Source organism: Streptomyces sp. CBMA29 (genome assembly GCF_014596445.1).
Classification (GTDB): Bacteria; Actinomycetota; Actinomycetes; order Streptomycetales; family Streptomycetaceae; genus Actinacidiphila.
In genome coordinates, this window is the sequence record NZ_MECL01000224.1 from 57672 (window position 1) to 112928 (window position 55257).

The 55257-nt window shown below is 71.2% G+C and carries 51 protein-coding genes, 1 other RNA gene and 2 pseudogenes (1 of these 54 cut by a window edge); 24 read left to right on the forward strand and 30 right to left on the reverse strand.

Going from position 1 to position 55257, the window contains the following annotated elements:
• Positions 1 to 196 precede the first annotated feature (196 nt).
• An RNA gene (rnpB, locus tag BGM09_RS30935) (RNase P RNA component class A) lies at positions 197 to 602 on the reverse strand.
• 187 nt (positions 603 to 789) lie between these two features.
• Between rnpB and yaaA the strand changes: the two genes are divergently transcribed.
• A complete protein-coding gene (gene yaaA, locus BGM09_RS30940; protein ID WP_188285030.1) occupies positions 790 to 1575 on the forward strand; it encodes a peroxide stress protein YaaA in 786 nt (261 codons plus the stop codon).
• Positions 1576 to 1669: 94 nt separating this feature from the next.
• Entirely contained in the window at positions 1670 to 2287 is a 618-nt protein-coding gene (eda, locus tag BGM09_RS30945; RefSeq protein ID WP_188285031.1) for a bifunctional 4-hydroxy-2-oxoglutarate aldolase/2-dehydro-3-deoxy-phosphogluconate aldolase, read from the forward strand.
• A 46-nt stretch (positions 2288 to 2333) separates the two neighbouring features.
• On the opposite strand, the pseudogene BGM09_RS30950 reads toward eda, so the two are convergent.
• The 3 genes and pseudogenes from BGM09_RS30950 to BGM09_RS30960 form a co-directional block, all read right to left on the reverse strand.
• Positions 2334 to 3017 (reverse strand): annotated as a pseudogene (locus BGM09_RS30950) (histidine phosphatase family protein); the annotation flags it as partial.
• A gap of 14 nt (positions 3018 to 3031) precedes the next feature.
• Positions 3032 to 3775: a zinc ribbon domain-containing protein gene (locus BGM09_RS30955; RefSeq protein WP_188285144.1), complete on the reverse strand. Its 744-nt coding sequence runs from the start codon at positions 3773 to 3775 to the stop codon at positions 3032 to 3034.
• Positions 3772 to 4695 (reverse strand): Nif3-like dinuclear metal center hexameric protein, encoded by a 924-nt coding sequence (locus BGM09_RS30960; protein WP_188285033.1) that lies wholly within the window; start codon positions 4693 to 4695, stop codon positions 3772 to 3774. Before BGM09_RS30960 ends, BGM09_RS30955 begins: the two co-directional genes overlap by 4 nt.
• Positions 4696 to 5022: 327 nt before the next feature.
• On the opposite strand from BGM09_RS30960, the gene BGM09_RS30965 reads away from it, so the two are divergent.
• Complete coding sequence (locus tag BGM09_RS30965) at positions 5023 to 6321, forward strand: hypothetical protein (protein WP_188285034.1); 1299 nt, start codon at positions 5023 to 5025, stop codon at positions 6319 to 6321.
• An 897-nt stretch (positions 6322 to 7218) separates the two neighbouring features.
• On the opposite strand, the gene BGM09_RS30970 is transcribed toward BGM09_RS30965, so the two are convergent.
• Entirely contained in the window at positions 7219 to 7884 is a 666-nt protein-coding gene (locus tag BGM09_RS30970) for a TetR/AcrR family transcriptional regulator (RefSeq protein ID WP_188285145.1), read from the reverse strand.
• 157 nt (positions 7885 to 8041) lie between these two features.
• On the opposite strand from BGM09_RS30970, the gene BGM09_RS30975 reads away from it, so the two are divergent.
• Positions 8042 to 9511 carry an MFS transporter gene (locus BGM09_RS30975; RefSeq protein WP_188285035.1) on the forward strand — a complete coding sequence of 490 codons (1470 nt, stop codon included), beginning with the start codon at positions 8042 to 8044 and terminating at the stop codon, positions 9509 to 9511.
• 170 nt (positions 9512 to 9681) lie between these two features.
• Here BGM09_RS30975 and BGM09_RS30980 read toward each other — a convergent pair whose 3' ends face one another.
• Positions 9682 to 9846, reverse strand: a complete 165-nt coding sequence (locus BGM09_RS30980) for a hypothetical protein (protein WP_188285036.1) — start codon at positions 9844 to 9846, stop codon at positions 9682 to 9684.
• A 484-nt stretch (positions 9847 to 10330) separates the two neighbouring features.
• On the reverse strand, positions 10331 to 12487 hold the full coding sequence (locus tag BGM09_RS30985; protein WP_188285037.1) for an RHS repeat protein: 2157 nt from the start codon (positions 12485 to 12487) through the stop codon (positions 10331 to 10333).
• On the opposite strand from BGM09_RS30985, the gene BGM09_RS30990 reads away from it, so the two are divergent.
• Positions 12474 to 12611 carry a hypothetical protein gene (locus tag BGM09_RS30990; RefSeq protein WP_188285038.1) on the forward strand — a complete coding sequence of 46 codons (138 nt, stop codon included), beginning with the start codon at positions 12474 to 12476 and terminating at the stop codon, positions 12609 to 12611. The two genes, BGM09_RS30985 and BGM09_RS30990, sit on opposite strands and share 14 nt — an antisense overlap.
• Positions 12612 to 13334: 723 nt before the next feature.
• Here BGM09_RS30990 and BGM09_RS31000 read toward each other — a convergent pair.
• The 3 genes from BGM09_RS31000 to BGM09_RS31010 form a co-directional block, all read right to left on the reverse strand.
• Positions 13335 to 14273: a 3-oxoacyl-ACP reductase gene (locus BGM09_RS31000; RefSeq protein ID WP_188285040.1), complete on the reverse strand. Its 939-nt coding sequence runs from the start codon at positions 14271 to 14273 to the stop codon at positions 13335 to 13337.
• 14 nt (positions 14274 to 14287) lie between these two features.
• Entirely contained in the window at positions 14288 to 15373 is a 1086-nt protein-coding gene (locus BGM09_RS31005) for a Zn-dependent alcohol dehydrogenase (protein WP_188285041.1), read from the reverse strand.
• 135 nt (positions 15374 to 15508) lie between these two features.
• Positions 15509 to 16381, reverse strand: coding sequence for a MaoC/PaaZ C-terminal domain-containing protein (locus BGM09_RS31010; RefSeq protein ID WP_188285042.1), 873 nt, complete (start codon positions 16379 to 16381; stop codon positions 15509 to 15511).
• A gap of 239 nt (positions 16382 to 16620) precedes the next feature.
• On the opposite strand from BGM09_RS31010, the gene BGM09_RS31015 reads away from it, so the two are divergent.
• The 3 genes from BGM09_RS31015 to BGM09_RS31025 all read left to right on the forward strand — a co-directional run bounded on the left by BGM09_RS31015 (position 16621) and on the right by BGM09_RS31025 (position 19714).
• The gene (locus tag BGM09_RS31015; RefSeq protein ID WP_188285043.1) at positions 16621 to 17622 is read left to right on the forward strand and encodes an ABC transporter ATP-binding protein; all 1002 of its coding nucleotides are present in this window, start codon (positions 16621 to 16623) and stop codon (positions 17620 to 17622) included.
• The gene (locus BGM09_RS31020; protein WP_188285044.1) at positions 17619 to 18350 is read left to right on the forward strand and encodes an ABC transporter permease; all 732 of its coding nucleotides are present in this window, start codon (positions 17619 to 17621) and stop codon (positions 18348 to 18350) included. The genes BGM09_RS31015 and BGM09_RS31020 overlap by 4 nt, the downstream gene beginning before the upstream one ends.
• Positions 18351 to 18418: 68 nt before the next feature.
• Positions 18419 to 19714 carry a sensor histidine kinase gene (locus BGM09_RS31025; protein ID WP_223187844.1) on the forward strand — a complete coding sequence of 432 codons (1296 nt, stop codon included), beginning with the start codon at positions 18419 to 18421 and terminating at the stop codon, positions 19712 to 19714.
• A 27-nt stretch (positions 19715 to 19741) separates the two neighbouring features.
• Here BGM09_RS31025 and BGM09_RS31030 read toward each other — a convergent pair whose 3' ends face one another.
• The 5 genes from BGM09_RS31030 to BGM09_RS31050 all read right to left on the reverse strand — a co-directional run bounded on the left by BGM09_RS31030 (position 19742) and on the right by BGM09_RS31050 (position 27282).
• Positions 19742 to 23377 (reverse strand): LamG domain-containing protein, encoded by a 3636-nt coding sequence (locus tag BGM09_RS31030; protein ID WP_188285045.1) that lies wholly within the window; start codon positions 23375 to 23377, stop codon positions 19742 to 19744.
• Positions 23378 to 23645: 268 nt separating this feature from the next.
• On the reverse strand, positions 23646 to 25247 hold the full coding sequence (locus tag BGM09_RS31035; RefSeq protein WP_188285046.1) for an FG-GAP repeat domain-containing protein: 1602 nt from the start codon (positions 25245 to 25247) through the stop codon (positions 23646 to 23648).
• A gap of 140 nt (positions 25248 to 25387) precedes the next feature.
• Complete coding sequence (locus BGM09_RS31040; RefSeq protein ID WP_188285047.1) at positions 25388 to 25975, reverse strand: PRC-barrel domain-containing protein; 588 nt, start codon at positions 25973 to 25975, stop codon at positions 25388 to 25390.
• A 196-nt stretch (positions 25976 to 26171) separates the two neighbouring features.
• Positions 26172 to 26390 (reverse strand): DUF397 domain-containing protein, encoded by a 219-nt coding sequence (locus BGM09_RS31045; protein ID WP_188285048.1) that lies wholly within the window; start codon positions 26388 to 26390, stop codon positions 26172 to 26174.
• Between the two features lie 4 nt (positions 26391 to 26394).
• Entirely contained in the window at positions 26395 to 27282 is an 888-nt protein-coding gene (locus BGM09_RS31050) for a helix-turn-helix domain-containing protein (RefSeq protein ID WP_188285049.1), read from the reverse strand.
• A 243-nt stretch (positions 27283 to 27525) separates the two neighbouring features.
• Between BGM09_RS31050 and BGM09_RS31055 the strand changes: the two genes are divergently transcribed.
• Complete coding sequence (locus tag BGM09_RS31055; protein WP_188285050.1) at positions 27526 to 27972, forward strand: ATP-binding protein; 447 nt, start codon at positions 27526 to 27528, stop codon at positions 27970 to 27972.
• Here the strand turns inward: BGM09_RS31055 and BGM09_RS31060 are convergent.
• Positions 27935 to 28330, reverse strand: coding sequence for a nuclear transport factor 2 family protein (locus tag BGM09_RS31060; protein ID WP_188285051.1), 396 nt, complete (start codon positions 28328 to 28330; stop codon positions 27935 to 27937). The two genes, BGM09_RS31055 and BGM09_RS31060, sit on opposite strands and share 38 nt — an antisense overlap.
• A 159-nt stretch (positions 28331 to 28489) precedes the next feature.
• Here BGM09_RS31060 and BGM09_RS31065 point away from each other — a divergent pair, with 159 nt between their 5' ends.
• Positions 28490 to 29095 carry a response regulator transcription factor gene (locus BGM09_RS31065; RefSeq protein WP_188285147.1) on the forward strand — a complete coding sequence of 202 codons (606 nt, stop codon included), beginning with the start codon at positions 28490 to 28492 and terminating at the stop codon, positions 29093 to 29095.
• Between the two features lie 4 nt (positions 29096 to 29099).
• Here BGM09_RS31065 and BGM09_RS31070 read toward each other — a convergent pair whose 3' ends face one another.
• Positions 29100 to 29660 carry a TetR/AcrR family transcriptional regulator gene (locus BGM09_RS31070; protein WP_188285052.1) on the reverse strand — a complete coding sequence of 187 codons (561 nt, stop codon included), beginning with the start codon at positions 29658 to 29660 and terminating at the stop codon, positions 29100 to 29102.
• Positions 29661 to 29884: 224 nt separating this feature from the next.
• On the opposite strand from BGM09_RS31070, the gene BGM09_RS31075 reads away from it, so the two are divergent.
• From BGM09_RS31075 to BGM09_RS31085, 3 genes are all read left to right on the forward strand, one after another.
• Positions 29885 to 30856: an SDR family oxidoreductase gene (locus tag BGM09_RS31075; protein WP_188285053.1), complete on the forward strand. Its 972-nt coding sequence runs from the start codon at positions 29885 to 29887 to the stop codon at positions 30854 to 30856.
• A gap of 77 nt (positions 30857 to 30933) precedes the next feature.
• The gene (locus tag BGM09_RS31080; RefSeq protein WP_223187845.1) at positions 30934 to 31389 is read left to right on the forward strand and encodes an SRPBCC family protein; all 456 of its coding nucleotides are present in this window, start codon (positions 30934 to 30936) and stop codon (positions 31387 to 31389) included.
• A 97-nt stretch (positions 31390 to 31486) separates the two neighbouring features.
• On the forward strand, positions 31487 to 32092 hold the full coding sequence (locus BGM09_RS31085; RefSeq protein WP_188285054.1) for a hypothetical protein: 606 nt from the start codon (positions 31487 to 31489) through the stop codon (positions 32090 to 32092).
• Positions 32093 to 32254: 162 nt separating this feature from the next.
• On the opposite strand, the gene BGM09_RS31090 is transcribed toward BGM09_RS31085, so the two are convergent.
• The 3 genes from BGM09_RS31090 to BGM09_RS31100 all read right to left on the reverse strand — a co-directional run bounded on the left by BGM09_RS31090 (position 32255) and on the right by BGM09_RS31100 (position 35198).
• Entirely contained in the window at positions 32255 to 32671 is a 417-nt protein-coding gene (locus BGM09_RS31090; RefSeq protein WP_188285055.1) for a VOC family protein, read from the reverse strand.
• Positions 32672 to 32833: 162 nt separating this feature from the next.
• Positions 32834 to 33574: a dienelactone hydrolase family protein gene (locus BGM09_RS31095; RefSeq protein ID WP_411158384.1), complete on the reverse strand. Its 741-nt coding sequence runs from the start codon at positions 33572 to 33574 to the stop codon at positions 32834 to 32836.
• Positions 33575 to 33734: 160 nt separating this feature from the next.
• Positions 33735 to 35198, reverse strand: coding sequence for an MFS transporter (locus BGM09_RS31100; RefSeq protein WP_411158385.1), 1464 nt, complete (start codon positions 35196 to 35198; stop codon positions 33735 to 33737).
• Between the two features lie 125 nt (positions 35199 to 35323).
• On the opposite strand from BGM09_RS31100, the gene BGM09_RS31105 reads away from it, so the two are divergent.
• The 4 genes from BGM09_RS31105 (at position 35324) to BGM09_RS31120 (ending at position 39362) form a co-directional block, all read left to right on the forward strand.
• The gene (locus BGM09_RS31105; protein ID WP_188285057.1) at positions 35324 to 35974 is read left to right on the forward strand and encodes a class I SAM-dependent methyltransferase; all 651 of its coding nucleotides are present in this window, start codon (positions 35324 to 35326) and stop codon (positions 35972 to 35974) included.
• Positions 35975 to 36145: 171 nt separating this feature from the next.
• On the forward strand, positions 36146 to 37129 hold the full coding sequence (locus tag BGM09_RS31110) for an N-acetylmuramoyl-L-alanine amidase (RefSeq protein WP_188285058.1): 984 nt from the start codon (positions 36146 to 36148) through the stop codon (positions 37127 to 37129).
• Positions 37130 to 37313: 184 nt separating this feature from the next.
• Positions 37314 to 38153: a hypothetical protein gene (locus BGM09_RS31115; protein WP_188285059.1), complete on the forward strand. Its 840-nt coding sequence runs from the start codon at positions 37314 to 37316 to the stop codon at positions 38151 to 38153.
• 198 nt (positions 38154 to 38351) lie between these two features.
• Positions 38352 to 39362: an LLM class F420-dependent oxidoreductase gene (locus BGM09_RS31120; RefSeq protein ID WP_188285060.1), complete on the forward strand. Its 1011-nt coding sequence runs from the start codon at positions 38352 to 38354 to the stop codon at positions 39360 to 39362.
• Between the two features lie 23 nt (positions 39363 to 39385).
• Here the strand turns inward: BGM09_RS31120 and BGM09_RS31125 are convergent, their stop codons facing one another.
• Complete coding sequence (locus BGM09_RS31125) at positions 39386 to 39940, reverse strand: hypothetical protein (protein WP_188285061.1); 555 nt, start codon at positions 39938 to 39940, stop codon at positions 39386 to 39388.
• 185 nt (positions 39941 to 40125) lie between these two features.
• Between BGM09_RS31125 and BGM09_RS31130 the strand changes: the two genes are divergently transcribed.
• Complete coding sequence (locus BGM09_RS31130) at positions 40126 to 40413, forward strand: hypothetical protein (RefSeq protein WP_188285062.1); 288 nt, start codon at positions 40126 to 40128, stop codon at positions 40411 to 40413.
• A gap of 15 nt (positions 40414 to 40428) precedes the next feature.
• On the opposite strand, the gene BGM09_RS31135 is transcribed toward BGM09_RS31130, so the two are convergent.
• The 3 genes and pseudogenes from BGM09_RS31135 to BGM09_RS31145 all read right to left on the reverse strand — a co-directional run.
• Positions 40429 to 41535 carry a prenyltransferase/squalene oxidase repeat-containing protein gene (locus BGM09_RS31135; protein WP_188285063.1) on the reverse strand — a complete coding sequence of 369 codons (1107 nt, stop codon included), beginning with the start codon at positions 41533 to 41535 and terminating at the stop codon, positions 40429 to 40431.
• Entirely contained in the window at positions 41532 to 42317 is a 786-nt protein-coding gene (locus BGM09_RS31140) for a class I SAM-dependent methyltransferase (protein ID WP_188285064.1), read from the reverse strand. Before BGM09_RS31140 ends, BGM09_RS31135 begins: the two co-directional genes overlap by 4 nt.
• Before the next feature lie 536 nt (positions 42318 to 42853).
• Positions 42854 to 44178, reverse strand: a pseudogene (locus BGM09_RS31145) (glycosyltransferase family 4 protein); the annotation flags it as partial.
• 217 nt (positions 44179 to 44395) lie between these two features.
• Between BGM09_RS31145 and BGM09_RS31150 the strand changes: the two are divergent.
• The 3 genes from BGM09_RS31150 to BGM09_RS31160 all read left to right on the forward strand — a co-directional run bounded on the left by BGM09_RS31150 (position 44396) and on the right by BGM09_RS31160 (position 46502).
• Positions 44396 to 45046, forward strand: a complete 651-nt coding sequence (locus BGM09_RS31150; RefSeq protein ID WP_188285065.1) for a TetR family transcriptional regulator — start codon at positions 44396 to 44398, stop codon at positions 45044 to 45046.
• A gap of 404 nt (positions 45047 to 45450) precedes the next feature.
• Complete coding sequence (locus BGM09_RS31155; protein WP_188285066.1) at positions 45451 to 46305, forward strand: helix-turn-helix domain-containing protein; 855 nt, start codon at positions 45451 to 45453, stop codon at positions 46303 to 46305.
• An 11-nt stretch (positions 46306 to 46316) separates the two neighbouring features.
• Complete coding sequence (locus tag BGM09_RS31160; protein WP_188285067.1) at positions 46317 to 46502, forward strand: DUF397 domain-containing protein; 186 nt, start codon at positions 46317 to 46319, stop codon at positions 46500 to 46502.
• A gap of 159 nt (positions 46503 to 46661) precedes the next feature.
• On the opposite strand, the gene BGM09_RS31165 is transcribed toward BGM09_RS31160, so the two are convergent.
• Together BGM09_RS31165 and BGM09_RS31170 are read right to left on the reverse strand one after the other, a co-directional pair.
• Positions 46662 to 46898: a ferredoxin gene (locus BGM09_RS31165; protein ID WP_188285068.1), complete on the reverse strand. Its 237-nt coding sequence runs from the start codon at positions 46896 to 46898 to the stop codon at positions 46662 to 46664.
• Positions 46898 to 48451, reverse strand: a complete 1554-nt coding sequence (locus BGM09_RS31170) for an aldehyde dehydrogenase (RefSeq protein ID WP_188285069.1) — start codon at positions 48449 to 48451, stop codon at positions 46898 to 46900. The genes BGM09_RS31165 and BGM09_RS31170 overlap by 1 nt, the downstream gene beginning before the upstream one ends.
• A gap of 132 nt (positions 48452 to 48583) precedes the next feature.
• Here BGM09_RS31170 and BGM09_RS31175 point away from each other — a divergent pair, with 132 nt between their 5' ends.
• Positions 48584 to 49624, forward strand: coding sequence for an MBL fold metallo-hydrolase (locus BGM09_RS31175; RefSeq protein WP_188285070.1), 1041 nt, complete (start codon positions 48584 to 48586; stop codon positions 49622 to 49624).
• A gap of 29 nt (positions 49625 to 49653) precedes the next feature.
• A complete protein-coding gene (locus BGM09_RS31180) occupies positions 49654 to 49929 on the forward strand; it encodes a hypothetical protein (RefSeq protein WP_188285071.1) in 276 nt (91 codons plus the stop codon).
• A 30-nt stretch (positions 49930 to 49959) separates the two neighbouring features.
• On the opposite strand, the gene BGM09_RS31185 is transcribed toward BGM09_RS31180, so the two are convergent.
• Complete coding sequence (locus BGM09_RS31185) at positions 49960 to 51129, reverse strand: steroid 3-ketoacyl-CoA thiolase (protein WP_188285072.1); 1170 nt, start codon at positions 51127 to 51129, stop codon at positions 49960 to 49962.
• Between the two features lie 222 nt (positions 51130 to 51351).
• Here BGM09_RS31185 and BGM09_RS31190 point away from each other — a divergent pair, with 222 nt between their 5' ends.
• Positions 51352 to 52599, forward strand: coding sequence for a cytochrome P450 (locus tag BGM09_RS31190; protein ID WP_188285073.1), 1248 nt, complete (start codon positions 51352 to 51354; stop codon positions 52597 to 52599).
• A gap of 78 nt (positions 52600 to 52677) precedes the next feature.
• Here BGM09_RS31190 and BGM09_RS31195 read toward each other — a convergent pair whose 3' ends face one another.
• From BGM09_RS31195 to BGM09_RS31205, 3 genes are all read right to left on the reverse strand, one after another.
• Positions 52678 to 53700: a hypothetical protein gene (locus BGM09_RS31195; protein WP_188285074.1), complete on the reverse strand. Its 1023-nt coding sequence runs from the start codon at positions 53698 to 53700 to the stop codon at positions 52678 to 52680.
• Between the two features lie 99 nt (positions 53701 to 53799).
• Positions 53800 to 54570 carry a hypothetical protein gene (locus BGM09_RS31200; RefSeq protein ID WP_188285075.1) on the reverse strand — a complete coding sequence of 257 codons (771 nt, stop codon included), beginning with the start codon at positions 54568 to 54570 and terminating at the stop codon, positions 53800 to 53802.
• 110 nt (positions 54571 to 54680) lie between these two features.
• On the reverse strand, positions 54681 to 55257 hold the 3' end of the coding sequence (locus BGM09_RS31205) for an MDR family MFS transporter (RefSeq protein ID WP_188285076.1). 1490 nt of this gene lie beyond the right edge of the window; only the last 577 of its 2067 coding nucleotides appear in the window; the start codon falls outside the window, past its right edge — the gene reads right to left on this strand; it ends in the stop codon at positions 54681 to 54683.

Here is a 55257-nt window from a genome sequence, read left to right on the forward strand (position 1 = left end):
TCCGCTTCCAACGTTCCCCCTTGACCACCGGAACCCACCGCGACATATCGCTCCGCCCACCGTAGAGAGCCGAGTCGCGCTTGGGTAGTCAGCCTCGCCGGTACGGCCGGGAGATGTGCGGGGCGTCAGGGCGCTGCCGCGAAGGCGGGAAGATGCCCCGACCGGCACCGAAAGGCCAGGTCAGCGGCTGGTGCGGCAGACGAGTCGAGCTGTACGCCGGGTTCTGTCGCCGGACGGCCTCGCGGCCGGCCGGGAGACGGCCATCCATCTAGGGCCGGCGTTGCCACCGGCCTCGTGCGGTCTACCCGCGGACTCGGGCGGGCAGCCCTCGAACGTCCGCGCGGGTGCCGTATCGCTACGACGCCCTCTTGACCTTGCTCCGGGTGGGGTTTACCTAGCCGTCCAGGTCACCCTGGACGCTGGTGGTCTCTTACACCACCGTTTCACCCTTACCGGGGACCGAGATCCCCGGCGGTCTGTTTTCTGTGGCACTGTCCCGCGGGTCACCCCGGGTGGCCGTTAGCCACCACCCTGCCCTGTGGAGCCCGGACGTTCCTCGGGAAGCCCCCGAAAGGGCTTCACGCGGCCGTCCGCTCGGCTCGTCTGCCGTGTGGACCATGGTAGTGGCTACGCGGGAGCGAAAAGCACCGCGGGGTCGGCGGCAGACGTCGAGCGCACGATCGCAGGTCCTACTCTGGTGCGGGCACGTGAGCCGTACGGCCGCGCGCACCGTACGACTGCACGACCGCGCGCACCGTACGACCGCACGAACCGTATGAAGGAGATGCCGTGCTCGTCCTGTTGCCGCCGTCCGAGGGGAAGGCCACCGGAGGGACGGGGGCCGCGGTCGCGCTGGACTCGCTGTCGCTGCCGGGGCTGAACGAGGCGCGGGCGACGGTCCTCGACGAACTGGTGGAGCTGTGCTCGGGCGACGAGGAGAAGGCGGCGGAGGTACTGGGGCTCAGCCCGGGACTGCGCGGCGAGGTCGCCAAGGACGCGGCGCTGCGGACGGCGCCCGCGATGCCCGCCGCGGAGCTGTACACCGGAGTGCTGTACGACGCGCTGGGCCTGGCGACGCTCGGGCGGGCCGCGCGGCGCCGCGCCGAGGAGTCGCTGCTGGTGTTCTCCGGGCTGTGGGGCGCGGTACGGCTCGGCGACCGCATCCCCTCCTACCGCTGCTCGATGGGCGTGAAGCTGCCGGGCGTCGGCGGCCTGGCGGCGTACTGGCGGCGGCACATGGCCGATGTCCTGCCGGCCGAGGCGGGCGACGGCCTGGTGCTCGACCTGCGCTCGTCGTCGTACGCGGGCGCCTGGAAACCGGCCGGGGAGGTCGCCAGGCGTACGGCGACGGTCCGCGTGCTCCAGGTGACGGTGGTCGGCGGGGTCGAGAAGCGGACGGTCGTCAGCCACTTCAACAAGGCCACCAAGGGCCGTCTGGTCCGCGCCCTGCTGGAGTCCGGCGCCCGGCCGAAGGACCCCAAGGGCCTCGCGCGAACGCTGCGGAAGCTGGGTTTCACGGTGGAGGAGCGGCCGGGTACGGGACAGCTCGACGTACTGGTGCGCGAGATCCACTGAGGCACGCGGCGTAGCACCGCCCAGAAGCAAGATCCGTTGCACCCTGCGCAACGGCCGTTGCGCGCAATGCCGCCCGCCGGGCAGGATGACGGGCATGACTTCCGTGCTCGACCTCGCCCCCGTCATCCCCGTGGTCGTCCTGGAGGACGCGGCGGACGCCGTACCGCTGGCGCGGGCGCTGGTCGCGGGCGGGCTGCCCGCGATCGAGATCACGCTGCGGACGCCCGCCGCGCTGGACGCGATCCGGGCGGTCGCGGACGGCGTCCCCGGCGCGGTGGTCGGCGCGGGCACGGTGCTGACTCCTGAGCTGACGGACGCGGCCGTGGGCGCGGGGGCCCGTTTCCTGGTCAGCCCCGGCTGGACTGACCGCCTCCTCGACGCGATGCGCGGCGCGGGCGTGCCGTTCCTGCCGGGCGTCTCGACCGCCTCGGAAGCCCTCGGGCTGCTGGAGCGCGGTGTCACCGACATGAAGTTCTTCCCGGCCGGGGCGGCGGGCGGCGCCGCGTACCTCCGCTCCCTCGCCTCACCGCTCCCCCGGGCCCGCTTCTGTCCGACGGGCGGCATCGACGCGGCCCGCGCACCCGAGTACCTGGCGCTCCCGAACGTGGGGTGTGTCGGCGGTACGTGGATGGTTCCGGGCGACGCGGTCCGGGCCCGGCGGTGGGATCTCGTGGAGAGCCTGGCCCGCGAGGCGGCGGCGCTACGGGGCTGACGCCCTCACCAGCCGTACGGACAAGGCCCGTACGGATAGGGCCCGGTCACCGCAGGTGGGCCGTCTCGTTCAGCGACCGCAGCGACGCGTTGCCGTCCGCGTAGTACGCCACCTCCGAGAGCGACGCCGGGGCGAGGTACATCCGGAAGAGCGCTTCGGGCGGCGCGCCCAGGGCGAGGCGCGCGAGCGTCTTGATCGGGGTGACGTGACTGACGAGCAGTACGGTACGGCCGCGGTGGGCGGTCAGCAGCGCGTCGCGGGCCACGGCGACGCGGGCGGCGACGTCGGTGAAGCTCTCGCCGCCGGGCGGCGGGACGTCGGGTGAGCCGAGCCAGGCCGTGAGTTCGGCGGGCTGCCGGTCCCGTACCTCCGCGAAGGTGAGGCCGTCCCAGGCCCCGAAGTCCGTTTCGCGCAGGCCCTCTTCGAGATGGACGTCCAGGCCGAGGCGGTCGGCGGCGATCCGGGCGGTCTCGCGGCAGCGGGTCAGCGGCGAACTGACGACGGCCTCGATGTCGTGGCCTTCGCCCAGTGGCCGCTCTGTGCGCACCGGCCCTTCGGCGCGTACGCTCAGCGCCGCCGCGGCCTGTTCGGCCTGGCGCCGCCCGGCGGCCGACAGCGACGGATCGCTTCCGCCGCTCCCGGAGAACCGCTTCTCCCCCGTCAGCGCGGTCTCGCCGTGCCGCAGCAGGACGAAGGTGGTGGGCGCCGCCATGTCGGGCGCCGCACCCCCGTGGACCACCGCCACTACAGGCCGGACTCGGCCGTACGCACCAGGATTCGGCGGCAGTTCTCGCACCGCACGACGGTGTTGGCGGGCGCGGCCCTGACCTCGTTCAGCTCGGTGATGTTGAGTTCGAGGCGGCAGCCCTCGCAGCGCTTCTGGTAGAGCCGCGCCGCGCCGACGCCGCCCTGCTGCCCGCGGAGCTTGTCGTACAGCTTGGTCAGGTCGTCGGGCACGGTCCCCGCGATGACCTCGCGCTCCTTGGCCGCCGTGAAGCCCTCCGCGTCGATGCCCTCGATGGCGGCGGACTTCCGTGCCTCGGCCTCGGCGACCTTGGCCTGGACGGACTCGACGCGCGCGGCCAGTTCGGTGGCGCGCTCCTGGGCGCCCTCGCGGCGCTCCATAACGTCGAGCACGACGTCCTCCAGGTCGCCCTGCCGCTTGGCGAGCGAGGTGATCTCGCGCTGGAGGTTCTCCAGGTCCTTCGGCGAGGTGACCGCGCCGGAGTCCAGCCGCTGCTGGTCACGGGCGGAGCGCTGGCGTACCTGGTCGACGTCCTGCTCGGCCTTGGTCTGCTCGCGCGCGGTGTCACTCTCCTCGGTCTGCGCGGCGACCAGCAGGTCACGGAGCTGCGCGAGGTCGGCGCCGAGCCGCTCCAGCTCGGCGTGCTCGGGCAGGGTCCTGCGCTTGTGGTCGAGTTGCGCGATACGCGAATCGAGGGCCTGGACTTCGAGAAGTCGGATCTGGTCGGCGGGCTCGGCGTTCAGCGGGGGGCTCCTGTGCGGCTGGAAGGGCGGGAAGTGGATTGCGGGAGCTCCTGGCCGCCCCGGAATTCCGGGGTGTCCGAGCGCTCCGGGGCGACAGCGTGCACTGTCCACGGGTCGGTGACCGCGTACGAGACATGGGTGCGCAGCGCCCAGCCGTGCCGGTCGGAGATCTCGTCGAGCTGCGCGGCGGCCTGCTCGCACCACGGCCACTCGGTGGCCCAGTGCGCGGCGTCGACCAGCGCGGGCGCGCCGGACTCGCGCGCCTCGGAGACCGGGTGGTGCCGCAGGTCGGCGGTGACGTACGCGTCGACGCCCGCCGCGCGGACCTCGGCGAAGAGGCTGTCGCCCGAGCCGCCGCAGACCGCGACCGTACGGACCGTGGCCCGCGGGTCGCCCGCGATCCGCAGGCCGGTGGCGGTACGCGGCAGCCCTCGCGCCGCCCGCTCGGCGAATTCGGCCAGGGTCAGCGGTGCGGCGGTCTCGCCGATCCGGCCGAGGCCGCGGCGGCCCGCGGGGTCGGTGGGGTCGGGTACGAGCGGGCCGGTGATCCGCAAGCCCAGCGCGGCGGCCAGGGCGTCCGATACGCCGGGGTCAGCGCGGTCGGCGTTGGTGTGCGCGACGTGCAGCGCGACCCCGTTCCTGATCAGGTCGTGCACGGCGCGGCCCTTGAAACCGGCCGGGCCGGTCGGCGCCACCGTCGTCGTACCGCGCAGATAGAGCGGGTGGTGCGTGACCAGCAGGTCCGCGCCGATCCGTACCGCCTCGTCGACGACTTCCCGCACCGGGTCGACGGCGAACAGCACGCGCCCGACCTCGGCCTCGGGCTCGCCGCAGACCAGGCCGACGGCGTCCCACGCCTCGGCCAGCTCCGGGGGCCAGAGGGCGTCGAGCGCGGCGATGACGTCGGACAGTGTGGGCACGGTAGGAAGGTTACCTGGCCGCCCGTGTCCGCCGGATGCCGTACGCCGTGACCGCGGGCGCCGGGGGGTGCCACGACGGGTGCGCGGGCCCGTTCGTCAAGGGCGCGCGGGGCGCATCCGATGTTCACGGGGAGCGCGACCGCTCGCCGGGCGGAGCACATCTGCCCCTTCGCACGGAGCAGAACGGGAGAACCCGCACTCTTACGTGTGAACCGCACCGAGTCGCGTTGATCGTCCGGAAAAATGAAAACTACGGTCCTGTGCCGGAGGTGGATGAGTCATATGAGCGCCAGTACACATGCGAGTACACATGCCAGTGCCAGTGCCATGGAGATCCCCCCGGCCGTCCGCGTACTGCGCCGGTCGGGCTTCACGATCGCCGCGGACGGGTCGTACGCGGCCTGCCTCGCCGAGGCTCGCGTACCCGCGCCGGAGGGGGACGGGTACGCGGACGCGGGTGAAGACGGGAACGGCGGGGGCGGCGTCAGCGGCTGGTTCCCCGAGCGGTGGACGCTCGGGCCCGAGCCGTACGCGGTGCCGCTGCCCGGCGCCCAGCCGGAGGAGGCCGGGACGCAGGTCGTACCGCTGCCCGACGGGCGCGTCCTGATCCGGCGGCGGGTCGCCGACCGCCACGATCTGGCGCTGCTGTACCCGGCGGGGGCCGGTACCGGGGAGGTGCCGATCGGGTCGCTCGGCGGGGATGCAGTAACGCTTCTTCCCCCGTGTCCCTTGGGTGGGGCGGCTTTCGCGCTCGTCTACGAGGGGGGCTCCGGCGAAGGGGGTTCCGTCAAGGGGGACGGGGTCACGACCGTCTGGCAGGTGTACGGCGCCGGGAAGGACGGACCTGTCGCCGTCATGCGCGTGCCCGGCCGCTGCACCGGCGGCGTCTGGCTCGACCGTACGGGGCGACTGCTCGCCGTCGACCGTACGCTCGCCGGCCGCACGAAGGCCGTCGCCGTCGACCTGCGACTCGGCGAGGCCAGCCCGCTCCTCCAGATCACCGAGGACAGCGACGACCGGCTCGTCCTCGCGGAACCCGACAGCGGCCTGCTGCTCCTGCGCAGCGACGCCACCGGGGAGGCGCGGCTCGGCTGGGGCGTCCTCGGCAGCCGGCGGCCGGTGCGTTTCCCCGACGCGCTCCAGGTGCCGGGCATCCTGCTCACGCCGGTCGCCGCGCAGCCGGGGCAGATCCTGATGCCCGAGGCGGCGGTGGTCGCGCTCCGCGCGGAGGCGCCGGGCGGGGCGGAGTCGCTGGCGCTGTGGCGACCGGGTGAGCGGCGGCCGCACTGGCGGGCGTCCCCTCCGGGGTGGCTGGGGGCGACGGGGTACTGGGGGGCCGACGATTTGCTGCGGCTGCCGTGTTCGGTGCCGGAGTGGCCTTGTGGGGTGGCGCCGTACGAGGCACCACGGGTGCGGCCTGCCGCCGGGGCTTCAGGGGGGCGGCGGCGGCCGGCGGCGCTGCCCGCGGCTCTGCCTGGGCCCGGTTCTTCCGCTGACCTCGGCTCCGGTTCTTCCGCTGACCTCAGCTCCGGCCCTTCCGCTACGGCTCTGGCCGCGCCGACGCGGTTGCCCTGGCGGGTGCTGCCGCTTCAGCAGGCGCCGCTGGCCGCCGCCAAGGCGGGGTGACCCCCATGACCGGGACGTCGACCCCGCCAGTAGACTCACCCGAAGCCGCGCATCCGGGCACTCCGCGTGACCACCGCGGGGCGGCTTCGCCGCAGTCCGGGTCGAGTTTGTTCGCGCGCTTTCGGCGTAAGCCGGTTCGTTGTTCCACGGGGATTTCGGGGAGATTCAGGAAGATGTCGTCCGACGCGCGTTCCTCTCACGACCACGGGGGGTCCGGGGATACCTCGGGGCGCCACCGGGGGCCTGCTTCTTCCTCTGAGGAGGGTGAGGCTCAGCCTCAGGGGAAGCATCGTCGTCCTTCGGACGATTAGCGGGTTTTTCTTTTTTTCCCGCCCGCCCACCCGTGCGGGTGCTTTCTCCGTCTGCGGGTGCCGCTTGTGCCTGGTCGGTCCCGGTCCGGGGTACCTCCTCGAAATCCGTAACACCTGGCCATTCCGAATCCGGTGACGTTCCTGTCAACGTATTTCTGCGGGGGCACCCCGGCCCGTCCCCTTCCGGTACGTCGGCGTCCGACGGTCCGTGGGGGCTGGGAGGGCCGGGGGTGGGTGGGGCTCAGGTACGTCGGCGGTCGCCAGTCGGTGCGGGTGGGCGGGCGGGGGTGGGGCTCGGGTACGTCAGCGGTCGCCAGTCCGCTGTGGCTGAGGGGGGCGTCAGAGACCGCAATCGCACCCCGCGGTTCCTCCGGCCAAGGCCCGCAGGTCACCTCAGCCGTCCACGGACAGGCAGTCGTAGTCGTACCGGAGGGGACGGGGCGGGGTGCCCCCGCAGAAATACGTTGACGGCCGGGTACCGGATTCGGAAAGGCCAGGTGATACGGATTTCGAGGAGGTACCCCGGACCGGGACCGACACCACCGACACCACGGCCACCACGGAAAGGACGTCGGCGGGGGCGGTTTTAGGGGGTCCGCCCCGGTGGGGTGCCGGCTTGGAGGCGGAGGCCGGTCAGGGTGAGGTCGAGGGCGGCGCGGAATTGGTCGATGTCGTCGTGGCCGTCGAACTCGTCGACGATTTCGTGGACGAAGGGAAAGTCGGCGGGGTCGAGTTCGCGCCAGGTCTTGGCGAAGCGGCCGAGGAATTCGTCGCGGGTGACGGCGCCGTTGAGGACTTCCGGCGGGGGCTCCTGGCCGAGGTCGACGGCGGAGCCGACGACGACGCCGACGATCGCGGAGACGGCGTGGAAGCGCTGCTGGGCGGTGAGGTCGAGGCGGAGGGTCTGTTCGCCGAGCCTCTCGTAGACGAGCAGGGCGTTGGCCTGCACGTCGGTGTTGCGCATGAAGTAGGCGCCGAGCCAGGGCCGGCGCACGATCGCGTCGAAGAGGCTCAGGGCCATCGCGCGAAGGTCGTCGATCGGGTCGTCGCTGCGCGGCAGTGCCTCGACGCGGGCGAGGATCGCGCCCATCACGTGGTCGGTGGCGCGGTCGAACAGTTCGTCCTTGCTCTCGACGTACCAGTAGATGCTGGCGACGCCGCCGCCGAGGCGCTGCGCGAGGGCGCGGAAGGTCAATCCGGGCGCACCGGCCTCGTCCAGGAGGGCCACGGCCTCGGTGAGGACGGACTCCATCGAGTGCGAGGCCCGTCGGCGTCCCTGGGCCGAACGGTTTTGCAGGCGTGCCATGGCTCACATCCCCATCGCGATCTTGCATCGTATCGAACGTTGTTCTATCGTAGCGGATCGTACGTTGTTCGATAACCGAATGACGTTCGATTGGAGGACTGCCATGACTACTCCCACGCTTCAGAAAACGTCACACACCTACCCGTCCCTGAGCGCGGCGTGGATTCCGCTGGCCGCTCTCTGCCTGGCCTTCTTCGTCGAGATGGTCGACAACACGCTGCTGTCGATCGCGCTGCCGACGATCGGCCGTGACCTCGGCAGCGGGACGACCGCGCTTCAGTGGGTCACCGGGGCGTACTCCTTGACCTTCGGCGGCCTGTTGCTCACGGCGGGGTCGATGGCCGACCGGCTCGGGCGCCGCCGGGTGCTGCTGGTCGGACTCGCCGTGTTCGGCTCGCTGAGCCTGTGCGTCGTCCTCGTCACCACGGCGGGCGAACTCATCGCCCTGCGGGCCGCGCTCGGCGTCGCCGCCGCGGCGATGGCGCCGATCACGAACTCACTGGTCTTCCGCCTGTTCGACGACAAGGCCCTGCGCATGCGCGCGATGACGGTGATGATCGTCGTCGGCATGTCCGGCTTCGTCCTCGGACCGCTGCTCGGTGGCACCGCGCTGGCCCATGTGCGCTGGGAATGGCTGCTCGTCGTCAACGCCCCCATCGCCGTCATCGCGTGCGTCGGCGTCCGGCTCGGCGTCCCGGCCGACCGGCCGGAGGACCTGACCAAGGACAAGCTCGACCTGCCGGGCGCCGTCCTGAGCGTCGCCGCCATCGGACTCGCCTGCTACTCCCTGACCAGCGGCGTCGAGCACGGCTGGCTCTCCGCGATCACCCTCGCCTCGATCGTGGGCGCCGTCGTGGCCGCGATCGCCTTCGTCCGCCACGAGCGCAGCACCCCGGCGCCCATGCTGGACCTCAGCCTCTTCTCCAACGGCACCGTTCGCGGCGCCGCCATCGCCCAGATCGGCACGTCCATCGCGATGGCCAGCGTGATGTTCGGGCTGATCCTCCACTTCCAGTACGCCTACGGCTGGAGCCCGGTACGCGCCGGCCTCGCCAACCTGCCGATCATCGTGACCATGCTCGCCGCGACCCCCTTGTCCGAATGGCTCGCCCGCCGGTTCGGCCACCGCGTCGCCTGCCTCGTCGGCGCCGCCTGCCTGGCCGGCGCCCTCGCCGGCCTCTCCTGGGGCGTCGACCACGGCTACGCCGCCATCGCCGTCTGCATGGTGATCATGACCGTCGGACTGCGCACCGTCATGACGATCTGCGCCGTCGCCCTCGTCGACGCCATGCCGAGCAACCGCACCTCCATCGGCGCCGCCCTCAACGACACCGCCCAAGAAGTCGGCTCCAGCGTCGGCACCGCCATGGTCGGCACCCTCATCGCCGCCCTCGTCACCACCCAACTCCCGCCCGGCACCTGGAGCAGCGCCCTCGTCGCCTCCTTCTTCCACGGCGAACGCATCACCTACGCCCTCCTCGCCCTCCTCGTCGGCCTCATCGCCGCCGGCGGCGCCCTCAGCCTCACCAACTCCCACACCCTCGAAGACCCCGCCACCGAAGCCCCCGCCTGACCACGCACAAGAGCAAACCCCGCCCACCCACTCCCTGGGCTCCGGGGAGAATCCCGTCACTCCCGGTTTGACCGGTTGATCATCGATGCCTGGACATGAGACGAGCACGGCTCTTGTGGATCATGGAGTTCTCTACGCTCCCAGATCAGCAAGGCTGCCGTGCTCGTCGCTCAATCTTCCCTCATGTCCGTGTCCCTGAGCGCCTCGCCCTGCTCGTCCTGTACGCCCAGGTCAGGAAGCTGCCCTGGCGGGACATCCCACTCGGGCACCGCACTCGCGACCACGCCGACCACCTCGACGAGGTCCGCCGGCTCAAAGTCGCCGCTTTCAGCCACCTCGACTACCCCGGCGCCCGCCAGACGATCCAAGTCGTACGGTGGCGACGCGACTTGAGGACCGGGAAGCTGACCATCGAGCGCGTCTACTTAATCGCCACTCCGCACGGTCCGCCACGCAGCCGACCCGCCCTACTCGAACCACCCATAAGGGCGCGAAATCTATGCCCAATGACCACTGGAAGTGATTTGATTGAGAAATCCCCAGCGGCTCACCTTTCCCATCTCCCGCCACGTTAGGCTTCATAAGCCAAGGCCGAATGTTGAAATCAGTCCGAGTTGTTGCGGTACGGTCCAACCACCATGGCCGCCAGGAAGGGCGTAGCCGTCATAATCGGAAGCGAGGTGGAGAAATTCCCCGTGATCAACCTGTGGGCCACCACCGTAATAATATAAACAGCCGCAAATACTGCCCCCTTGATCAACCTGGATAGACCAAGATAGCGATTCAACCATCTTGCACACCGGTCAAGAAACAGCATCGTCACTTACCGAACCTCTCCAACATCATGGTCACTTCGTATTCCATCTGCGTTACCTGTATTTGCAGTTGAAGGTACCGCCCCTCCAGATTGGCCCCTACGGCCGGGCCGGCCGCTCTCGTCGTCGCCTTCAACGTCGAGTAACGCGCCGACCCCAGGCGAAGAACCCCGATCGTAAGGAAGCCGAGAGCACCTCCTGTCACAGTATCCTTGATGAAAACCGGGTCATTCCACGGTGTGTGCCCGCCGCTTATTACCTCGTCACTCGCTGCCGCCGCGCTAGCCCCTACGGCAACGGCACACGCAATACCCGTTTCAGGACAAAGAAATCCCGATACGCCGATCGAGAGGTAGGTCAGACCGGATGCGATCGTAAGCGTTGTTGGATCCGGGGCTGGTACCACGTCGTACGGCAGTACAGGAGAACCGGACTTCACGTGGCCTACTCGCCGAGTTCCATACTGGCACGTTTGGTAAGCAGAGCCCTGAGAGAGCATGCAGGCCGCCATGTACCGCTCCATGGCCTGATCGGCGTCCCCAGAATCGATCCACTGCGCCACGGAAGCTACTGTCACTGCTTTCGAGCCTTTATAGCCCAGTTTTTTGAGTTTTTCGTACTCGTCGCTGGTTGCTGGATAGCCGAGGAACAAAATGGTGGCCGTGGTGGGTTGCTTGGGCTTGGCTGTGCCCCCTGTTGACAGCTGACCGTAGTTGGGGTCGTGCGGCTGGCCGTCCAGTGTGCACATTGGTGGGCAATCACTGTCTGGAGTGGTGCTCGTACTTGCCGGCCGAGTAGAGGGTTGCGGGCACGCCTCTTCGAAATTGCCGCCGCAAGCAAGGCGTGTGCCTGTGGGGTCGCTGTTGGTAACAGGGGTGTTGTCGGCGTAGTCGTAGCCGCTGAGGGACTGGGGGTCATTGGGGTCAAGGAGGGGGTCGACGCTGATGAAACGGCCGGTGGTGGGGTCGTAGTCGCGGGCGCCGATGTGTGTGTAGCCGGTGGTGGTGTCGATGTCGCCGTTGACGAAGCCTTTCTGGCCGGGCCAGAAGCTAGGGGCGGTGCCGCGGGGGGCGCCGTAGGGCATGGTCTTGCGGCGGTTGAAAGCGAGCGTGGTGGCGCTCACAGAGAGGGTGTTGGTGCCGTGCGGATCCGCTACCAGGAGGCGGACGCGGGCGTCGCTGCTGGTGCGGATGGCTGAGCCGCCGGGGATTGTGTAGTAGCGAGTTCCGGCCACGGTGTTGATGGACTTAGTGAGGGCGAGTTCTTGTCCGCCAGGCAGGTAGAGGGTGGTGACAGTGGGTTCGCGCTTGAGGATGCGGGTGCCATCAGCGTCGTAGAGGAACGCGGTGGTGGCACCGGAGACCGCAGAAGTGGCCAGCCGTCCCTGTTGGTTCCAAGTGAGGCCCTGCGCGGCTCTGGTGGCGGGGGTCTTCGTGGTGAGGTTACCGGCTTCGTCGTACTGGTAGGTATCTGTCCCTGTGGCTCCGCCTGTGGCGGTGACGTTGAGCACCGCGTGGGGCCGTGCGGCACCGGTGGTGGTGGGGTAGGTGTAGTTGCGGGTCGTGTTGGCCGTGATGGGGCCGGCTTTGTGCTGAGTCTCCGTGGCCCGGTCGGCACTGTTGGTGAAGGTCCAACTGGTCCAGTACGGGTCCACGCTGCCGAGCGCCGGGGTACCGGTGCCGTTGACTGGTCGGGTCGTGCAGGCGTCGGCGGTGGTCCATGCTTCCGACAGACGCCGGGCCCAGTCGTAGGCGAAGCACTGGTCGTCGGCGATGGTGCCGTCGTTCTGATCGTCCCGGACCCGCGTGACGTTCCCTGCCGTGTCGTAGGTGTACTTGATGTTCGACAGGGTCTGCGGTCCGGATGCCTGGCGGTCGACGAGCGTTGAGGCCAGGCGGTGAGTGATGGCGTCGTACCCGAGAGTCTGGACGACCATGGCTCCGGTATTGCCGAGCTGAGCCTGGGCGAGTTCCCCGAAGAGGGTATAGCTGGCGCCACGCAGGTAGACCTGCGACAGCGTGCCGTCGACGATACCGAGTTGGTCCTGGTCACCATAGTGGTTGGTGACGGTCTCGGTGGGCAGGGCCGTCGTGGCGTTGGCATTGCCGGTGCTGTAGGCAGTGGTGGCGGGCAGGCGGGCGTTCGCCGTGCTGGACACCATCGACGACGCGGACCTGCACGAGGTCGTGATCACGGTGGACGCGATGCACGCGCAGAAAGATCACGCCCGCTACATCGTCGAGGACCGCCACGCCCACAACCTGCTATCGGTGAAGAACAACTAGCTTACGCTCGCGGGTCAGTTGAGAAAGTTGCCCTGGGCCAAGGGCATCTGTCCTTGACCGTTCATGCGAGCGGGGACACGGCCGCAAGGAGATACGGGAGGTAAAAGTCGTCTCCGTGGACGGCCTGCTCTTCCCGCACGCCCGCCAGGTCGTTCGCATCCACCGCAAACGCCGGCCCCTCGGTGCGAAGAAATGGCAGACCGAGACGGTCTACACAGTCACGGACCTGCCCGCCCACCAGGCATCCCCCGCCGAGATCGCCTCCTGGGCCCGCGACCACTGGATCATCGAGGACACCGTCCACTGGATCAAGGACGTCACTTTCCCCGAGGACGGCAGCCAAATCCGAAGCCGCCACAGCCCGGCCGTCATGAGCCCCTTACGCGACCTGACCCGGCTGGACCAACATCGCCAGCGGCAGACGCGCTCACACCCGCCTCGACACAGCCCTCAACCTGCACGGCATCCCATGATCAAAACGGACGAACGGGATTCTCCCCGGGGCCCTGCACCCACCCCCACCGGACAGGCGGACGCCGACGTACCGGGAGGGGACGGGGCGGGGTGCCCCCGCAGAAATACGTTGACAAGAAGGTCACCGGATACGAGGGGCCAGGTGTTACGGATTTCGAGGAGGTACCCCGGGCCGGGACCGACCCAGGCACAAGCGGCACCCGCAGACGGAGAAAGCACCCGCACGGGTGGGCGGGCGGGAAAAGACAACTAGGAGCGGCGCAGCCGCAACACCTCAACGGCAGAAAAAGAGCCCCGCTCCCCCCCTTCGAAATACGGCGTCAAAACCCCGTCAAGCTCCCCATACGAAAAAACCGACTTCTCCGTGTCGAACTGCGCCGCCACCACCGGCCGTTGCAGAACGGCCACCATCCCCCCGTGCACAACGAAAACCTGCCCGGACACCCCCGCGGCAGCGGGCCCGGCAAGGTACCCGACAAGCGGAGCAACATGCTCGGGAGCCAGCGGATCGAGCCCCCCGGCCTCGGCAGAGCCGAACACGTCAAGCGTCATCCTCGTCCGCGCCCGCGGACAAATGGCGTTGGCGGTGACCCCGTACCGCCGAAGCGCCTCCGCCGTGGACGTCGTGAGCCCGACAATGCCCCCCTTCGCGGCGGCATAGTTCGGCTGTCCGGCCGACCCGGCGAGAAACGCCTCGGACGCGGTGTTGACGATGCGCCCGAAGACCGGAGCCCCGGAGGACTTGGCGCGCGAGCGCCAATGCGCGGCGGCGAACCGGATGGTGTTGAAGTGGCCTTTGAGGTGCACCCGGATGACGGAGTCCCACTCGTCCTCGGTCATGGAGAAGACCATGCGGTCGCGGAGAATCCCGGCGTTGTTGACGAGGATGTCGAGCTGCCCGGAGCGCTCGACGGCCAACTGAACGAGTTCCGAAGCCTGTTCGTGGTCGGCGACATCGCCGTGGTGGGCGACGGCGCTGCCGCCCGCGGCGGCGATCTCGGCGACGACCTCCTGCGCGGGGGTGGCGGAGGAGGCGCCGGAGCCGTCGCGGCCGGGCTGCCCGAAGTCGTTGACGACGACGTGCGCCCCGAGCCGGGCGAGTTCGAGCGCTTCGGCGCGCCCGAGTCCGCGCCCGGCCCCGGTGACGACGGCGGTCCGCCCGGCGAGCGGGAGTTCACCGTTCGGCATTGGCTGATCCCCCATCAGATCGTGATGCTCGTACGCAGCGCGACACCCGTCCGCATCTGGTCGATCGCCTCGTTGATGTCCTCCAGGCGCACGCGGTGCGTGATCAGCCCTTCGAGGTCGATGCGCCCGGCGCGCCAGAGCCGGATGACGCGGTCGTAGGAGCGCAGGACGTCGCCGCCGCCGTAGAGGGACGGCAGGATGCGCTTCTCGTCGAAGAACAGCTCGAACATGTTGATCTGGAGGTTGTCGTCCATGGCGCCCGCGCCGACGATGCACAGGGTGCCGCCGCGTCGGGTGGCGTCGTACGCGGCGCGCGCGGTCGCGGACTTGCCGACCACTTCGAAGACGTAGTCGAAGCCCTCGCCCGCGGTGAGCCGGTTCTTGGCGTCGGCGAGGCCGTCGGGGTCCACGGACTCGGTGGCGCCGAAGCGGCCGGCGGCCTCCCGGCGGGACTCGACCGGGTCGACGGCGACGATCTCGGCTGCGCCCGAGGCCCGCGCGCCCTGGATGACGCTGATCCCGACGCCGCCGCAGCCGATCACGGCGACCGACGAACCCGCTTCCACCCGGGCGGTGTTGAGGGCGGCGCCGATGCCGGTGGTGACCCCGCAGCCGATCAGCGCGGCGATCTCGTACGGCACGTCGTCGGGGATCGGCACCGCGCACCTGGCGTCGACCACGACCTCCTCGGCGAAGGTGCCGGTCCCGGCGAAACCGAAGACGTCGGGTGAAGCGGCTCTGGGGCGGCGGTAGTTGGCGGTGCCCGCGTTGAGGAATCCGGCGATGCACAGCTCGGTCTGGCCGCGCTTGCAGGACGCGCACTCGCCGCACGCGGGCAGCCAGCAGACCAGGACGCGGTCACCGGCCTTGACGGACGTGACGCCCTCGCCGACCTCGGCGACCTCGCCCGCGCCCTCGTGGCCCGGCACGAAGGGGGCGGGCTGCGGCAGGACGCCGTTCATCGCGGACAGGTCGGAGTGGCACAGTCCGGTCGCCTTGACGCGGATACGTACCTTGCCGGGCCCGAAGCCCGCGGCCTCGATGTCGTCGACGACTTCGAGCTTGTCCTGGCCGGTCTCCTGCTGGATGGCTGCGCGCACGGTACGGCTCCCCTCGGATGGTGCGAAGACGTTGGTCGCTACGGAGGCCCGGCAGAAGACCGGGCCGAAAGCTGCTGAGCCGAAAGCCGCTGAGCCGGAAGCCGCCGGGCGCGAGGCCCGGTGTGCCCCACGGGCTCAGGTGTGCTCGATGACGGTGTCCGCCAGGACCGGCGCCTCGTCCCGCTCCACGGCCGCCACCGCGGCCACGATCCGGCCGGGACCCGCGCCGCCGTCCCCGTCCGCCCACATCCGCACCCGCAGCGTCTCGCCGGGGTAGACGACACCCGCGAAGCGCGTCGCGTACGACCGGATACGGGCGACGTCGCCGCCGAGCAGCGTGTCGGTGACGGCCTTGAGCGTGGCGCCGTACGAGCACAGTCCGTGCAGGATCGGGCGGTCGAATCCGGCGGTGGCGGCGAACTCGGGATCGGCGTGCAGCGGGTTCCAGTCGCCCGACAGCCGGTAGAGCAGCGCCTGGTCCTCGCGGACGGGTACGTCAACGGTCTTGTCGGGGGCGCGGGTTGGTGGTTCCGGACGGCGGGAGGGACCGCGTTCGCCGCCGAAGCCGCCTTCGCCGCGGACGAAGATCTCGTTGTCGGAGGACCACAACGGCCCGTCGTCGTCCGCCACTTCGGAGCGCAGCACGATGACGGCGGCCTTCCCCTTGTCGTAGACGGCGGCGACCGATCCGGTCCTTACGGCACGGCCGCTCACCGGCAACGGCCGGTGGAGTACGAGGCGTTGGCCCCCGTGCAGGACGGCGGCGAGGTCCACGTCGATGCCGGGGCCGATCGAGCCGTCCACCGAACCGGGCCCGCCGCCCGCGACGGTCGCGAAGCTCGGCAGTACGTGCAGCCGGCTCTCCAGCGTGTAGCGCAGTTCGTCCGCGCCGGTGGCCGGGCGCCCGGCGCCGATCCCCAGGTGGTAGAGGAGAACGTCCTTGTGGTTCCAGGCGATTTCGGTGCGGCGCGGCTCGGCCGCGAGGGCCTTGGCGACGTCGATGGGCATGGTCCCTCCGAGGCACTTCCGGTGACGGGTACTTCCGGTGCGCTGGCTAGAACATGTTCTAGAGGTGGTTTCTGTATAACGCAAAGCCCAGGAAGTGAGAAGAGCTGACACATCGTCAGGTGAGACGATTCCCGTCCGCCCCGCCCGCCGGAGCCCCCCGCACCCGTGACATTTGTACTGCCCCGCTCCGGACATTCACCTCTGCCCGCCCCGCCTCTCCCCTCCCTACGCTCCTGGCCATGGAGAAAACCTCACCCGCCGTACGCTTCACCGCCATCCACAAGAGCTTCGGGCCGGTCAGGGCCGTGGCCGGGATCGACCTGGAGATCGCGCGCGGCGGCACGATGGCGCTGCTCGGCCGTAACGGAGCCGGGAAGTCGACCGCCATCAGCCTGCTGCTCGGCCTGGACCGGCCCGACGCCGGCGAGGTGCGGCTGTTCGGCGGCACGCCGCAGGAGGCGGTCAGGGCCGGGCGGGTCGGCGCGATGCTCCAGGACGGGCGGCCGATCCCGCGCGCCACCGTCAAGGAGTTGGTGACGTTCGTGGCGACCACGTATCCGCGCCCGATGCCTGTCGCGGAGGCGCTGTCGCTGGCCGGGATCACGGAGTTGGCGGGCCGCCGCGTGGACAAGCTGTCCGGCGGCCAGACGCAACGGCTCCGCTTCGCGCTGGCCGTCGCGGGCAACCCGGAACTGATCGTGCTGGACGAGCCGACGGCCGCCCTCGACGTGGAGGCGCGGCGGGTGTTCTGGCGGTCGATGCGCGGTTACGCGGCCCGCGGCAACACCGTGCTGTTCTCCACGCACTACCTGGAGGAGGCGGACGAGCACGCCGACCGCATCCTGGTGATCGACCGGGGCCGTACCGTCGCCGACGGCACCGGCGAGCAGATCAAGCAGGCCGTCGGCGGCACGCTCGTCTCGTTCGACCTCGCCGGGTCCGGCTCCGCGGGCCTGCGCGCGCTGCCCGGTGTGACCGGCGTCGAGATCCGCGGCGACCGGGCCCTGCTGCGTACCTCCGACTCCGACGCCACCGTCGTCGCCCTCGCGGCGAGCGACCGTGTCCGCCGGTTGGAGGTCGTCCCGGCCAGCCTGGAGGACGCCTTCCTCACCCTGACCGCACCCCACCCGGCCACCGAACTCCCGGCCGCCCAGCCCCCGGCCGCCGAACTCCCGGCTACCGACCCCCCGACCCCGCACTCCACGCCCGCCCGCCCCCTCAAGAAGGAAGCCGTCCGATGACCGAGTACGTGAAGCTCGAAGTCCGGCGCGCCCTGCGCGACCCCGGCTTCATCGTCATGGGCTTCGCCATGCCCGTGCTGATGTACCTGCTCTTCACCAACCTCGGGGTCGGCGGCGACGGCCAGGACAGGATCGACTACGCGCGGTACTACATGGTCGGCATGGCGGCGTACGGCGCGCTCGGCGCGTCGATGGGAATCGGGACCGGCGTCGCCGAGGACAAGGGTCTGGGCTGGCTGCGGCAGCTCCGCGTCACCCCGCTCAGCCCGTTCCGGGTCGTGGTCGGCCGGGCGCTGACCGCCGGGGTGACGGTACTGCCCGCGATCTGCGCCGTCCTGCTGGCCGGGGCGCTGGTGAACGGCGTGCGCCTGGCCGTGTGGCAGTGGGTCGCCACCGCCCTGCTGCTGTGGGTCGGCACGATCCCCTTCACCCTGCTCGGCCTCGGCAACGGCTACGGTCTGACCGCGCAGACCACCGGCGTCACGAGCATGGCCTGCATGATGGGCCTGTCGATCGTCGGCGGCCTGTGGATTCCGGTCGACGCCTTCCCGCACTGGCTCGCCCAGGTCTCCCAGTGGACGCCCGCCCAGCGCTTCGGCCAGCTCGGCTGGAGCGTGCTTGACCGGCACGCGCCCGGCGCGGGTACGGTGGCCGTGCTCGGCGGATGGCTGGTCGTCTTCGCCGGTTACGCCGTCCTCTCCTACCGGCGGGGCGCGCGGACCGCATGACGACGACGCACCAGGCGACCCCCCGCCGGGACACGTACAGCGCGTACCGAACGGGGACGGTGACCGCCATGACGGCGAACAACGGCATGGCCGACGGCGTGACCGACCGCCCGCCCGGCGCGGCCGGCCACCCGGCCGAGGCCACGGACAAGCCGTGCGGCAGGGCCTTTTGGCGGCGCGGCACACCGCACGACTTCGCCCGCGAGATCGAGCACATCAAGTCCCCCGACGGCAAGGCGTTCTACCCCTGGCTGCTGATGGTCATCGGCCCCGGCAACGACATCGCCCAGAGCCGGGTCCCCGCCCCCTGGCTCGCGGGCTGCGGCCTCGCGCTGTTCTGCCTCTTGTACGTGTTCACGGTCCGTTCGGCTTTCCACGAGCGGTGGCGCAGGGGGCCGGTCCCGTACCGTCTGCTGGGTGCGCTGGCCGTCTGTACGGCCACGCTGGCCATCGCCTACGGCGGGAATTTCCTGCTGCTGTACACGCTGGTCTCGCTGAGCGTCGGCGCCGTGGCCTCCACCCGTCGCGGCCTCGGCCTGATGCTGACGCCGCTGAGCGCGACCGCCGGAGTCACCGCGAGCACCCACGGCCAGGGCTTCTGGGGCACGGCGGGCCTGGCGTACGGCACCTTCCTGTCCGGCCTGGTCGTCTCGGTGATCATCACGCTCTCCTACGCCGTCGCCCAGCTCAGGGAGACCCGGCAGGAGCTGGCGCGCGGCGCGGTCGCCCAGGAGCGGATGCGGTTCTCACGCGACCTGCACGACCTGCTCGGGCACACCCTGTCGGTGGTCGTGGTGAAGTCCGAGGCCGCGCGCCGGATCGCGCCGCGCGACATCGACGCGGCGCTCGCCCAGGTCGCCGACATCGAGGCGGTCGGCCGCCAGGCGCTCACCGAGATCCGCGAGGCCGTCACCGGTTACCGCGAGGGCAGCCTGTCGACCGAACTCGACCGGGCCCGTTCCCTCCTGACCGCCTCCGACATCGAGGTCGTGGTCCAGGAGTCGGGCCCGCCCCTGCCCCCGCAGACCGAGGCGCTGCTCGGCTGGGTGGTCCGCGAGGGCGTCACCAACGTCGTCCGGCACAGCGGCGCGACGCAGACCCGTATCGAACTCGCCACCGGGCGCGGCCGGGCCCATCTGACCATCAGCGACAACGGCCGCGGGTCCTGTCCGCCGCCGTCCGGTCAGGACGGCGACGCCAGGACCCGCACCGGTACCGGCCTGCGCGGCCTGACCGAACGCCTCGCCGCCGCCGGCGGCTCCCTCACCTCGGGCCCGGCCGCCGACGGCGGCTTCCGTCTGACGGCCGCCCTCCCGGTGGAGGAGGACGCGGCCCCGGCCGCTCGCACCGTGCCGGCGCGCTGACCGGCCGGGGCCGCCGTCCGCCCGGGGTCAGCCGTCGATGACCGACGTGATCTGGTCGGAGTCGGTCATCGCGCCCGACCAGACGCGGATGTCCTCGATCTGGCCCGCCAGGTAGTGCCCCCAGGTCGCGCCGACGTAGGCGCGGCCACCGGTGAAGTCGCCCGCTCCCTGGACCGGGGTGTAGGGCTGGGTGTCCTGGAGGTTGTCGCCGAGGTAGAGGCTGACCGTGCCGGACTGGGCGTCCAGGACGCCGGTGACCTGGACGGCGCCGTCCGCACTGCCGCCGCCGGGGTCGTCGTTGGGCGAGACGGCGCCGGTGAAGGTGCCGTCGGCGGCGACCCGGCCGAAGAGCCACTGGCCCTGCGGGACGGTGATGACGTTGCCGTCGTCGTCCAGTGTGGTGGTGGTGCCGGTGTACTTGAACCACACGCCCCACGAGGAGCCGTCGGCCGAGCGCTGCCCGGCGATCTGTTCGGTGTAGCCGACGGGGTGGGTGACCAGGGCAGCCGCGTCGAGCTGGGTGCGGGTGGTGACCGTGAAGGAGCCGGTGTCGTCCACGACGGAGCCGGGGGTGGAGACCGAACCGGTGGTGCCGTCGAGAGCGACGGTGTCGCCGTCGAGGGTGGCGCCGCCCGAGGTGGTCAGGGTGCGGCCGTAACCGGAGGCGGTGTCGGCGAGGGTGGTGCCGGAGGCGCCCGACGGGTCCCAGGCCGCGGTGAGTTCGACCTGGGCCTTGCCGTCGGCGCCGAGCAGCCGCGCCTCGTCGGAGGCTTCCCGCGAGGTCAGCGTCCGCTGCCAGACCTTCACCTCATCGATGCTGCCCGAGAAGTTGTACTGGTACGTCCCCCACTTGTAGCGCCCGATCTGGAAAGCGCCGGTCGCCGACCACGAGCCGGTGGTGGTCGCGGTGCCCTGGAGCACGCCGTTCACGTACAGCGCGCTCTGCGAGGTCGCCGGGTCGTAGCTGCCCAGCAGGTGGGTCCACACCCCGGTCCTGGGCGGGGACTTGGCCGCCACTCCGTAGTACGCGGTGCCGGTGTTGGCGTCCTGCTGCTTCACCCCGAAGAACCAGGTGCCCAGGCCGTGGTCGTAGGCCAGGATGAACGGGCTGTACGTCGTCCCGTCCTGGGAGAGCACGATGCCGTTGGGCGTGGTGGTGTCCAGCTTCACCCACGCCGAGACGGTGTACGCCGAGCGGGTCTCCAGCACGGGCCCCGCCGTCGAGGCGTACCCCGACGTCCCGTCCAGGTGCAGGCCCTTGTCCGGGGTGCTGCCGCCGTTGCCGTCCGGCAGGTCGCCGCGACGGCCGTTGGCGTCGCGGACCGCGCCGGTGCCGGACAGCGTCGCGTTGTGCTGCTGCGCCGGCACCGTGGTCGAGGTGTCGACGGCCTGGCCGCCGCTCTCGTCGAAACTCCACTGCCCGACCGGGCCCGCACCGGCCGCGACCAGGAAGTCCTTGACCGTCTCCGCGCCCCAGCGGCCGACGACGTCCTTGGCGCGTACGTCCAGGTGGTACGTGCCGGAGACGGGCGGTGTGATCGTCGCGCTGGTGACCCCGGCCGCGAGCGCGATCCACGCGGCAGACGAGGACAGCTTGTACTCGTAGGCGGTGTTGGTGTCACCGGACGCGGGCCCGAAGGTGACCTTGCCCTCTACTCCTGGACCGCCCGCCGGAACACAGGCGTTGGGCAGGCACTCGCTGTAGGTACGCGCGAAGGCGACCGTCGGCGCCTTGGGGGCGGTGGAGTCGACCTTGAAGTAACACCAGCCGGTGGTCGAGCCGTTGGACGGTCCCGACAGGTAGCTGCTCTGGTTGTCGTAGTACGAACGGGTCCATGTGCGATAGCGGTACAGCGTGCCGTCGGTCAGGGTGGGCGCGGTGGCGACCCCGGGTGAGACGTTGTCGCCGACGAATCCGGTCGCGGGCCGCACGATGTCGCCGAACGCGCTCGACCACGTGGCGCTGGACGCCGTGTACTTGTCCATGCTGAAGACCGAACGCAGCCGCGCGCCCGACTCGCCGCCCGCCGCCGTCTGCGGCACCGACGACAGCGCGGGCGTCGGGTCGGAGATCACCGACGGGTCGGCGCTCTTGGTCGAGCACACCACGCCGCTGCCCGTGACCAGACCGATCTTCGTCGGGAGCGCGGGGTTGGCCACGTAGTTGACGGACAGCGCCGCGTTGTTCTTGAACCGCTTCCACGCGGAGGTGTCGGACTCGTCGTGCGCGCGCAGTTCGAGGGTGAGCTTGGCGAATTTGCCCGCGGCGAAGTCCGCGACCGTGGGCGTCAGATTCTCGTTCGTCTCCTCTGGGTTGTCGGCGAATTCGATCGGCGCGTCAGGGGAGTTGGGATCGCAGGCCGAACCGCGGCCGGCCGAGAAGGAGCGGTCGACCATCAGGTCGAGTTCCTTGGGGCGGGACGACCAGGTCGTGGACGACGAGAAGTTGTTCGTACGCTCCAGGTCCGTCCAGCGCGCGGCGCACTGGAACGCCCAAGGCGAGGTGACGCGGAAGGTCGCCTTCAGGACCTTCTTGCCCTTGAGGGCGCCGGGGGTGAACTGGAAGTAGAGCCGTTGCGTGTAGCCGGGACCGCAGTAGTAGCCGTTCCAGGAGCCGCAGTGGCCGTCGCCCTCGCCGTTGGTGCCGTTGCCCCAGCCGTAGCTGGTGTAGCCGTCGCTGCGCAGGAGCGTGCGCTGCGGGGCGCCCGAGGCGAGCGACACGTCGGGGTCGATGTACAGCGGATACGCGGCGGTGTCCTTGGCCGCGAGGAGGCGGGGGTCGGGGACGACGGCGACGGAGGTGCCGGTGACGTCCAGCGGGGTGGTGGCGGTGGTGGCGCCGGGGGCCGGACCGTCTTCGGGGGCGAGGGCCTCGGCGGTCTTGGCGGTCGTCTTGGCGGTCTTCGCCGTCGGGTTGTCGACCGGGTCGGACGCCGTACCGAGCGAGTCCCACATCTGGGCGGCCGAGGACGTGAACAGCTCCTGCCCGTCGGGGCCGACCGCGCTCAGACCGCCGCTCGCGGTGTCGCTGACGTCCAGGCCGGAGGCGCGCATCCCGAACTCGATCCGCTTCAGCGCCGGATTGGCCGCCGCGGTCGGCGTCTTGACCACCAGCACCTCGCGGTAGCCCTGCGTGGTCGCCGTCATGCGCAGGTCCACGCCCGGCAGTACGTCGGCGTACACGGCGCTCTCGCCGTCCAGCGTCGGAGCGGGCAGCGTACCGGGCCAACTGAACGCCAGCGTGCGGCCGTTACGCCCGATCGTCACCAACGGGGCGGTGCCGCCGCCGGAGAAGGCCAGGTCCACCACGGCCGCCTTCGGGGCCAGGCTCCCGTCGGCCTTCCTGGCCAGGGTCGCGTCCGGCTCGGCCCAGGAGCCGTCCGTCCGCGCGACGCGCACCGGGGCCGTGAACTGGTCGAGCCGCATGGTGAATCCGTCGGGATTCGCGTACGTCGTCGTGCTCTCCGTACGCGCCCCCACGACCTCCACCGGCTGCCCGGACGCCTGCGCCTGGTCCAGGTCCCGCTGCGCCTCGGTCTGCGGTGCGGGTCCGGGCGCGGGGTCCGCCGCCGCGTTCAACGGCGTGAGCCCCGCCCACGCCACCGTGGCCGCCGCCCCCACCGCGACCCCCTGCCACGCCAGCTTCCGCGCTCTGCGCCGCATACGAATATTCACAGTCCGCCCCCACCCCGTTCCACCCGAACTCCCCTATGAGCGAAGTGGATTCTGTGTCCATCTAACGAAGCGCGTCAATCCTTTCACGAAAAAATTAAGTGGAATCCCGCCTTCTGCACCTGCTGCTACCTGCTCCGATACGTACCTCGGGGTTCACGAACCCCGAGGTACGTACAGCCTTTTCCCGCCACCCTTTCCGCCCACCGGATTCCGGGACGAATTCCCCCCGCAGCCCCTTTATCCACTTTTCCGCCGGTCAGTCCGCCGCCACAACGCCCGCCCAGTCCAGCCCACCCCGCGCCCCGACCGCGGGCGCGTAGCCGCCGCCGGGCAGACCGGCGAAGAACTTCAGCACGCCGTGCTTGGTCGCCGCGTAGAGGTCCGGTATCCCGTCCCCGTTGGCGTCCCCTGCGCTGAGGACGCGCGGGTAGGCGGCGGCGGTGAAGCCGGTGCCGTACGCCGTCCAGTCCGCGGGAGCCGCGAGCGTGCCGTCCGCGTTGCCCGCGGCCAGCTTGAGCGTGCCGGAGGAGTCGTCGCGGACGAGGATGTCGGGTATGCCGTCACCCGTGATGTCGCCGGGGGTGATGACGGTGCCGTGGTCGAGGCCGGTGGCGATCACCGTGGGCGTCAGCGGGCCGTAACCGCCGTTCCAGCGCAGCAGCTCGCCGTGCTCGACCGTGAGCAGGTCGCCCATCCGGCCGGAGGGACCGCCGCTTCCGCTGTTGCCGTGCAGGATCTGCCGGGCGACGGTCCAACTGGCGCCGTCGGCACGGCTCCAGGGTGCGCTCATCGCACCGAACCGGCCGAAGTCGCCGAGCCCGTTGTTGGCGTAGGAGGACGCGTAGCCGGTGCCGCTGAACCGCAAGACGTCCTGGTAGCCGTCGAAGTTGTTGTCCCCGTTGCGCACGATGGTGCCGGGCGCCCAGTCGTCACCGCTGTCGGCGTACGTCACGGCCTTCTTCAGCGTGCCGTCGCCCTTGCCGTAGAGCACGTACAGCTTTCCGTCCGTGCCGGTGGCGAGCAGGTCGGCCGTCCCGTCGCCGTTGAGGTCGCCGACGTGGTCCTGCTCGGTGGCGGAGGCCACCGAGAACTCGTACCGCACCACTGGGGAGACGTTCCCGGCCCGGTCGACCGTCTGAACGTTGAGCCAGTTGCCGCCCCACTGAGTGGGCGTCAGCTTCACTTTCGCGGTGCCGTCCGGGCCCACCGGCACCGAAGCGTTGCCGCCGCCGACGGACATCTCCCGGTTCAGCGCGTACTCGAAGCGGACCGTGTCCTGCGAGGCCGGCCCCGACACCTTGAGCGTGAAGGTCCCGGTGGTGCGGACCGGCGGTGCCGGATGCGTCGGGGTCACCGGACCGAAGATCTTCGACGTCACGACGGGCAGGGCAGGTTGAGTATGGTCCGCGATGAAGTGGCAGTCGCCCGACCAGTCCGAGGCGGCCCCCGCCTGGTCCACGTCGCGGGCACGCCAGGTGTATGTCACGCCGTCCGTGAAGTCCGTCGACGGCAGCGTCAGCCAGCGCCGCCCGCCCCCGTATCCGGACGCCGAATAGTCGTACGGCGCCGAGCCGTCGTCCGGCTGCACGAGGAATTCGGTGTCGTAGAAGACTCCCGGATTACCGTTCGACGTCGCGTTGAAGGTGATTCCGGTGTTCCCGATGTATCCGTACGGCGCGTCCGCCCCGCACCCGTCGTCGCTCCCGCCGGCCACCGGGGCCGGGGTCGTACTCAGCCCGCTCGGCGCGGGTCCCGCCGTGTCGGCCGCCCGCGCCGGCGTCGGTGCCACCGTCAACGCCGCCGCGGCGGCGAGCAGTACGGCGGCCACCAGGCCGCCGTACCGTCGCGATCCACGCATGCTCGCGCGCATCCCTGTCATCGTCCCCCCCTGGGAACCGGCACGTGTGGGTGCCGGTAATCATCCGGTGATCGTCGGTGACGACCACGCGAAAAATCTACGCCGGGGGTCTGACAACGCCAACGGGATTCTTGGGGCGCCTAGGGCTTGTCGTCGGGGGCGGGCGGGGGCGGAGGGGTGGAGGGGGCGGGCTCGGACGTCGGGGCGGGGGGTTCGGAGGAGACGGGGGGATCCGAGGGGGCGGATTCGGCGGGGGCGGCCTTGCGGAGGCGGGGGCGGGCGGGGGCGTCGGAGAGTTCCTTGATGTCGTCCATGCCCTCGTCGTGGCCGGTGAGGGGGGCGGTGGGTCGGTCGGCCCCCACGCCCGGGGCGCCGGATGCCTGGCCCTCCGGCGGGAGGAGCCCGTAGTGGGCGTACAGCTCCTGCTCCTGGTCGAGTCCGAGGTGCTGCTCGGCGTCCTCGCGCGGCGCGGCCTTGATCGTGTCGAGGTCGTACGCCACCCGCAGCACACCGCCGCCCGTGTCGCGCCCGATCTCGTGCTCGGCGCCGGCCAAGGGGACGAACGTCTCCTCGAAGCCGTGCATCCCGGTCCTCACCGTCACCCACTGCGGCCGACGGTCCCAGTCGTCCACGTACACATGGCTGACCCGGCCGATGAATTGCCCGTGCCGGTCGTGGATCGTCAGTTCCCTCAATGCCTCGGAACTCCCGAAGACGTCACCCGTCATACGAATTCACTCCTCTACGACGTGCCTGCGGCCCAACCGGAAAAGGTGCGGCACCGTCCTCCCGCGAACCGCGTGCCCGACGAGGCCACCTTCTCCCATCCCGACCGCTACCCCGTGGCGGGCCGCCTAGCGCGTGTCGCCCCGATCACCCACACCCCACGGTGGCCCGGCGACCCGACGGGTGCACGAGGCGGGGTCACGTCGCGGGGAACTCGCCGCTGCGGGCGGCTTCCGCGAAGGCGTTCCACGCCTCGGCCGGGAAGACCAGGGCGGGGCCCTGGGGATCCTTGGAGTCACGGACGGCCATCGCGCCGTCCGGGAGGCGGGCACCCTCGACGCAGTCGCCGCCCAGGCCGTCGCTGTAGCTCGACTTGAACCAGGTAACGCCAATGAGGGAGTTGGCCTTGAAGGTCATGGTGTCAGTGCTCCTTGATCGCTTCTTTGATCATGCTCAGAGACTCGTCCGGTCCCAAGGCGAGGGCCTGGAGGTCGGAGAAGGCGTTCGCGAATCGCTTGACGTCGGCTTCATCGCGCTTGATCCATGTGTCGGCGATATGTTCCAGATGCACCAGCGGCTTCAGGTTCAACCGGTCCGGAAACTGGAAGATGGCGAATGAGCCGTTCATGCCCATGCTGGCACCCGCACGGAATGGCATGACCTGCACCTTGACGTTCGGACGAGACTCCACGACCTCGACGATGTGGGCCAGTTGATCGCGCATGACCTGTGGACGGCCCGCGCTTCGGCGAATGACTGCCTCGTCGATGACCGACGTGTGCCTCAGCGGCGGCGCATCGGTCCGGCTCAGCGCCTGCTGCCGCATGATGCGGACGGTGACCATTCTGCTGATTTCCTCAGCCGAGAATTGCCCATCGGAACGTTGGTGGATATCTCTGGCATACCCCTCGGTCTGCAACAGTCCAGGGACGAAGCCATTTTGGAACATCTGCATTGCTTCGGCGGCGGCTTCAAGGTCAAGAAACGCTTTGAAGCCGGGCTTCATAATCGCGCGGTACTCGGGCGTCAGCCACCAGTCACGCCTGGTCTTGGTGACCGCCGCATAGCTCATCAGAACGGCCCGCTTGTCCGCGTCGGCCCCGTAGATCTCGCACAGCGCCATCACGTCGGCGGTATCGACGGATGTGTTCTCTCCCGTCTCCAGTCGGGTGAGCTTAGACGGGCTCCAGATCAGCTTCTTGACGACCTGAGCGCCCTTAAGGCCCGCTGCCAGGCGAAGTTGACGCAGTTCGCTCCCCAACTGAAGGCGGCACAGCGCAGGGGTCGCCGACTCCATGTCTGCCATCATCCACTCTCTCCTCCGTGCGGTTCGGCTCCTGGGAGAACGTTCTGCCTGCGCGCGAAACGTTCTGCGCCGCAGCGGGAGATTCCGCCGCGCCGCGTGAAAGTGCTATTCGGGCGCGGGAATTCACGCCAAAGGTTGGCGCTCAGAATTCCGACTACCCGGTGTCAGCGTATCCCTTTCGCTGCCACGCTTGAAGGGAATCGCTAACACAGCGCATCAGACCCCTCCCTGAAAGTGAGCAAGGCCATGCACGAGACCCCGCCGCCCACGGCGGCCAACTCATCCGAACCCGTACGGACTTGGCCGCCCACGGCGCTAACCGTGCACCGCGCCCGGCACGCCCTCGCAGAGACCCTCGGGGAGTGGAAGATGGACGAACTCGGGGACGCGGCAGCGCTCGTGCTCTCGGAGTTGCTGACCAACGCCATGCAGCACGGGAGGGTGCCGGGGCGAAAGATCGGCACCCGCTTTCTGAGGCTGGCCGACGGCGGTCTCCGTATCGAGGTGCACGACGCGCGCAGCGAAGCTCCTTCGCCGCGCGAGGCCACCGCCTGGGACGAGCACGGGCGCGGGCTGGCGCTGGTGGAGGCGCTGACGGAGGGGTGTTGGGGGACGGCGACCCGGGAGGGGCCGGGGAAACTCGTGTGGGCCGAGCTCAGTTGGGGCGGGCGGCAGGGGAATCGGCCGGCTTGATCTCTCCGGCGAAGACGATGACCTGGTCGATGAGGCTCCGCCGCAGATGGACGACGTCGGTTCCCGTCAGACGGGGGCCTCCGTCGGGAGTGGTGAAGACCCACTCGTACCGGGCCCACTCGTCGGGCATGTCCACCGCCGAGCGGCGCTCCATCGTGCCGGCCCCCGCCGGGTGGCGCCGGATGTCCAGCACGAAGCGTTCGACCGCCTCGATCCCCTCGCTGCGTCCCAACGGCCCCCAGAAGAGGACGTCCGAGGTCAGGGCCTGGGAGAGCAGCCCGGTCACATAGGCGTCGTCCGACGCGTTGAACGCGGAGATGAACGTGTCGATCGCGGACTGCGCGGTCTCTTCATGCATGTACCAGTAGTACCAGCCCACTCGCGGCCATAGTCGCTGTGCGAGCCATGTCCCGGAGACGGTGAGCGGACCGCGCGGGCGGGGGCTGTCTAGGGTGGGGGGATGACCCACGGGGAGACAGGGCAGGACGGCGAGCAGGGCGACAGCCGGGGCGGGGCGCTGACGCGGGTGCTGCTCGCGGAGGATCAGGGGATGATGCGGGGCGCGCTCGCGTTGTTGCTGGATCTGGAGGACGACCTGGAGGTCGTCGCGCAGGTGGCGGCCGGGGACCGGATCGTGGCGGAGGCACTGGAGGCGCGGCCGGACATCGCGCTGCTGGACATCGAACTGCCGGGGTGCAGCGGGCTCGACGCGGCGGCGGAGCTGCGCAAGCGGCTGCCGTCGTGCCAGGTGCTCATCCTCACCACGTTCGGCCGGCCGGGGTATCTGCGGCGCGCCATGGAAGCGGGCGCGGCCGGATTCCTGGTCAAGGACGGGCCCGTCGAGGAACTGGCCCACGCCATCCGCCGCGTCCTGCGCGGCGAGCGCGTCATCGACCCTGCCCTGGCGGCAGCCGCGCTCAGCGCGGGGCCCAGCCCGCTCACCCCGCGTGAGCGCGATGTGCTCAACGCCGCCGCCGACGGTTCCACCGTCGCCGACATCGCGGCCCGCGTCTTCCTCTCCGAATCCACCGTGCGCAACTACCTCTCCGCGGCCATCGGCAAGACCGGCACCCGTAACCGCATCGAAGCCGTACGCCACGCGCGCCAGAACGGCTGGCTCTGACCCCTCACCTCAGCGAGGCGAGGAACGCTTCGGCCGCGTCGTCGACGCGAGCGCGGTCGCCGGTGGCGAGGAGGTCGAGGAGCAGGCCGCGAACGGTGGCGATGACGAGGGTGGCCGTACGTACCGCCAACTCGGGTGAGACATCGGGCCCTTGGGCGGCGCACAGGGCGTTCATCCAGTCGGTGACGACGTGGTCGAGGAAGTCGGAGAACTGCTCGGGCGCCTGGAGCGCACGGCCGTAAACGGCGAAGAAGAGCCGGAATTCGGCGCCTTGGCGCGGGTCGGAGGCGCGTTGCCAGACGGCGCGTACGGACGTCGCCAGATCGGGCTGGTGTCCGGCCGTCTCGTTGGTGGCCTGGAAGATGCGCTCGCGCAGGCGCCCGAGGACGGCCTGGAGCATCTGCTCCTTGGTGCCGAAGCGGTGGACGAGGGTCGTGGGCGACACCCCGAGGGCGGCGGCGACCGGCCGCCACGACACCTCGGAGAACCCGTGCTCGACCGTGTAGTCGACCACCGCGTCGAGCAGTTCCGCGCGCCGCTGGTGGTCGACGGGCCGCCCCGCCATCGCTGCCTCCGGTTGATCGTCGCGGTCCGTCGTGATCGCCGGTCCGTGGTGATCGCCGCGGTCCGTCGTGATCGTCGCGGTCCGTCGTCGTCCAGCACCCATCATGCGTCAGCCGACGTCACCGCTTGACTTTTCTTGCACGACCGTACAAAGAATGGAGGGTGACCGCAAGGCCGCCCGCCGCGGATTCGCCGGACGGGCGCGCCCCTTTCTGGAGGTTCCCCATGCGCGTTTTCGTCACAGGAGCGTCGGGCTGGGTCGGCCGCGGGCTCGTACCCGAGCTGATCACCGCCGGTCACTCGGTCGTCGGGCTCGCCCGCTCCGATGCCGCCGCCCGGACCCTGCGGGCCGCGGGCGCCGAGGCTCTGCCGGGATCGCTCGACGACCTCGGCACGCTGCGGGAGGCCGCCGCGTCGTCCGACGGCGTCGTCCACCTCGCGTTCAAGCACGACATCGCCTTCGCGGGCGACTTCGCCGGTGCCACCGACGCCGACCGCGCGGCGATCGAGACCTTCGGCGAGGCCCTGACCGGTACGGACAAGCCCTTCGTCATCGCCTCCGGCATCCTCGGCGTGCTCGGACTGCCGCCCGGCGTCGTCGCGACCGAACGCGACGGACTCGCGACGGCCGCGAGCACGGAGGACGGCACTCATAGCACCAACAGCAGCAGCAACAGCAACGGCCCGATCAGCGGCTCCGGCGGCCGGATCGGCAACGCCCACTACGTACAGGCCCTCGCCGGCCACGGCGTCCGCTCCTCCGTCGTACGCCTCCCGCCCGCCACGCACGGCACCGGCGACAACGGGTTCATGCCGGTCGCGATCGGCTTCGCGCGCGAGAAGGGCGCCGCGGCCTACGTCGGCGACGGCGCCAACCGCTGGCCGTCCGTCCACCGCGACGACGCCGCCCGGCTGTTCCGCCTCGCGCTCGAATCCGCGCCCGCCGGTTCCGTGCTGCACGCGGTCGCCGACGAGGGCGTTCCGATCCGCGAGGTCGCCGAGATCTTCGCCTCGCACCTCGGCGTCCCCGCCGTCTCCGTCACAGCCGAGCAGGCCGGGGAGTACGTCGGCTGGCTCGGCCGCTTCTGGGCCGTCGACGGCCCCGCCTCCGCACGGATCACGCGCGATCTGCTCGACTGGCGGCCGACCCGTCCCGGCCTGATCGCGGACCTGAAGGACGGCCACTACTTCGGCTGAGCCCCCTCCCCCGGGGATTCCCGCCATGTCCGATTCGTTCAAGAAAACGGCGCCGGCCGGCCGCTAGCGTCGCGGTCATGGACAGCACAGGCATGGACAGCACGGGTACGGACAGCACGGGCACGGAATCCCGGCACCTCGGCATCCGTATCGACCGTCCCGTCAAGGACGTCTACGACTACGCCTCGAACCCGGCGAATCTGCCGGAGTGGGCGCACGGGCTCGGCGGCTCGATCGAGGAGATCGACGGTGAATGGGTCGCGCGGTCAGCCCCCTTGGGGCGTGTGACCGTCGCCTTCTCGCCCGCCAACGAGTGGGGCGTGCTCGACCACGACGTCACGTTGCCCTCCGGGCAGACCGTCTACAACCCGGTCCGGGTGATCGCGGACGGCCACGGCCAGGCCAGCGAGGTCGTCTTCACCCTTCGGCGGCAGCCGGAGATGAGCGACGACGACTTCCGGCGCGACGCCGAGTCCGTCACCGTCGACCTGGCCCGGCTCAAGAGCCTGCTCGAAGCGGCCGGTCGGCCGTAGGCGTCCGCGCGGGTGTCAGTGCCGTGCGATAGACAACTCCGCACAGACTCCCGCGGTAGCGGTAGCGGTAGCGGGAACGAGCGACGAGGGGGCGACCATGGCGGTCGAGGGCGCGGCAACGGCAGGAACGGGCGGGCAGGTGGGCGCGGAGGCGGACACGGCGGCGGACACGGAGGCCGGGCTGACCGGGCTGGCCGGGCGTACCAAGGTGGTCGGCGGGATCGAATCGCTGGTCCTCGACGGCCGCCGCCTCTGGTTCGGCTTCGACTTCTCCTCCGACCAGGTGCTCTCCCCGCTGATCGACGACGCGGGAGCCATGGCACGGTTCGCCGCGCGGCACATGCGGCAGCGCACCGGGGCGCACGACGAGGCGTACTGGGCGGAGCTCGTCGCATCCGCCGTCGACAGCTCGGACCTGGTGTGGCGCGACGACCAGCGCGCCTTCACCACGAGCGCGCTGGAGGCCGGGGACGAGGGCCCGGCGACCGAGCACCTGCTGTATCTGCTCGACGCGGCCACCGAGTGGGACGGCCGGGTGCCCGCGGACCTCACGGCAGTCGGCCTCACCCCGGCCGGCCTCCCCGCCGAGGCGGAAGAGACCGGACAGGCACTGCGCGCCCACCACGCCGTGGGCAACTGGTCCCTGCTCTTCGACCCGTACATCCGCGGCATACGGCACACGGCGGCCGGGCGCGGGCGGTAGCCGGTCAGAGGCTCTCCCGGCCAGGAACTCCTGACGAAAGGGGCGGCGGGAATCGGCAGGGGCGCCGGCCATGAGTGAGAGCGGCACCGTCGCCCGGCAGGCCCCGGGCCGGCAGGCCGCTGCGCGGTGCCGCCAGGCGGTGTCGGGGCCGGTCGGCGCGGGTCAGGAGGCGGGGGCGAAGAGTTCCAGGGCGATGTTGTCCGGGTCGCGGAATTCCAGGATCCAGCCCGCGCCGATGTCCTTGATCCCGGCGTTCGGGATGCCGCGGTCGTCCAGGACGCGCAGCGCGGCCTCCAGGTCGTCCCGGCCGCTCACCGCGAAGCTGACGTGGTCCAGGCCCACCCGGTCCTCGCTGAAGCGGTCCGAGGCGACCGGGCGCAGGCCGAGCAGGGAGTCACCGAGCTGGTAGATGACGCCGCCGTAGAGGAACGACAGCTCCTCGCGCGTCCTGTCGTCCGCGTCCGCGGGCAGTTCGAAGGCGACGGGCAGTCCGAAGAGGTCCTCGTAGAAGGCGCGGGAGCGGTCGATGTCGGTGACCGTGAGGCGGACGTGGGCGAAGGCGCGCGGAGTGATCTGCATCCACCCATCATGTGGCCCGGGTGACGGGATGCCCGGGAACCACTCCGGAAGGCGCGAGCAGCCACCTCGCCTGCCCGAAGGACGCCGTCACGCGCTGCGCCTGGGAAGACGCCGTCATGGTCGAGTACGCCGCGACGAGCCGCTGCGCGGTCGCCGACCGGATCACTCCGTTACGGGCAGGCACTCGGTGAGCAGGCCGACGACGTCGCGCCAGGCGCGCCGCGCGTGCTGTGGGTGGTGGCCGACGCCGGGGACGGTGGGGTGGTCGACCGTCGGGTGGTGGAAGGCGTGCAAGGCGCCGCCGTAGACCACGAGGCGCCAGTCGACACCCGCGGCCTGCATCTCGGCGGTGAACGCGTCCCGTTGCGCGGGCGGCATGATCGGGTCTTCCGACCCGACCCCGGCCCACACCGGGCAGCGGATGCGCGCTGCCTCGCCCGGCCGGCCTGTGGTCGTCGCGTTGACGGTGCCGATCGCGCGCAGGTTGGCGCCGTCGCGCCCGAGTTCCAGCGCGATGGCCCCGCCGGTGCCGTAGCCGACGGCGGCGATCCGGTCGGGGTCGGTGCGCGGTTCGGCGCGCAGCACGTCGAGCGCCGCGTGGCCGATGCCCCGCATCCGCTCGGGGTCGGCGAGCAGCGGCAGGCAACGGGCCAGCATCTCCTCGGGGTCACCCACATAGCGACCGCCGTGGAGGTCGAAGGCCAGCGCTACGTATCCCAGCTCGGCGAGAGCGTCGGCCCGGCGGCGCTCGACGTCGCTGAGCCCCATGCCCTCGGGTCCGATCAGCACCGCGGGCCGGCGATCGGCACCGGCCGGGAGCGCGAGGTGCCCGATCATCGTCAACCCGTCGGCCGGATACTCGAGCGTGCGCGTCGTCGTCGTCATCGTCGTCGTCGTCGTCATAAGACTGGACCGTAGTGATCGTCGGGCCTGGCCGGGCCGGTGTTCTCCGCCGGCGGAACAGCGCGGGGGCCTCTGAAACGCGCCGACACGAAGACGGCCCCGACGGCCCCAGCGGCCCCGGCGGCCCCGGCGGCTACGGCGGCTACGGCGGCTACGGCGGCTACGACACCGGAACGATCTTCGGAGTCGGCTTCGGCAACAGCGCCGTGAGCGCGGTGCCCACGACCAGGAAGGCCGCGCCGATCAGGAAGGCCAGGGAGTATCCGGAGGTCAGCGCGCGTGTCGCCGACGCTCCCGCGTGAGCGCGGGAGGAGATACGACCGGCGGCGGCGGTCGCGAGGATCGTGAGCCCGAGTGCCCCGCCGAGCTGGCGGGAGGTGTTGAGGAGGCCGGAGACGAGCCCCTGTTCGCTCATGCCGACACCGGAGGTGGCCGCCGCCGCGATGGGGGTCATCATCAGGCCCGCGCCGAACATGGTGAGGACGCCGGGTCCGAGGATCGAGGTGAGGAAGGCCCCGTCCACGGTGAGGCGGCTCTGCCAGGCCAGGCCCGCCGCCGAGATGAGGCCGCCCGCCGCGCCGATGATCCGGCTGTCCACGTAACTCATCAGCCGGGGCGCCAGCTTGGAGCCGACGATGATGCTGACGGTGTGCGGCAGGAAGGACAGACCGGCCCGCACCGGGCTGTAGTGCAGCACGTTCTGCATGTACAGCGACAGGAAGTACCAGGTGGCGAAGGTCGCGGCGCCGACCGCGAGCAGGACGGTGTTGGCCGCGGACACCGAACGGATACGGAACAGGCGCAGCGGCATCAGCGGCTGGGCGGTCCTGGCCTCGACGGCGACGAAACCGCCGAGCAGGACGGCGCCCCCGATGACCGGCAGCAGCGCGGTGGCGGACGTCCAGCCGTGCGACTCGCTCTCGGCGATGCCGTACGCGAGGGCCGCGACACCGCCGGTGACCAGGACGGCGCCGGGTATGTCGAGACGGCGGCTCGTACCGCCGCGGCTCTCGGTGAGCCACAGCGCGGCGCCGACGATCACCAGCGCGCCGATCGGCACGTTGACCAGCAGCACCCAGCGCCAGGACAGGTAGTCGGTCAGCAGGCCGCCGACGAGCCCGCCGGCCGCGCCGCCGCCCGCGCCGACCGCCGTCCAGGTGCCGATCGCCCTCGTCCGCTCGGGGCCCTCGGGGAAGGACGTGGTGAGGATGGCGAGCGTGGTGGGCGCCAGTACGGCGGCGCCGATGCCCTGGAGGGTGCGGGCGGCGATCAGCAGCCCCGAGGACTGCGCGAGGCCGCCCGCGAGGCTCGCGGCCGTGAACAGGCCGAGGCCGACGAGGAAGACGCGCTTGCGGCCGAAGAGGTCGGCGGCCCGGCCGCCGAGCATCAGCAGGCCGGCGAACGTGATCGCGTACGCGTTCACCACCCACTGCTGACCGGCCTGGCTCAGCGCCAGGTCCGTACGCATCGACGGCAGCGCCACGTTCACGACGGACACGTCGAGCACCACGAGGAACTGGCCCGCGCACACCGCGACCAGCACCGCCCAGGCGGGCGGCGCCGGGCGCCCGGTACGGCGGGGGGTTCGTTCGCGCTGTCCGAGGAGATCACTCATGAGGACCATGCTGCCGTCCCGACTGTCACGAAAGCATCGGGATTTTGGCCTACGTCCACCCCCACCGGGGGCGTAGGCCCCGCACGGCCCCAGCCCCGGCCCGGCCCGGGGCCTGGCGGAAATAAGGTGGCCCCATGACGGATGTGGTGGCGGCGTTCGAGGCCGCGAAGGGGTTCATGCCACGGGACGAGGGCCTGGCCCTGTACGCGGCGGCGAAGGAGGCCGCGGCCGGGCTCGGGCTGCCGCTGCTGGAGGTGGGCACGTACTGCGGGCGGTCCACGATCCTGCTGGCGGACGCGGCCCGGGGCGCGGGCACGGTGGCGGTGACGGTGGACCACCACAGGGGCAGCGAGGAGCAACAGCGGGACTGGGGCAACGGCGAGTACCACGACCCGGAGCTGGTGGCGGTGGAGGCGACGGGTCTGATGGACACGCTCCCGGCCTTCCGCAGGACGCTGTACGAGGCGGGTCTTGAGGAGCACGTGATCGCGGTGGTCGGGAGGTCACCGCAGGTCGCGAAGGTGTGGCGGCAGCCGCTCGGGCTGGTGTTCATCGACGGCGGGCACACCGACGAGCACGCGGGCGGCGACTACGAGGGGTGGGGGCCGCTGGTGGCCGAGGGCGGGCTGCTGGTGATCCACGACGTGTTCGCGGACCCGGACGACGGCGGGCAGGCGCCGTACCGGGTGTACCGGCGCGCGCTGGACTCCGGCGCGTTCGCCGAGGTCTCGGCCACGGGGTCGCTGCATGTGCTGCGCAGGCTGCCGGGCCCGTTCGAACCGTAGCCCCACGCGATCCGCAGCCCGTTCGAACCGCAACCCGCACGAACCGCAGCCCGCACGAACCGCAGCCCGCGCCGCCCGTCGCCGTAACGACTGCCTAGCCCTCCGTAGCTCCCCGGCCGCGCCGGGCCACCGCCCTTCAGGGATGTCCGCGAGGCCGATAGAGTCGCGGGCGTGTTCAGGAACGAGTCGTACGGGGGCGGCAAGGGCCGCACTCTGATCATCGCGGTCGCCGTGGTCGTACCGGCCTGCCTGGCAGGCGGTCTGGTGTACCACGCCGTGGGACATTCCGGGGGCTCGGAGCAGGACAGCGCCGTACGGGCCTCGCCGACGTCCTCGCCGTCGGCCTCACCGACCTCGGCGGGTACCGGCGGCGACGACCAGAAGGGCTCGGCGCCGCAGGCGGACCTGGCGGGCGCGGCCCCGACCGCCCAGGCGACGGCCTCCCCCAGACCGCTCAACACCACAGGCGTGAAGAAGCCGTTGGCGGGCAAGGTCGTCGTCCTCGACCCCGGCCACAATCTCAACAACGCCAAGCACACGGCGGAGATCAACAAGCTGGTGAACATCGGCACCGCCCGCAAGGAGTGCGACACCACGGGGACGGAGACCAACTCCGGTTACGCGGAGGCGACGTACACCCTGGACGTCGCGCACCGGGTGCGGGCGATTCTGCTGGCGCGCGGCGCGCAGGTGAAGCTGACCTACGACGGCGACCGGGCGTTCGGCCCGTGCGTGGACGAGCGGGCCCGGATCGGGAACGGGGCGCACGCGGACGCGGCGCTGTCGATCCACGCGGACGGCGCGCCCGCGTCGGCGTCCGGCTTCCATGTGATCGCGCCCACGTCGGTGCACGTCGGCATCGCGGACACCCGTAAGATCGCGGCACCCTCGTATCTGCTGGCCACGACGTTGCGCTCGCATTTCGCCGCGGCGACCGGCGAGCACTTCGCGGACTACCTGGGCGACGGTACGGGGATGACGGTCCGCGACGACCTCGGCGGGCTCAACCTGTCCACCGTTCCGAAGGTGTTCATCGAGTGCGGGAACATGCGCAACGCTCATGACGCCACGTCGTTGACGGACTCCGCGTGGCGGCAGCACGCTGCCCAGGGGATCGCCGACGGCCTCACCGCCTTCCTCGAAGGGAAGAGGTGACAGGGCTGTAGCAGTCCGGTATGGATCGTGCACCAATGGTCATACCCGGCTGTCCGGACATGATCACACCCGTACGATGGGGCACCGCCCGATTGAGTACGGCTGCGTTTATAGCGTTTGTTGCGTTTGTTGCGTTTGCTTGAGTTTGCTGAGTTGACCGAACTGACAAAGGACAGGACCTGACGTGAACATCCGCTCCCTGACCCGAGGAGACGGCGCGGTGATCGGAGCAGCGGTGCTGCTGCTGATCGCCTCGTTCCTGCCGTTCTTCAGCTTCAAGTCGCCGTTCAACGGCGCGGAAAGTTCGCGGAACCTGTGGCACTCGGACTACTTCCCGATCCTGCCTTCGGTGACGCTGGCCGCGCTGATCGCCGCCGCCGCGGTGGTGCTGGCGCGTACCGGTCCGCTCGTCGGGCGGCAGATCCTGGGGCTCTCGCTTGAGCAGTGGGCGGTCGCGATCTCGCTGTTCGTGGGCTGGACCGCCCTGTGGGCGACGCTGTTCGACAACCCGGACGGCGTCGACAAGGGCGCGGGCAACTGGCTGACGCTGCTGTTCGGCATCGTCATCGCGGTGGCGGCCCCGCTGTCCAACCGTCTTCCCGCGCTCAAGGCCCCGCTGCTCGGCGCCCCGCGGCCCGCGGCCCAGCCGTACGGTGTCGGCCCCGGCCAGCAGCCGTACGCGGCGGGTCCGCCGCAGGCCGGTTACGGCTACCCGGGCGGCGCGCAGTCCGTCGAGACGCCGTACGGTCAGCCGCAGCAGGCCCAGCAGCCGTACGGCGCGCAGCAGTCGGCGCCGCAGCCGGCCGCCGCGCAGGGTCCGTCGTCGGACTTCACCGCTTTCTGGTTCGCGGTGCCGGTGCCGCGCCCGTTGTTCGCGGAGGACAACCCGGGCGCGCAGATCGCCGAACTGACGCCGGGTACCTGGTACTTGGCCGTGGACCAGCGCGGGCCCGCGCTGGTCGCGCAGACCCAGGACGGGCGGCGCGGTGTGCTCCAGGACAGCAGCGGCATCCAGCGCGGCTGATCGTTTCTCCTTCCGGTACGCGACAGCGGCCGGTCCCGCTCCGGACCTCCCTCCGGACGCCGGGACCGGCCGCTGTTCTTTCGTCACCCGCGAACGGCTTTGCCGCCGCAGCCGTCGGTCTTCCGGCCCGCGGCGGGCACGCGTACCCTCCCAGTATTACTGACGCACCGTCAGATCACCTGCCCCCAGGAGGCGTTCATGCGGCTCGGACTCGCGCTCGGTTACTGGGGCCGCGGCCCGGACCCCGGCCATGTGGGGCTGGCGCAGGAGGCGGAACGGCTGGGCTACGACTCGGTGTGGACCGCGGAGGCGTGGGGCTCGGACGCCTTCACCCCGCTCACCTGGATCGCCGCGCACACCAGCCGGATCAGGCTGGGCACGGGTATCGCGCAGATGGCGGCCCGCTCCCCCGCCGCCACCGCGATGCAGGCGCTCACCCTCGACCACCTCTCCGGCGGGCGGATGATGCTCGGCCTCGGCCTGTCGGGACCGCAGGTGGTGGAGGGCTGGTACGGCCGCCCGTTCCCGAGCAGTCCGCTGACCGCGACCCGCGAGTACGTGGACGTGATCCGCCAGGTGCTGCGCCGCGAGGCGCCGGTACGGCTGGACGGCCGCTTCCACGCGCTGCCGTACGCAGGTCCCGACGGCACGGGGCTCGGCCGCCCGCTGAAGCCCATCACCCACCCGCTGCGCGCCGCCCTGCCGGTGCTGCTGGGCGCCGAGGGTCCCAAGAACATCGCTCAGACGGTACGGATCGCCGACGGCTGGCTGCCGCTGTACTGGTCGCCGTTCCGTACCGACGGCTACGACGCGCCGCTCGCCGACGCGCCCAAGGACTTCATGGTCGCCCCGCTGGTCCGCGCGCAGGTCTGCGCGGACCCGGCCGACGGGCTGCTCCCGGTCAAGGCGATGCTCGGCTTCTACATCGGCGGCATGGGCGCGCGCGGCCGTAATTTCCACGCCGAGCTGATGGGCCGGATGGGGTACGAGGAGGAGGCCGGGCGGATTCAGCGGCTCTTCGCCGAGGGCCGCCGCGAGGAGGCGGTGCACGCCGTGCCGGACGCCTTCGCCGACGAGATCTCGCTGGTCGGGCCGCGCGAACGGATCGCCGACCGGCTCGCGGCCTGGCGGTCGGGCCCGGTCACCGACCTGCTGGTGACCGCGCCCGACCGGGAGACACTGCGGGTGCTGGCGGAGCTGAACGCCTAGCCTGACGGTCGGCTCCGGGTGCGTCAGCCGCCGATGTCCTTGAGCGAGGGCACGTTGTTGGTGACGTCCGCCCCCGCGCTCTTGCCCGCTTCCTTGACCTTGTTGATCACGTCGTCGAAGCTGTTCGCCGCCTGGTCGGTGGAGTCGCCCTTGCGGAGCTTGGACGGCAGGTCCTTGAGCGCGTCGATGCCCGCCGTCAGCGGTGCCACCGCCTTGCTCAGCGTGGGGTCGGCCTTGGCGTTCCCGGCCGCCGCCTTCAGCCTGTTGTACGCGAAGGTGCCCGCCAGACCGGCCTTGACCAGCGCGAAGGTCCGGCCGCTCGTGCCCTTCTTGAACTTGCCCGCCTTGTACGGCTTCACGATCCACTGGTACGTGGCCCCGGCCGCGAGGCCCGCGTTGGCGACGAAGCGCGTCTTGGCCAGCTTCTGCTTCTCGACGGTGCTGGTCGGCGACGCGCTCGGGTCCGAACTCCCGGTCGACATGGAGTCCGTGGACTTGCCGCAGGCGGTCGCCGTGAAGAAGGTGACGGCGAGCAGGAGCGCGACGATCGTCCGGCGCAACGGGATGCCTGTCGGCACGGGGACCTCCGGGGGTGGCATTCGGACTACGGATGCGGGGGGTGCGTGGTCTTCGGCAGCATCACCCGGCCCCGGTCCGCCCGCCACTCGGGAGTTCTGGCCAGATCCTCACGCTTCGCGAGAACGCGCCGTCACCGCGGAATCGAAAGGAGTTTCAATCGCCTGAGCCGGGCAAGACGGTTGTCATGGCCAGACGGTATGGCGGTAACCCCGCCGCGGCGATCATCCTCATCGTCGCAGACATCGCTGCACTGATCCTGATTCTGTGGATCTTCTTCTTCGTGTTCGACGCCAACCGGGCGAACGACCTGGTCAACTGGGTCCATCACTCGGCGAATTGGCTCGCGGGCTGGTCGAAGGACCTGTTCACGGTGGACAACGCCAAGTGGCGCACCGTGCTCAACTACGGTCTGCCCGCAGCCGTCTACCTGCTGGTCGCGCACGCGGTGGCAGGCCGGGTCAACCGCGCCTGACGTACGGCACGCGCCTCAGCAGCAGCCCGTCCTGCCGGACGCCTCGGGCTCCAGCCCGACCGGCAGCCGTTCCCCGCTGAATACGGCGGTGGTCGCCTCGTCCCCCCCGAGCGCGGCCACCGCCAGCAGCACGGCGGCGGCGGTCCACGCGGTGCGCTCCACCGGCCAGACGGCGGCGTCGTCGTAGACGTACCCCGTCCAGTACAGGCCGTCGTCCGCCCGCAGATGCCGCATGTCGGCCAGCAGCCGTACGGCGCGGTCGGACTCGCCCACCGCCCAGAGCGCCAGGGCCAGTTCGGCGGTCTCGCCGCCGGTCACCCACGGGTTGGGCACCACGCAGCGGACGCCGAGGCCCGGCACCACGAAGCGGGACCAGCCCTCCTCGATCCGCTCCAGCGCGCGGGGCCCGCGCAGCGCGCCGGACAGCACCGGGTAGTACCAGTCCATGGAGTAGCGGCTCTTGTCCAGGAACCGCTCCGGGTGGCTGCGGATCGCGTGCCCCAGCGCGCCGGTCGCCAACTCCCAGTCCGGCTGCGGCTCTTCGCGGTGTTCCGCGATGGCCAGCGCGCAGCGCAGCGCCTGATGGATCGACGAACTCCCGGTCAGCAGCGCGTCGGTGACGACTGCCCCGCCGTGCTCGGCCGCCTCCCGCTTCCAGCCGATCTGGCCGCCGGGCTGCTGGAGCCCCAGCACGAACTCCACCGCCGCGTGAACCGTCGGCCACAGCCGGTCCACGAACGCGTCGTCCCCGGTGGACAGATAGTGGTGCCACACGCCGACGGCGACGTACGCGCAGAAATTGGACTCCTGGCCGCGGTCGGTCGGCCGCTGCGGGTCGCCGTCCTGATAGGCGGCGTACCAGGACCCGTCCTCGTTCTGGTGCCTGGCCAGCCAGTCGTACGCGGCCAGCGCGCGCTCGTGCTCGCCCGCCGCGTCCAGCGCCATCGCCGCCTCGACGTGGTCCCACGGGTCCAGGTGGTGGCCGCGGAACCACGGGATCGCGCCGTCCTCGCGCTGGACCGCCGCGACGGCGTCCACCGTCGCCGCGGCCTGCTGCGCGGTGAGCACACCGGGCAGTGCCAGCCGCTCCGTGCGGTCCGGCCTCCGGCTGGGGTACGTCACTTGGCGGCGCCCGCGGCTTCGGTGTGCTCCGCCGCGCTTTCGATGGGGCTCGTCGCCGCTTCCACCGGCAGGTGCGGCTTGGTCGCGTAGGCCACGAAGCTCTTGCCGATCAGCGGGTTGAGCGCCTGCTCGGCGACCCGGGTGGCCAGCGGTTTCTTCATGATGTCCCAGACCAGCAGCTTGTGGTACAGCTTCACCGGCAGCGCCTTGTCGTTGTCCACGCCGACCGCGCACTTGATCCACCAGTACGGCGCGTGCAGCCCGTGCGCGTGGTGCGTGCCGTACGGGCGCAGGCCCGCCTCCCGCATCCTGCCGAGCAGTTCGTCGGCCTTGTAGATGCGGATGTGGCCGCCTTCGACCTCGTGGTAGGCGTCCGACAGCGCCCAGCAGACCTTCTCCGGGCCGTAGCGCGGCACCGTGACCGCGATGCGCCCGCCGGGGCGCAGCACCCGCACCATTTCAGCGAGGACGCCCTTGTCGTCGGGGATGTGCTCCATCACCTCGGAAATGATGACGACGTCGAAGCTCTCGTCGGGGAAAGGGAGTTGGAGAGCGTCGCCCTCCATCGCCACCGCCGACGCGCCCTCCGGCGCCTCGCCCTCCTCCTTCATCGCCGCGAACCAGCGGGCGACTTCGCGGATCTCCTCGCCGTTCCTGTCCAGCGCCACCACGTGCGCTCCGCGCCGGTAGCACTCGAAGGCGTGGCGCCCGGCGCCGCATCCGAGGTCCAGCACGCGGTCGCCTGCGGCGAGCGGGAAACGGGTGAAGTCGACGGTCAGCATCAGCGGTTGCTCCCTACCGGGCCGGACTCAGTCTTGGGGGGCACGTCCCCCGTACGTTCACCTTGCGCAGCCGAGCGCCCCTCAGGGGCGCGGGAAACCGCACCGTCACCTTGCGCAAGTGGGCGCCCTTCAGGGGCGCGGGGAACTGCGCGCTCAGCCGACGCGGCGCCGCGGCTCACCGACCGCCCCAGCGGGGCAGACCCGGTCCGTTCCGCGACCACAGGCCCACGCGGCGGCAGCCGCGGATCGGATGCGGGCTCGCGGCCCTCCTGGGCGGCCCCGGCGCCAGAGGGCCGACCCGCACCGTCACCTTGCGCAAGTGGGCGCCCTTCAGGGGCGCGGGGAACTGCGCGCTCGGCCGACGCGGCGCCGCGGCTCACCGACCGCCCCAGCGGGGCAGACCCGGTCTGTTCCGCGACCACAAGCCCGGTGGCGGGTTGCTCGCGCAGTTCCCCGCGCCCCTTCGGGGCACGTCCCGGCTCCTCGCGCCCACGCGGCGGCAGCCGCGGATCGGGGGCGGGCTCGCGGACCTGGGAGGCGGAGGCGATCACTTCGCGGTACAGGGCCACCGTCGCCTCGGCGGCCCGCTCCCATGTGAAGTGGGCCAGGACGCGGGCGCGGCCGGCGGCGGCGAGCCGCTTGCGAAGGTCGGGGTCGGACAGGAGGCGGTCGAGGGCGGCGGCGAGGGCGCCGGCGTCGCCGGGTAGCGCCGCCAGGCAGGTCTCGCCGTCGGGCCCGGCGACCTCGGGGATGGCGCCGCCGGTGGTGGCGACCAGCGCGGTGCCGGTGGCCATCGCCTCGGCGGCGGGCAGCGAGAAGCCCTCGTAGAGCGACGGCACGCAGGCGGCCTCGGCGCCGCGCAGCAGGTCGACCAGCTCGGCGTCGCTGATGCCCTTGACGAATGCGACGGCGTCCTCGAGGCCGAAGTCGGCGATGGCCTCGGCGACGGGCCCCTTCTCGGGCCGTTTGCCGACGACGACGAGATGGGCGTACGGCCGCTGCGCCCGTACCTTGGCGAGCGCCTCGATCAGGAAGACCAGGCCCTTGAGGGGCACGTCGGCGCTCGATGTGGTGACGATCCGGCCGGGCACTTCGGCCACGGAGGGGTCGGGCGAGAAGAGCCGGGCGTCGGCGCCGATCGGGACGGCGCGGATCCGGTCCGGCCGTACGCCCAGGTCCTCGATGATCTCGTCGCGCGAGGAGCCGGAGACGGTCACCACGGACGGCAGGCGGCGGGCCACCCGCTTCTGCATCTGCGTGAAGCCGTACCAGCGGCGTACCGACAGCCGTCGCTTCCAGTCCTGGGCCGCGGCCAGGTCCAGGCGGCGGTCCACGGTGATGGGGTGGTGGATCGTGGTGACCAGCGGCAGGCCGAGGCCGAGCAGCCCGTATCCGAGCGTCTGATTGTCGTGGACGACGTCGAACTCGGCCCGGCGGGCGGCGAGATGGCGCCGGGCACGCAGGCTGAAAGTGAGCGGTTCCGGGAAGCCGCCGGTCCACATGGTGGCGACTTCGAGGGCGTCGACCCAGTCGCGGTACTCGCCGCGCCCCGGCGTACGGAAGGGGTCCGGCTGCCGGTACAGGTCGAGGCTGGGCAGCTCGGTGAGGGTGACGCCCTCGCCGACCGCGTCCAGCACGGGGTAGGGCTGCGCGGCGATCACCTCGACGCTGTGGCCGAGCGCGGCCAGCTCGCGGGACAGGTGCCGGACGTACACGCCCTGGCCGCCGCAGAAGGGATTTCCCTTGTAGCTGAGCAGGGCAATCCGCAGCGGCCCGGCCTGTGAGGTCACTCCGGCCCCCTTCTGAGTCGCGATTGAGCCGGAGCGTAACCGCTGTCGCGCTAATCTAGAACAAGTTTCAGACTTGATGGTACAGAAAGCCAGTCCACCGGCCGCCGGACGGTCGGATCACGCCGCCGGGGGCGGGGCCCGGTGCGGGCCGAGGGTGACTCGCACCACGTCACCCGCCCTGCCATCATGCACGCAGCGCGGGACACCGGCGGCACGGGCCGACCGGCCCGCGGATCGGCACCGAGACGGGCACGGAAACGGGTACGGGAACGGCACGGGATGGGACACATGAGCACTGACTCCAAGCCGTCCAGCCCGCCTCTTCCGCGCGTACCCTCGCACTCCCCCGCGCCGCACTCGCCGCCGCTGACGGAGCGGCAGGAGGCGCGGCGGCGCCGCATCCTGCACACCAGCGCGCAGCTCGCCTGCCGGGGCGGTTTCGACGCCGTGCAGATGCGGGAGGTCGCCGAGACGTCGGGCGTCGCGCTCGGCACGCTCTACCGCTACTTCCCCTCCAAGATCCACCTGCTGGTCGCGACCATGCAGGACCAGCTCGGGCAGTTGCACGGGACGCTGCGCAAGCGGCCCCCGGTGGCGGCCGAGCCGGCCGACCGGGTCGCGGAGACCTTGATGCGGGCCTTCCGCGCGATGCAGCGCGAGCCGCATCTGGCCGACGCGATGGTGCGCGCCCTCACCTTCGCCGACCGCTCGGTCAGCGCCGAGGTCGACACCGTCTCGCGGCTGACCACCGCGATCATCCTGGACGCGATGGGCCTGGACGCGCCCCCCACGGCCGAGCAGCTCTCGGCCGTCCGGGTCATCGAGCACACCTGGCACTCCGCGCTGGTCACCTGGCTCTCCGGCCGGGCCTCGATCGCCCAGGTGAAGATCGACATCCAGACGGTCTGCCGCCTGATCGACCTGACGTCCCCCGAGTAGCGCCCGCGCGGGCGCGGCCCGGGGGCGCCCCTGGCCGCGCCCGGCCGAAGATCCCGGCCAACGATCCCGAGCGAAGATCACGGGCGAAGATCACGGGCGAGATCACGGCCGCCTCCGGCCGCCACCGCCCGGCGACCGGGGCCTCACCGGCCCTTCACGGGAACTTCACCGGGTCCTCGCCGACCCGTCGCCCGCCGTACCGTCGGAGCGGGATCTCCGGTAACCGGATACCCGGTCAACGCACGTACACCTCAAGGGAGTTGACTGTCCGCGTGCGCGGAAGCGCGCGCAGCATATGGGGCAATAATGCCCCACTGCAACCTTGTCTCCGAAATTTCCAGAAACGATCTGGACCCCGCGTGAGCGGAACGGCAGACTCGGAACCACCATTCAGAAGGGACACCATGCCGCTCAGAAGCACCGCAACCGCCCGCCAGGAGCGCCTCGGTGCGGAGCTACGGAAAATGCGGGAAGCCGCAGCGATCACCGCGCGCGACACCGCGCGGCTGCTCGGCACCGACCCGGCGAAGGTGAGCCACATCGAGGCCGGGCGGCTCGGCGTGAGCGAGGAGCGGTTACGCAGACTCGCGGCGTTCTACGAGTGCGGCGACACCGCGCTGATCGACGCGCTCGTGGTCATGGCCAACAGCCAGGGCCGCAAGGGCTGGTGGGAGACCTACCGTGGCGTCGTACCGGCCGGGCTGCTGGACATCGCCGAGCTCGAACACCACGCCACCCGGCTCCGTACCATCCAGATCACCCACATTCCGGGTGTGTTCCAGACCGAGGACTACACCCGTACGGTCTTCGGCTACGCCATCCCGCCGTTGCCCGACAACGAGCTTGAGGCGCGGGTGGCCCAGCGCATGGAGCGTTCGGGAGTGCTCTACCGGGAGACGGCGCCGCCGTACGAGGCGCTGATCCACGAGGCCGCGCTGCGTATGCGGTTCGGCGGCGGGAAGGTGGCGCGCGCCCAGCTCGAACACATCCAGGAGCTGAGCCATCTGCCGCACATCAGCGTGCGGGTGATCCCCTTCGCGGTGGACGGTCACATAGGTTCCGGCCACGCGATGCTCTACGCGAGCGGTCCGGTACGGCCGCTCGACACCGTTCAGATCGACTCCGCACACGGCATCAGTTTTCTGCACGCGGCACCGCATCTGTCCAATTACCGCGTGCTCTACAACACTCTCGCGGAGGTTGCGCTGGATCAGTCCCGGTCACGGGACTTCATCCGCGACATCTCCCAAGACCTCTGAAAGGCCCGCCGATGATCGCGCCCGCGCCGCTCGTTTGGCAGAAGTCCACGTACTCGCAGGAACAGGGCGAGTGCGTCGAGCTGGCCGAGGACGGCGGCGCGGTCCTGCTCCGCGAGAGCGACGACCCAGGGGTCGTGCTGTGTACGACCCCGACCGCGCTGGCCCGCTTTCTGCGGGCCATCAAACGCGGCGGATGAGGCGGGGGCGGTCCCGGGCTGTCGTGGCCGGCCCGGCCCCGCAAGGCCAGGCCCGGTCCGATGCGGCCCGGTGCGGCCCGCTGCGGCCCCGCAAGGGTGACGACGGGTAGCCCGGCCGGGTGATTCCGGCCGGGCGGGCTGTTCACACCGTCCGTCCGGTCACTCCTCCGGCGGGAAGACCGGCTCTCCCGACCCCTGCACGGTCAGGGTGATGGCCTCCACCGGGCAGCTCTCGGCTGCCGCGAGAAGGCCCTCCGAGGCGTCCGCCTCCGCCTCCACCGCGCGGGACTGGCGGGGCACGCCGCCCAGCACGAAGGCGCCGGGGGCGCCGGTCGCGCACAGTCCCGAGCCGATGCAGACGGAGCGGTCCACGTCCACGTGCCAGCGGTCGCCCATCAGTCGGTGCCGCCCGCCGTGCCGCCCGCCGTGCCGGCGGCCCCGGCGGCGGCCCCGGCGGCGTCCTGCGCCGGGGCGGCCGGGTAGTCGGCCGGGAGGTGGATCATCTTGTGCTCAAGGTACTCGCCGAACCCCTCGGGCCCGAACTCCCGCCCGAGACCTGAGTCCTTGTAGCCGCCGAAGGGGCCGAGCATGTCGAGGCTGAAGGTGTTGACGGAGTACGTGCCGGTACGCACCTGGCGCGCGATGTCGATGCCGTGCTCGGTGTCGGCGGTCCACACGCTGCCGGACAGGCCGTAGTCGGAGTCGTTGGCGATGCGTACGGCGTCGGCCTCGTCGTCGTACGGCAGCAGGCAGATCACCGGGCCGAAGATCTCCTCGCGGGCGATCCGCATCCCCGGTGCGACGTCACCGAACAACGTCGGCTCGACGTACCAGCCGGTGTCCAGGCCGCTCGGCCGCCCGCCGCCGGTCAGCACCTTGGCGCCCTCGCGCTGGCCGATCGCGATGTAGTCCAGGGAGCGCTGCCGCTGGCGTTCGGCGACCAGCGGGCCGACCTCGGTGGCCGGGTCCAGCGGGTCGCCGACCACCAGCGCGGACGCCGCCGCCGCCAGCCGCTCGGCGATCTCGTCGTAGTGGCTACGGGGGGCCAGGACGCGGGTCTGGGCCACGCACGCCTGGCCGTTGTTCATCCACGCGTTGGGCACGATCCCGGCGACGGCCGCCGTCAGGTCGGCGTCCGGCAGGATCACGGCCGCCGACTTGCCGCCCAACTCCAGCGTCACGCGCGTGAGATGGCGCGCGGCCACCTCCATCACGCGCTTGCCCGCCGCGACCGAGCCGGTGAACGACACCTTGTCCACACCGGGGTGGCCGACCAGGTACTCGCTGACCTCGCGCCCGGCGGGCACGATGTTCAGCACCCCGTCGGGCAGCCCCGCCTCCTGCGCGATCTCCGCCAGCAGATACGCGTCCAGCGGCGACTCCGGCGACGGCTTGAGCACCGCCGTGCACCCGGCGAGCAGCGCGGGCCCGAGCTTCGCCGCCGCCGTGAACTGCGGTACGTTCCACGGCACCACGGCCGCGACGACGCCGACCGGCTCGCGCCGTACCAGGATCGGCCCGAGCACTCCGGCCCGCCGCTCCTCGTAACGGAAGTCGCGCGCCACGGTGATCGCGGCGTCCCAGACCATCATCGCGCCGAGCGCCTGGGCCAGGACGCTCCAGGAGACCGGTGAGCCGTTCTCCCGGCTGATCAGCCGGGCTATCTCCTCGTGCCTGACCAGGATGGCGTCCTTGATCCGGCCGACGACCTCGATCCGTTCCGCCAACGCCGTGCGGGGCCAGGGCCCTTCGTCGAACGCCGTGCGGGCCGCCGCCACCGCCCGGTCCACATCGGCCCGCGACGCGTGCGGCACCCGTCCGAACACCCGCTCCGTGTGCGGCGACACGACCTCGATCGTCCCCCCGTCCCCCGCCGGATCGACGAACGCCCCTCCGATGAACAGCTTTCCGTGCTCGATGAAGTCGGAACCAGGACCGGGATCGTTCATCGCTGTCGCCTCCGCCGCTCTCGCTGTCGCCGCTCGAACCATTTCTGACGCTCAGTCAGAACTGATACCAGTTCTCGTTATAGTGGGCAATGGACGCGGCACGCCCGGCGGCGGCCGGAGAGGAGCCATCCCATGGCGGACCACGGCACGGCTGGCCGGCGGGAGGATCGGGGGCGGGTGGTCGACCACGGCGGCGGGGTGTGGAGCGTGCCGGTGCCGATTCCCGACAACCCGCTCGGGTACACGCTGGTGCACCTGCTCGACACCGACGACGGGCCGGTGCTGGTGGACAGCGGGTGGGACCACCCGGACTCGTTCGCGGCGCTGGAGCGCGGGCTGCGGGAGGCGGGGACGTCGGTGGGTGACGTCCTGGGGGTGCTGGTGACGCACCACCATCCCGACCACCACGGGCTGAGCGCGCGGGTGCGGGAGGCGTCGGGGGCGTGGATCGCGATGCACGCGGCCGACATCGACGTGGTGCGGCGCACCCGGGAGGCCGAGCCGGGCGTGTGGGTGGAGTACCTGCTGGCGCGGCTGGCGGCGGCGGGCGCGCCCGAGGAGCACCTGGCGCCGCTGCGCGAGTACGGCGGCCAGGCGCTGCCGGGACGGCCGCCCGCCCTGCCGGACCGTGAGATCGTCCCGGGCGAGCTGCTGCCGCTGGCGGGCCGCCGGCTGCGCGCGGTGTGGACGCCCGGCCACACGCCGGGGCACGTCTGCCTGTACCTGGAGGAGAGCCGCCGGCTGTTCTCCGGTGACCACCTCCTGCCGGAGATCTCGCCGCACATCGGCCTGTACGAGGACCCGGACGCCGTCGTCGAGACCGACCCGCTCGGCGACTACCTGGACTCGCTCGAACGCATCGCCCGGCTGGCCCCCGCCCAGGTGCTCCCGGCGCACCAGTACGCCTTCGCGGGCGCGGCGGGCCGGGTCGGCGAACTCCTGGAGCACCACGCCGCGCGCCTGGCGGAGCTCCTCGCCCTGATCACCCCCGAGCCCCGCACCCCCTGGCAGCTCGCCGAGGCGCTGCCCTGGAACCGTCCCTGGTCGCAGATCCCCACGTCCTCGCGGACCATCGCCGTCTCCGAGACCGAGGCGCATCTGCGGCGGCTGACCAAGGCGGGGCGCGCCGAGGCGGTGCCGGGGTCCGGCCCGGTGACGTACCGGGCCGTATAGCGCGGCACCGGGACGTTAGGGTGTTCCCCATGCTCCTGCGCCGCCGCGCCACCACCGTGGCCACCGTCGCCGTCCTGGCACTGGCCGCCCTGACGGCGGCGCCGTCCGCCGTCGCCGCGTCGCCCGGCACGAGGTCGCACGTGACGGCGGCGGGCGCGACGGCCTCGCCGAGCCCGACCGGCGACACGAAGAAGGACGGCGGATCGGCCGGCACCAGTACGTGGCTGATCGTCAGCATCTTCTTCGTCGCGAGCGTCGGCGTGGGCTTCCTGCTCAGCGGCCGCAAGGGCCGCAGGCAGCGCTGACTCCCGCGCGGGGTCCGTCCGGGCAGCCCTCTACAGCCGCTGGATGATCGTACCCGTGGCGAGCGCGCCGCCCGCGCACATCGTGATCAGGGCGAACTCCTTGTCGGCGCGCTCCAGTTCGTGGAGCGCGGTGGTGATCAGACGGGCCCCGGTGGCGCCGACGGGGTGACCGAGCGCGATGGCGCCGCCGTTGACATTGACCTTTTCGAGGTCCTGGTCGAAGACCTGGGCCCAGGACAGGACGACGGAGGCGAAGGCTTCATTGATCTCGACGACGTCGATGTCCCGCAGCGTCATCCCGGCCTTGCCGAGGACGGCGCGGGTGGCGTCAATGGGTCCGTCGAGGTGGAAGTGCGGGTCGGAGCCGACCAGGGCCTGGGCGACGATCCGGGCGCGGGGGCGCAGGTGCAGGGCGCGGGCCATCTTCTTGGAGGCCCACATCACGGCGCAGGCGCCGTCGGAGATCTGCGAGGAGTTCCCGGCGGTGTGGACGGCGGCGGGCATGACGGGCTTGAGCCCGGCGAGCCCGTCCATGGTGGTGTCGCGCGGGCCCTGGTCGCGGTCGACCAGCCGCCACATGCCGAGCCCGGCGTGCTGCTCGTCCTCGGTGGTGGGCACCTGGACGGCGAAGGTCTCGCGCTTGAAGCGCTCCTCGGCCCAGGCGCGGGCGGCGCGTTCCTGCGAGATGAGGCCGAGCCGGTCGACGTGCTCGCGGGTGAGTCCGCGGCGGCGGGCGATCCGTTCCGCGGCCTCGAACTGGTTGGGCAGGTCGATGTTCCACTCGTCGGGGAACGGCTTGCCGGGCCCGTGCTTGGAGCCGCTGCCCAGCGGCACCCGCGACATGGCCTCGACTCCGCAGCCGATGCCGATGTCGATGACGCCCGCGGCGACCATGTTGGCCACCATGTGGTTGGCCTGCTGCGAGGATCCGCACTGGCAGTCGACGGTGGTCGCGGCGGTCTCGTAGGGCAGGCCGACGGCGAGCCAGGCGTTGCGCGCGGGGTTCATGGACTGTTCCCCGGCGTGGGTGACGGTGCCGCCGACGATCTGCTCGACGGCGTCGGCCTGGATGCCGGTGCGGCCGAGCAGTTCGCGGTAGGTCTCGCCGAGCAGATAGGCGGGGTGGAGGTTGGCGAGCGCGCCGCCGCGCTTGCCGATCGGGGTGCGTACGGCTTCGACGATGACGGGTTCAGCGGCCATGAAGCTCGTCCTCTTCTCAACTAAACTAGTACGCGTTCTAGTTCTTCCCGCAGTCTTATTACCCCCGGTACGGCGCGCGCAAGAGTCGCGCACGGCCCACGTCGTTCCCGTTCGTGATCCACACGCCCGCGGCTCTTGCGACTTGTGGAAGTCGTTACTACCTTCGGTCGTATATCTGATGGACCGTCAGACAACTTATGACACGTCAGACCTGGAGTGCCGATGCCCTGTCCCGCGCTTCCCGAAGGCTTCGACTTCACCGATCCGGACGTCTACCAGGACCGCGTCCCCCTGCCGGAGCTGGCCGAACTCCGGCAGACCGCCCCGGTGTGGTGGAACGCCCAGCCGCACAACACCGCGGGTTTCGGAGACGACGGCTACTGGGTGGTGACCCGGCACGCGGACGTCAGAGCGGTGTCGACCAACCCGGAGGTCTTCTCCTCGTACACCAACACCGCGATCATCCGCTTCAACGACCGGATCAGCCGCGACCAGATCGACGTGCAGCGCTTCATCATGCTCAACATGGACCCGCCCGAGCACACCCGGCTGCGGCAGATCGTCCAGCGCGGCTTCACCCCGCGGGCGATACGGGCCCTGGAGGACGCGCTACGGGCGCGCGCCCAGCGGATCGTGACCGGCGCGGCGGAGGCGGGCCGGGGGAACTTCGTCACCGACGTCGCGTGCGAACTGCCGCTCCAGGCCATCGCCGAACTCATCGGCGTGCCGCAGGACGACCGGCTCAAGCTCTTCGACTGGTCGAACAAGATGGCCGCCTACGACGACCCGGAACTCGCCATCACCGAGGAGATCGGCGCCGAGTCGGCGATGGAGCTGATCTCGTACGCGATGAACATGGCCGCCGCCCGCAAGCAGTGCCCGGCCGCCGACATCGTCAGCAAACTCGTCGCCGCGTCCGACGAAGGCAACCTGACCTCCGACGAGTTCGGCTTCTTCGTGCTCGTGCTGACCGTCGCGGGCAACGAGACGACGCGCAACGCCATCACCCACGGCATGCACGCGTTCCTGACCCACCCCGAGCAGTGGGAACTGTTCAAGGAGCGGCGCCCGGACACGACCTCGGACGAGATCGTCCGCTGGGCCACCCCGATCGTGTCCTTCCAGCGCACCGCCACCCAGGACACCGAACTCGGCGGCGCGAAGATCAAGGCGGGCGACCGGGTGGGGATGTTCTACTCCTCCGCCAACAACGACCCCGAAGTCTTCGACGACCCGGGCACGTTCGACATCCTGCGCGATCCCAACCCGCACCTCGGATACGGCGGCGGGGGCCCGCACTACTGCCTCGGCGCGAATCTCGCCAAGCTGGAGATCAACCTGATGTTCAACGCCATCGCCGACAATCTGCCGGACATCCGGCTGCTCGGCGATCCGCGGCGGCTGCGCTCGGCGTGGATCAACGGCGTCAAGGAACTGCAAGTCGACTACGGGGGCTCTCACCGTAGGTGAGAACCCCCGTCCGTCCGCTGTCGTCAGCCGTCAGCCGTCGGCCGCGCGCCTGCGCCCGCGCGCGGTCCGGCTCCGGCGTCAGATGCTGGTCGTCAGCAACTGCCGTGCCATGTCGCGGTACTTGGTGAGCGCGATCCGCAACTCCTCGGTCCCGGTGCCGTCGCTTCCGTCGTCACCGTGCCACGACCCGCGCAGCGCGGTGCGCCGCTCCTCCAGCAACCGGGTCAGCCGCGCGGCGGCCTCGTCCAGTACGGCGTCCGCCTCGCGCACGGCGCGCTTCGGGTCGTCCACGAAGCCGCCGACCGCGCGGTCCATCCGCCGGCTCAGCCGGTCCACTTCCTCGGCCCCGCCGTCGGCCGCACCGGACGTGCTGTCCGTCGCGGTCGTGGTCGGGGTCGTGGTCGTGGACGGGGTCGCGGTCGTGTCCGTGCGCGTGGACGTGTCCGTGCGCGTGGACGGGGACTCAGGCGTGGCCGTGGCCGTGGTCTCCGTCTCGGAGGCCGTCGCGGGCTTGGTGGCGAACGCCGATGTCCCGGTGCCGAGACCGGCCTCGCGCTCGGCCTCCGGCCCGGTCGCGGTGGTCCCGGTCGTCGACTCGGCAGGGGTACGCGGCGCCGGTACGGACGAGCTCGCGCTCGTACCCGTACTGGTCGTCGCCCGCCCGGTGTCGGACCCGGACGTCTCGGCGGCCTCAGCAGCCTCAGCGGACTCAGTGGCCTCAGCGGACTTGGAGGCCCCCGAGGTCCAACGGGCCGACGTGCCGGACCCGGTGGAGGAAGCCGCTTCAGGCTCCTTCTCCGGCGGTTCGGAGAACTCGGGCCTGTCCAGTCTGCCGGGCCTGTCGGTCCCGGACCCGGACCCGGACCCGGCCCCGTACGTGGTCGTCCGGGTCTTGCCGGACCCGATCCTGTCGGTGCCGTTCCGCTCTGTGCCGGTCCGGTCCGTGCCTGTCCGCTCCGCGCTGCTGCGGTCCGTGCCTGTCCGGTCCGTGCTGCTCCGGTCCGTGCCGGTCGCGGCCTTCTCGGCCTCGGTCTTCTCCGCCTCGGTCTTCTCGGCATCAACCCGGTCGGTGCCGGTCTTCTCGGTGTCGCGGTCACTCATCGCTTCATCTCCCTGTCCGTGGTCCTGCTGAGCCGACTCGTCCGGCCGGCGCAGGGTGGTGCACCCCGCTTGGGGGGTCGAGCGGCGCCCAGCCGAACGTCAGGGACGTTCGTCCGCGTCGTCGTGCTCCCGCCGCCCGCCGCTGAGGGCCGCGAACCGGCCGCCGAGCGCACCGCGCCGACCGCCCTCCTTCGCGTCCTCGTCGGCCGCGGCATCGTGCTCCACGACAGCCTCGTCGGCCTCGTCCGCCTCGTCCGCCTCGTCCGCCCGCTCCGTGGCGTTCTTCGTTCCGCGCGCGCTCTCGGTCATCAGCTCGTCGAAGAGCCCTCGCGCGCCCAGCAGCGCCTTGCGCAGGTCCTCCGTGGACTGCCGCTTCTGCGGCGCCGCGGAACCGGGGGCCCCTACGGGGTCGACCAGCGTGTGGGCCTGGCGGTAACCGTGCACCGCGTGCGGGTGGTGAACGGACAGCGCGTCGAAGTGCTCCGGCTCCTGCGCGGCCGGGAAGCCCCGGCCTGCGGCGATCTCGCCGATCAGCGCGTCGGCCTGGCCGACCGCCGCGCCGGGCTCGTCCACGAACCGCGCCTGGAGCGCGGTCCAGTCGGCGGTGTACCGCTCCCGCTCCTGCTCGGAGACGGGTCGCAGTTCGAGGTCGCCGTGGCGCTTGACCCGCTCGGCGAGTTCCGCCCGGGTGGCCTTCACATCGCCGTCGTGCCGTTCGAGCACGCGGTCGTACTCGGGTCCGAAGCGATGCTTCAGCCGCGCTCCCGAACCCACACCTCCCGTACCGTCGCCCCTCATCACCAGGGTCGCGATCAGCGCCAGGACAATCAGCGCCACTACGACGATGGCTACAGTCGCTCCGGTGGACATGGCGTGCCTCCCGTTCCTACGGGTCGTCAGACAGTGACGTTCTCTCCCTGCTCGGCTTGCCACTGCCAGGCACCGCAAACGGACGGCTTCAGGACGACGGGCTCGAACCGTCAGGCCGCAGGCGTACCGCCGGCCGCCGGCTGGTGCCGCGTACGGCCCTCGGGGCGGTCCCCGTCGCCGCCGCACAGTTCGCCGCTCAGCTTCGTGACCAGGGCGGCCAGGTCGGCGTGGGCGGCCGGGTCCCAGTCGCCGAGCAGATCGGCGAGGACCGTGCGCCGCGCCTCGGTCAGGCGTTCGGCCAGCGCGTGCCCCGACGCGGTGAGGACCAGCGGACCGCCGTCGCGTACGGCGAAGCCGCGGGACTGCGACTCCTCGGCCGCCGCCTCGATGACCTCTGCGGGCACGGTGGTACGGGCGGCCAGCTCGACCGGGTCGGCCTCGCCGTCGTGGGCCAGCCGCAGCAGCAGCCAGCTCGTGGCCGGGTGGATGTCGAGCCCGGCCAGGCCGGTGATCCGGGTGTAGAGGTCGCGGCGGGCTTCCCGGCTGCCGAGCAGCGAGAGGCAGCGGGCGATCTCGTCGAGCGAGGACCGCTCCACCGGGTTGGTGCCGAGCGTCTCGCTGGCGTCCGGCACGGTCACCGTGCCCCGCAGCGGCTGCTCCTTGAGCAGCCACGCCAGCAGGAAGCCG

Excerpts from the sequence above, each read along its gene's own strand:
- eda (WP_188285031.1), top strand. The coding sequence starts at position 1,670 with ATGACTTCCGTGCTCGACCTCGCCCCCGTCATCCCCGTGGTCGTCCTG.
- BGM09_RS30965 (WP_188285034.1), top strand. The coding sequence starts at position 5,023 with ATGGAGATCCCCCCGGCCGTCCGCGTACTGCGCCGGTCGGGCTTCACG.
- BGM09_RS30970 (WP_188285145.1), bottom strand. The coding sequence starts at position 7,884 with ATGGAGTCCGTCCTCACCGAGGCCGTGGCCCTCCTGGACGAGGCCGGT.
- BGM09_RS30975 (WP_188285035.1), top strand. The coding sequence starts at position 8,042 with ATGACTACTCCCACGCTTCAGAAAACGTCACACACCTACCCGTCCCTG.
- BGM09_RS30985 (WP_188285037.1), bottom strand. The coding sequence starts at position 12,487 with ATGGTGTCCAGCACGGCGAACGCCCGCCTGCCCGCCACCACTGCCTAC.
- BGM09_RS31000 (WP_188285040.1), bottom strand. The coding sequence starts at position 14,273 with ATGCCGAACGGTGAACTCCCGCTCGCCGGGCGGACCGCCGTCGTCACC.
- BGM09_RS31010 (WP_188285042.1), bottom strand. The coding sequence starts at position 16,381 with ATGCCCATCGACGTCGCCAAGGCCCTCGCGGCCGAGCCGCGCCGCACC.
- BGM09_RS31015 (WP_188285043.1), top strand. The coding sequence starts at position 16,621 with ATGGAGAAAACCTCACCCGCCGTACGCTTCACCGCCATCCACAAGAGC.
- BGM09_RS31020 (WP_188285044.1), top strand. The coding sequence starts at position 17,619 with ATGACCGAGTACGTGAAGCTCGAAGTCCGGCGCGCCCTGCGCGACCCC.
- BGM09_RS31025 (WP_223187844.1), top strand. The coding sequence starts at position 18,419 with ATGACGGCGAACAACGGCATGGCCGACGGCGTGACCGACCGCCCGCCC.
- BGM09_RS31030 (WP_188285045.1), bottom strand. The coding sequence starts at position 23,377 with ATGCGGCGCAGAGCGCGGAAGCTGGCGTGGCAGGGGGTCGCGGTGGGG.
- BGM09_RS31035 (WP_188285046.1), bottom strand. The coding sequence starts at position 25,247 with ATGCGTGGATCGCGACGGTACGGCGGCCTGGTGGCCGCCGTACTGCTC.
- BGM09_RS31040 (WP_188285047.1), bottom strand. The coding sequence starts at position 25,975 with ATGACGGGTGACGTCTTCGGGAGTTCCGAGGCATTGAGGGAACTGACG.
- BGM09_RS31045 (WP_188285048.1), bottom strand. The coding sequence starts at position 26,390 with ATGACCTTCAAGGCCAACTCCCTCATTGGCGTTACCTGGTTCAAGTCG.
- BGM09_RS31050 (WP_188285049.1), bottom strand. The coding sequence starts at position 27,282 with ATGATGGCAGACATGGAGTCGGCGACCCCTGCGCTGTGCCGCCTTCAG.
- BGM09_RS31055 (WP_188285050.1), top strand. The coding sequence starts at position 27,526 with ATGCACGAGACCCCGCCGCCCACGGCGGCCAACTCATCCGAACCCGTA.
- BGM09_RS31060 (WP_188285051.1), bottom strand. The coding sequence starts at position 28,330 with ATGCATGAAGAGACCGCGCAGTCCGCGATCGACACGTTCATCTCCGCG.
- BGM09_RS31070 (WP_188285052.1), bottom strand. The coding sequence starts at position 29,660 with ATGGCGGGGCGGCCCGTCGACCACCAGCGGCGCGCGGAACTGCTCGAC.
- BGM09_RS31075 (WP_188285053.1), top strand. The coding sequence starts at position 29,885 with ATGCGCGTTTTCGTCACAGGAGCGTCGGGCTGGGTCGGCCGCGGGCTC.
- BGM09_RS31080 (WP_223187845.1), top strand. The coding sequence starts at position 30,934 with ATGGACAGCACAGGCATGGACAGCACGGGTACGGACAGCACGGGCACG.
- BGM09_RS31085 (WP_188285054.1), top strand. The coding sequence starts at position 31,487 with ATGGCGGTCGAGGGCGCGGCAACGGCAGGAACGGGCGGGCAGGTGGGC.
- BGM09_RS31090 (WP_188285055.1), bottom strand. The coding sequence starts at position 32,671 with ATGCAGATCACTCCGCGCGCCTTCGCCCACGTCCGCCTCACGGTCACC.
- BGM09_RS31095 (WP_411158384.1), bottom strand. The coding sequence starts at position 33,574 with ATGACGACGACGACGACGATGACGACGACGACGCGCACGCTCGAGTAT.
- BGM09_RS31100 (WP_411158385.1), bottom strand. The coding sequence starts at position 35,198 with ATGGTCCTCATGAGTGATCTCCTCGGACAGCGCGAACGAACCCCCCGC.
- BGM09_RS31105 (WP_188285057.1), top strand. The coding sequence starts at position 35,324 with ATGACGGATGTGGTGGCGGCGTTCGAGGCCGCGAAGGGGTTCATGCCA.
- BGM09_RS31120 (WP_188285060.1), top strand. The coding sequence starts at position 38,352 with ATGCGGCTCGGACTCGCGCTCGGTTACTGGGGCCGCGGCCCGGACCCC.
- BGM09_RS31130 (WP_188285062.1), top strand. The coding sequence starts at position 40,126 with ATGGCCAGACGGTATGGCGGTAACCCCGCCGCGGCGATCATCCTCATC.
- BGM09_RS31140 (WP_188285064.1), bottom strand. The coding sequence starts at position 42,317 with ATGCTGACCGTCGACTTCACCCGTTTCCCGCTCGCCGCAGGCGACCGC.
- BGM09_RS31150 (WP_188285065.1), top strand. The coding sequence starts at position 44,396 with ATGAGCACTGACTCCAAGCCGTCCAGCCCGCCTCTTCCGCGCGTACCC.
- BGM09_RS31155 (WP_188285066.1), top strand. The coding sequence starts at position 45,451 with ATGCCGCTCAGAAGCACCGCAACCGCCCGCCAGGAGCGCCTCGGTGCG.
- BGM09_RS31160 (WP_188285067.1), top strand. The coding sequence starts at position 46,317 with ATGATCGCGCCCGCGCCGCTCGTTTGGCAGAAGTCCACGTACTCGCAG.
- BGM09_RS31165 (WP_188285068.1), bottom strand. The coding sequence starts at position 46,898 with ATGGGCGACCGCTGGCACGTGGACGTGGACCGCTCCGTCTGCATCGGC.
- BGM09_RS31170 (WP_188285069.1), bottom strand. The coding sequence starts at position 48,451 with ATGAACGATCCCGGTCCTGGTTCCGACTTCATCGAGCACGGAAAGCTG.
- BGM09_RS31175 (WP_188285070.1), top strand. The coding sequence starts at position 48,584 with ATGGCGGACCACGGCACGGCTGGCCGGCGGGAGGATCGGGGGCGGGTG.
- BGM09_RS31180 (WP_188285071.1), top strand. The coding sequence starts at position 49,654 with ATGCTCCTGCGCCGCCGCGCCACCACCGTGGCCACCGTCGCCGTCCTG.
- BGM09_RS31185 (WP_188285072.1), bottom strand. The coding sequence starts at position 51,129 with ATGGCCGCTGAACCCGTCATCGTCGAAGCCGTACGCACCCCGATCGGC.
- BGM09_RS31190 (WP_188285073.1), top strand. The coding sequence starts at position 51,352 with ATGCCCTGTCCCGCGCTTCCCGAAGGCTTCGACTTCACCGATCCGGAC.
- BGM09_RS31195 (WP_188285074.1), bottom strand. The coding sequence starts at position 53,700 with ATGAGTGACCGCGACACCGAGAAGACCGGCACCGACCGGGTTGATGCC.
- BGM09_RS31200 (WP_188285075.1), bottom strand. The coding sequence starts at position 54,570 with ATGTCCACCGGAGCGACTGTAGCCATCGTCGTAGTGGCGCTGATTGTC.